At 45.7% G+C, this 57671-nt stretch carries 37 protein-coding genes and 2 tRNA genes; 6 read left to right on the top strand and 33 right to left on the bottom strand.

The window, feature by feature from the left end:
• Positions 1–435 precede the first annotated feature (435 nt).
• The 4 genes from NV381_RS30630 to NV381_RS30615 all read right to left on the bottom strand — a co-directional run bounded on the left by NV381_RS30630 (position 436) and on the right by NV381_RS30615 (position 4467).
• Positions 436–933: a CYTH domain-containing protein gene (locus NV381_RS30630; protein WP_258217119.1), complete on the bottom strand. Its 498-nt coding sequence runs from the start codon at positions 931–933 to the stop codon at positions 436–438.
• 24 nt (positions 934–957) lie between these two features.
• The gene (locus NV381_RS30625; protein ID WP_258217118.1) at positions 958–2133 is read right to left on the bottom strand and encodes an FAD-dependent monooxygenase; all 1176 of its coding nucleotides are present in this window, start codon (positions 2131–2133) and stop codon (positions 958–960) included.
• Positions 2134–2251: 118 nt separating this feature from the next.
• Positions 2252–3130: a radical SAM/SPASM domain-containing protein gene (locus NV381_RS30620; RefSeq protein ID WP_258217117.1), complete on the bottom strand. Its 879-nt coding sequence runs from the start codon at positions 3128–3130 to the stop codon at positions 2252–2254.
• A gap of 92 nt (positions 3131–3222) precedes the next feature.
• Positions 3223–4467: an MFS transporter gene (locus NV381_RS30615; protein WP_258217116.1), complete on the bottom strand. Its 1245-nt coding sequence runs from the start codon at positions 4465–4467 to the stop codon at positions 3223–3225.
• A 178-nt stretch (positions 4468–4645) separates the two neighbouring features.
• Between NV381_RS30615 and NV381_RS30610 the strand changes: the two genes are divergently transcribed.
• Complete coding sequence (locus tag NV381_RS30610; RefSeq protein ID WP_258217115.1) at positions 4646–5074, top strand: cell wall hydrolase; 429 nt, start codon at positions 4646–4648, stop codon at positions 5072–5074.
• Between the two features lie 109 nt (positions 5075–5183).
• Here NV381_RS30610 and NV381_RS30605 read toward each other — a convergent pair whose 3' ends face one another.
• The 10 genes from NV381_RS30605 to NV381_RS30560 all read right to left on the bottom strand — a co-directional run bounded on the left by NV381_RS30605 (position 5184) and on the right by NV381_RS30560 (position 24967).
• Complete coding sequence (locus NV381_RS30605) at positions 5184–6395, bottom strand: Rho termination factor N-terminal domain-containing protein (protein WP_258217114.1); 1212 nt, start codon at positions 6393–6395, stop codon at positions 5184–5186.
• 120 nt (positions 6396–6515) lie between these two features.
• Complete coding sequence (locus NV381_RS30600; protein ID WP_258217113.1) at positions 6516–7631, bottom strand: hypothetical protein; 1116 nt, start codon at positions 7629–7631, stop codon at positions 6516–6518.
• 90 nt (positions 7632–7721) lie between these two features.
• Positions 7722–10196, bottom strand: a complete 2475-nt coding sequence (locus NV381_RS30595) for a response regulator (RefSeq protein ID WP_258217112.1) — start codon at positions 10194–10196, stop codon at positions 7722–7724.
• A 174-nt stretch (positions 10197–10370) separates the two neighbouring features.
• Complete coding sequence (locus tag NV381_RS30590; RefSeq protein WP_258217111.1) at positions 10371–12662, bottom strand: chondroitinase-B domain-containing protein; 2292 nt, start codon at positions 12660–12662, stop codon at positions 10371–10373.
• 105 nt (positions 12663–12767) lie between these two features.
• The gene (locus NV381_RS30585; protein WP_258217110.1) at positions 12768–13088 is read right to left on the bottom strand and encodes a hypothetical protein; all 321 of its coding nucleotides are present in this window, start codon (positions 13086–13088) and stop codon (positions 12768–12770) included.
• A 421-nt stretch (positions 13089–13509) separates the two neighbouring features.
• Positions 13510–14388, bottom strand: a complete 879-nt coding sequence (locus NV381_RS30580) for a carbohydrate ABC transporter permease (protein WP_258217109.1) — start codon at positions 14386–14388, stop codon at positions 13510–13512.
• Between the two features lie 16 nt (positions 14389–14404).
• Positions 14405–15361 carry an ABC transporter permease gene (locus NV381_RS30575; protein WP_419182317.1) on the bottom strand — a complete coding sequence of 319 codons (957 nt, stop codon included), beginning with the start codon at positions 15359–15361 and terminating at the stop codon, positions 14405–14407.
• A 104-nt stretch (positions 15362–15465) separates the two neighbouring features.
• Positions 15466–17088 (bottom strand): extracellular solute-binding protein, encoded by a 1623-nt coding sequence (locus tag NV381_RS30570; RefSeq protein ID WP_258217108.1) that lies wholly within the window; start codon positions 17086–17088, stop codon positions 15466–15468.
• 211 nt (positions 17089–17299) lie between these two features.
• Positions 17300–19615: a helix-turn-helix domain-containing protein gene (locus tag NV381_RS30565; RefSeq protein ID WP_258217107.1), complete on the bottom strand. Its 2316-nt coding sequence runs from the start codon at positions 19613–19615 to the stop codon at positions 17300–17302.
• A 93-nt stretch (positions 19616–19708) separates the two neighbouring features.
• Positions 19709–24967 (bottom strand): S-layer homology domain-containing protein, encoded by a 5259-nt coding sequence (locus NV381_RS30560; RefSeq protein ID WP_258217106.1) that lies wholly within the window; start codon positions 24965–24967, stop codon positions 19709–19711.
• Between the two features lie 283 nt (positions 24968–25250).
• Here NV381_RS30560 and NV381_RS30555 point away from each other — a divergent pair, with 283 nt between their 5' ends.
• Both NV381_RS30555 and NV381_RS30550 read left to right on the top strand, forming a co-directional pair.
• Positions 25251–25637: a VOC family protein gene (locus tag NV381_RS30555; RefSeq protein ID WP_258217105.1), complete on the top strand. Its 387-nt coding sequence runs from the start codon at positions 25251–25253 to the stop codon at positions 25635–25637.
• Positions 25638–25964: 327 nt separating this feature from the next.
• Complete coding sequence (locus NV381_RS30550) at positions 25965–28586, top strand: CehA/McbA family metallohydrolase (protein ID WP_258217104.1); 2622 nt, start codon at positions 25965–25967, stop codon at positions 28584–28586.
• A 38-nt stretch (positions 28587–28624) separates the two neighbouring features.
• Here the strand turns inward: NV381_RS30550 and NV381_RS30545 are convergent, their stop codons facing one another.
• Positions 28625–29239, bottom strand: coding sequence for a histidine phosphatase family protein (locus NV381_RS30545; protein WP_258217103.1), 615 nt, complete (start codon positions 29237–29239; stop codon positions 28625–28627).
• A gap of 511 nt (positions 29240–29750) precedes the next feature.
• Here NV381_RS30545 and NV381_RS30540 point away from each other — a divergent pair.
• Positions 29751–30326 carry a DoxX family membrane protein gene (locus NV381_RS30540; protein ID WP_258217102.1) on the top strand — a complete coding sequence of 192 codons (576 nt, stop codon included), beginning with the start codon at positions 29751–29753 and terminating at the stop codon, positions 30324–30326.
• A gap of 478 nt (positions 30327–30804) precedes the next feature.
• Here the strand turns inward: NV381_RS30540 and NV381_RS30535 are convergent, their stop codons facing one another.
• The 18 genes from NV381_RS30535 to NV381_RS30450 form a co-directional block, all read right to left on the bottom strand.
• Positions 30805–31677: a MetQ/NlpA family ABC transporter substrate-binding protein gene (locus NV381_RS30535; RefSeq protein ID WP_258217101.1), complete on the bottom strand. Its 873-nt coding sequence runs from the start codon at positions 31675–31677 to the stop codon at positions 30805–30807.
• A gap of 35 nt (positions 31678–31712) precedes the next feature.
• Positions 31713–32378, bottom strand: coding sequence for a methionine ABC transporter permease (locus tag NV381_RS30530; RefSeq protein WP_258217100.1), 666 nt, complete (start codon positions 32376–32378; stop codon positions 31713–31715).
• Positions 32371–33390 (bottom strand): methionine ABC transporter ATP-binding protein, encoded by a 1020-nt coding sequence (locus NV381_RS30525; protein ID WP_258217099.1) that lies wholly within the window; start codon positions 33388–33390, stop codon positions 32371–32373. The genes NV381_RS30530 and NV381_RS30525 overlap by 8 nt, the downstream gene beginning before the upstream one ends.
• A 282-nt stretch (positions 33391–33672) precedes the next feature.
• Positions 33673–34341 (bottom strand): sporulation-specific diadenylate cyclase CdaS, encoded by a 669-nt coding sequence (gene cdaS / locus NV381_RS30520; protein WP_258217098.1) that lies wholly within the window; start codon positions 34339–34341, stop codon positions 33673–33675.
• A gap of 265 nt (positions 34342–34606) precedes the next feature.
• Positions 34607–35044, bottom strand: a complete 438-nt coding sequence (locus NV381_RS30515; RefSeq protein WP_258217097.1) for a YkvA family protein — start codon at positions 35042–35044, stop codon at positions 34607–34609.
• Positions 35045–35332: 288 nt separating this feature from the next.
• Positions 35333–42181 carry an Ig-like domain-containing protein gene (locus tag NV381_RS30510; protein WP_258217096.1) on the bottom strand — a complete coding sequence of 2283 codons (6849 nt, stop codon included), beginning with the start codon at positions 42179–42181 and terminating at the stop codon, positions 35333–35335.
• Between the two features lie 211 nt (positions 42182–42392).
• A tRNA-Gly gene (locus NV381_RS30505) sits at positions 42393–42463 on the bottom strand.
• A 6-nt stretch (positions 42464–42469) separates the two neighbouring features.
• A tRNA-Pro gene (locus NV381_RS30500) sits at positions 42470–42546 on the bottom strand.
• Positions 42547–42765: 219 nt separating this feature from the next.
• Positions 42766–43761, bottom strand: coding sequence for a 2-hydroxyacid dehydrogenase (locus NV381_RS30495; protein WP_258217095.1), 996 nt, complete (start codon positions 43759–43761; stop codon positions 42766–42768).
• 18 nt (positions 43762–43779) lie between these two features.
• Positions 43780–44985 carry a hydroxyacid-oxoacid transhydrogenase gene (locus tag NV381_RS30490; protein WP_258217094.1) on the bottom strand — a complete coding sequence of 402 codons (1206 nt, stop codon included), beginning with the start codon at positions 44983–44985 and terminating at the stop codon, positions 43780–43782.
• A gap of 21 nt (positions 44986–45006) precedes the next feature.
• Positions 45007–46443 (bottom strand): aldehyde dehydrogenase family protein, encoded by a 1437-nt coding sequence (locus NV381_RS30485; protein WP_258217093.1) that lies wholly within the window; start codon positions 46441–46443, stop codon positions 45007–45009.
• A gap of 68 nt (positions 46444–46511) precedes the next feature.
• Positions 46512–47606 carry a mandelate racemase/muconate lactonizing enzyme family protein gene (locus tag NV381_RS30480; protein WP_258217092.1) on the bottom strand — a complete coding sequence of 365 codons (1095 nt, stop codon included), beginning with the start codon at positions 47604–47606 and terminating at the stop codon, positions 46512–46514.
• Between the two features lie 32 nt (positions 47607–47638).
• Positions 47639–48511 carry a carbohydrate ABC transporter permease gene (locus NV381_RS30475; protein ID WP_258217091.1) on the bottom strand — a complete coding sequence of 291 codons (873 nt, stop codon included), beginning with the start codon at positions 48509–48511 and terminating at the stop codon, positions 47639–47641.
• Positions 48512–48514: 3 nt separating this feature from the next.
• On the bottom strand, positions 48515–49399 hold the full coding sequence (locus NV381_RS30470) for a carbohydrate ABC transporter permease (RefSeq protein WP_258217090.1): 885 nt from the start codon (positions 49397–49399) through the stop codon (positions 48515–48517).
• A gap of 115 nt (positions 49400–49514) precedes the next feature.
• Positions 49515–50858 (bottom strand): ABC transporter substrate-binding protein, encoded by a 1344-nt coding sequence (locus NV381_RS30465; protein ID WP_258217089.1) that lies wholly within the window; start codon positions 50856–50858, stop codon positions 49515–49517.
• Positions 50859–51102: 244 nt separating this feature from the next.
• Positions 51103–51780, bottom strand: coding sequence for a GntR family transcriptional regulator (locus NV381_RS30460; protein WP_258217088.1), 678 nt, complete (start codon positions 51778–51780; stop codon positions 51103–51105).
• A gap of 424 nt (positions 51781–52204) precedes the next feature.
• Entirely contained in the window at positions 52205–54946 is a 2742-nt protein-coding gene (acnA, locus tag NV381_RS30455; RefSeq protein WP_258217087.1) for an aconitate hydratase AcnA, read from the bottom strand.
• 34 nt (positions 54947–54980) lie between these two features.
• Positions 54981–56111 (bottom strand): PrpF domain-containing protein, encoded by a 1131-nt coding sequence (locus NV381_RS30450; RefSeq protein WP_258217086.1) that lies wholly within the window; start codon positions 56109–56111, stop codon positions 54981–54983.
• Between the two features lie 192 nt (positions 56112–56303).
• Here NV381_RS30450 and NV381_RS30445 point away from each other — a divergent pair, with 192 nt between their 5' ends.
• Both NV381_RS30445 and NV381_RS30440 read left to right on the top strand, forming a co-directional pair.
• A complete protein-coding gene (locus NV381_RS30445; RefSeq protein WP_258217085.1) occupies positions 56304–56933 on the top strand; it encodes an RraA family protein in 630 nt (209 codons plus the stop codon).
• Between the two features lie 623 nt (positions 56934–57556).
• Positions 57557–57671 (top strand): transposase (locus tag NV381_RS30440; RefSeq protein ID WP_258212789.1); only part of this gene is annotated, 115 nt, incomplete at its 3' end.

Raw genomic sequence — 57671 nt, 5'->3', positions numbered from 1 at the left:
CCCCAAACTCAGGTTGTTATAGTATATGCAGAGGATTCGGCAAATACAAATACAGCTCTAAAGTTTAATGGGAACGCTCTTTAACCCAATAAAATTTCATATCTTGACGCAGCTTACTTGCAATTTTAGACTCAGCCGCACTATATATAAGAAAAGCTTCTGATCGAAGCCCATTCGATGAAGATACATTCGTGTCTTAGCGGTAGCTTTTCTTGCGAGATAAGAAAGGTGAACCTCCCGTTCAAACTTATACTTTCTTATCTCTTAAGAAAAGCTTCTGATCGAAGCCCATTCGATGAAGATACATTCGTGTCTTAGCGGTAGCTTTTCTTGCGAGATAAGAAAGGTGAACCTCCGGTTCAAACTTATGCTTTCTTATCTCTTAAAAAAGAAAAGCATTGGCCGTGTATTCCAGACCAACGCTTTTCTATAAAATCATATGGTTTCAGTCTGCAGCTTGAGCCAGAGAGTCTTGTTACGAAACTCCTCTTCCTGCCCCAGCTCTCTTCCAAACCAATTCGGAACCGTGAATACCTCTGCTTCATGCAGATCGGGAAACTCGACTTCCACAACAATAAGATCGATTTGTTTGTATTCATCCACCTCAAGGATACGCCCTTCATGCTCTACCTTAGTTCGTATCTTCTCAAGCGGTTTAAGCTTCGTATTATTCAGCAGCTGCGTGTAAACTTCCTCAGAGATCGAGTATTCGATTTCTTCCCTTACTAAACCATGGCCTGATTTGAAAGTATGCGTATAGTGGGAAATTCCTTCATTGTTGACTAGCTTCCTCACTCTAATTTCTTGATCCTCTGAAAATGCCAAATAGGTTTGAAATATGTATTGCTTCGAAACTAACTCGATTGTATTATTCTCAAGCTCCTTCGCCGGGAAGACCGGCAATAGAAACTTTCTTTCGATTTCCTTACTCATAGCTAGAATATCCCCCTTCTAAAATCACAGCATCAACTTGTTGTCTTTCTTCGAATGGCTATCCTTGCCTATAATACGCTCCAACTGCTTTAATTTAAGGGAGCCCGGCAGGGCGGCAAATGCCCAATTTCTAATTCCGCATAGCCAAGGATGCGACCACTGGGAAACTTTCCCCATTCGGTACGACAAGTTCACCACTTTTCTTGTCTGTGAAATCCGTCCGGCTTCATAGCGTTGTAAAGCGGTATTCAAGTCAGGTCCGCGCTGGATCGATTCGGCCAAAGCCATGCTGTCTTCGATCGCCTGGCAGGCGCCTTGCCCAAGGTTAGGTGTCATCGCATGCGCCGCGTCGCCCAGCAGAGTCGCTCGCCCCTTCGTCCAATATGACAATTTCGGCAGGTCATAGATCAGGTGGCGCAGCATCTTCGATTCATCCGTGAGCTGTAAAATTTGCTCCACGGGTGGATGCCAGCCCGCAAATTCATGCAGCAGCCGCTGCTTTATCCCGTTGGGAGAAATAGAACTATCCGCCGCGCTGTTCAATGTGGCAAACCAGTAGATCCCTTTATGGCCGGTATGGAACAGGCCAAACCGTTTGCCTTCCCCCCATACTTCCATCCCAATCTGATGGGATAATATAGAGGAATGGTTGTCCACCATCCCTCTATAGGCAGCATACCCGCAAAAGCGCAGCGGCACTTCCCCGAATAAAGCATTTCTTACCTTAGAATGAATGCCATCCGCTCCGATCAATAAACAACCTTGCTCCAGATGTCCATCGGCAAATTTTACGGTAACCTGCTCATCATCCTGCTCGGCACTAACAAACTCCTGCCCCCACACAACAGCATCTCTCCCGAGCTGCTCCAGAAGGATATTCTGCAAATCTGCCCTTAATACAGTTATTACCGGATAGCCATATTCAGCCTCCATGTCGAGCGAAAGCTCGTACAGCGGTTGTCCCTTAGAAGTAAATACGCTCGTCTTCAGGTTGCGGACACCAAGCCTCAAGATTGCGTCGGCTGCACCAAGAGCTTGAAAGACACGCAAAGCATTAGGCCATAACACAAGTGTCGTCCCGTTGGACGAAGGCTCGGAGGAGCGCTCGTATACTACAGGCTCATAGCCTATTCGTTTTAGTGCAAGTGCTGTTGTCAAACCTCCGATTCCCGCTCCAATAACCAACACCTTTTTATTCATGGCTCAAGCCTCCACTAGCGGAACTTCATACCTCTAATTATCATACACCCCAACGAGATTCATGAATTCAAGGCAGGGGCAACGCAGCGCTCACTCCCTAACTCACAAACTCGCGAACTTATATGCTAAACCGTTGTCTGTACCCACATTTCCTGCATAATTCCTCAACGACTTCTCTTCTCGAAAATCCATCGAACAATCTGTTCGCTCTTTCGCCCTCTACGATTTCAGAGAAAGGGGTTTGGTTGATATTACCCAAGTTAATGACCCCTTCGCCATCAAGGCAGCACGGGACCACCGTTCCGTCCACTAATATAGCCGCCTGATTTCTAAGAGCATGGCAAAAACCTTTTCCCTCATCTTCTTTTTCGGTTAGCTTAGGCCATTTAAATTCGTGATCCTGATTCAAATAGATTTGGTCTGCAATTTTGAGCCCGCTGCCGCGAACGAATTTTTCTTCGATTTTGTAGTCCAGATTAAACTCTCTTTCAATCATCGCAAGGATTTCGCGATTTCTGTTTCTTTCCAGGTTGGTAGTATTATCGGTATCCAGATTCCATAATCTAAAGGATATCAATAGTGAGCTAGTAGCCACAGCTTCCTTCACAAAAGACAAAATGCTCATAATGTACTCTTCTTTATTCTTGGAGCCTTCATGCCCGTCAAAGCTATGCAACGAGAAGTTGATTTGTCTTAGAGCCGGCTTGTTCAAAAGCTTGTGCTTGTTCTTATTAATAAGCGTTCCATTAGAGGTAATATTAACCTTAAATCCTCTTTCGTGGCTCAAATCCAGCAGCTCATCTACTTTGGGATGCAGAAGAGGCTCACCTTTGACATGAAAATATATATAATCCGTATGAGGTTTTATTTCATCTAATATTTTAGTGAACGCATCTACCTTAATAAAATTAGCTTGCCTCTCCGTTGGCGGGCAGAAAGTACAGGCCAGATTGCACACGCTAGTGATTTCGACATAAAATTTCTTGAATTTTTTCATTATATGAGCTACTCCATTCAGTCTGCACTTAATAGTTACTTCACCTATTGTAACGTCAGTTGCCTGATGTGCATAGAAAAAGGTTCTTTCTATTATTTGTTAGGTATGAAATGAATAACCAGATTTCCTGCCAAAATAACTCCCGCCAAAAAGTAAAAAGCAACAGAGAAGCTGTAGGTTTGCGCCAGATAGGTACCGATGATCGGTGACGCAGCCCCCATGAGGGATTGCATGCTGAACAACAAGCTTGTCGCTGTCCCCGCTACTTTCGTATCCGTGCTTTCCATTGCCCACGCCTGCATCACGGGCCTTATCGCATACAAGAAAAATCCTAGAACGGCAATCGTACCAATAAGAATCCAGTCATTGCGAATGAACGATACTATTACAAGCATGATCGATGTAGCAACCATCAAGGTCGTCAATATTTTGCGCGGACCCGATTTATCCGACATTCTTCCTACAATAGGAGCCGCAATCAACCCGCCTGCCTGCAGCACTCCCAGTGTCATACCTACCCAAAAGGCGTTCAGACCCATTTGCATCGCTAAATATAAAGGAAGTAAAATCATAATACCGTTTTGTGCCATCGCACGAATTCCACTTAGAACAGCAATCAGCACCACCGTTTTATTGCGGAGCAATTCCTTTAACCCTGTTAAATAATCCTTTAACCCGCTCGCCGAGTCTGCATTGGCTTTGGTTAATCGGGATGGATCGACATTCATATTCCTTAAAGTGATCAAAATGAAAATGGCAAAAAACACACCCGGAACGAAATTCCAATAAATAATTTCCTGCCATGTATAGGTGACAATCAAAGCGCCTATAACGATAGGTGCCAGCATATCCCCAAGATTCGAGGCCATAGCGTGATAACCGAACGTCAGTCCCCGCTGTTCAGGAAATCTTTGCGACAAGGTTGTGTAGGAAGCCGGATGCCAGAACTCATTGCCCACACCCATCACAATAAAAAGCAGCGCAAACAACCAATATTCCTGAACGAATCCAATAAAGAGAAACGGCATTCCAACCAAAAATAATGAGGCTGCCAAAAACAGATGCTTCTTTCTGGACATATCGGTAAAAGCGCCTATAGGCATCGTCAGGAATGCAGTGATTAAAGATCTTAATGTTAGTAATAATCCAGCCTGTGTAATGGAGAAATTATAGGCAATAACAATATAAGGTAATAAAATATACATGGAAGACGGATACCAGTGCGTAAAAGCATGCCCGATACATATTCCCCAAAAAGGACCGTCTTTATATGGATTTCGTCTTGCAGTTGGTATCCTTACTTGCTGTGTTTCCGTAACTGCTGCTCCCTTCGACATAGATAAGCATCTCGCCCTTCTTATTCTAATGTTGGTTTTTGTATATGTTACCATATAAGCCTATTTGTTTACAGATTGATTTAGGCACCAATAATGGCTGCCGCTCATACATTACACTAGTCAAATGACTAGACCGCTTGACACAGACGTATAATTCTGATAATTAAGAGGTGAAATTATGGCTGTCGTGAAGGCAAGGGAGCAAGATATTGATCTCTTGGCAAGATTACTTAGAGCCGAAGCAGAGGGCGAAGGCGAGCAGGGGATGCTGCTTGTTGGAAATGTGGGCGTTAATCGAATCCGGGGGGATTGCTCTGATTTTAAAAATATCCGTACCATCGAGCAAATGATCTACCAGCCGCATGCTTTCGAAGCTGTTCAGCACGGATATTTTTATCAAAAATCAAGAGACCGCGATAAACGATTGGCTCGAAGGTCAGTCGATGGAGAAAGATTGTGGCCGGGCAAATTCAGCTTGTGGTATTTCAGACCCGAAGGAGACTGTCCTGACACTTGGTATAATCAGCCGCTCGTAGGACGTTACAAAAAGCACTGCTTCTACCAACCGACAGGAGAAGAGTGCGAAAATATTTACAACACTTATTGAGTAAGGAAAACCTGAGGCCGCGGGCTTGGCCTCAGGTTCTTTTGTGTGCATATGCATACATTGTAGAGTTGGGATGAGTAGCTTATGGACTTGCGACCGCTCTTATTGATTATTGGCCGCAGCACTTCTTGAATTTTTTGCCGCTGCCGCAAGGACATGGGTCGTTACGCCCCACTTTATTCCTCGTTACTATATCAATAACTTCAGCCTTGTGTGGAGCAGGCTGCACAATAATCGGTGTATTTCTAGAAGAAGATAAATCATCTGGAGAATAACCCTTGAGAAACCATTGTTTGGTAGAATTACTCAACTTAACAATATGATCCATAAAACCTTTTATCAATTCCATATTATCAATCACCAATTGGTATTGAAACATCTGGAGCAAGTTACCCGGTGCCTCTCCGTTCTGAACAGCATATACACAGTCTTTCACCAGACTATCTGCCTTGTCGCGGTCTATGGGGTAATAATCCATTATGAAACTGACAAAGGCTTGGTAGATTCGAGTTGAGTCCACAAAGTCCGGCTCACCTGCAGCAATCAGCTGAGCTTTTGTAAATGGATAGAACGACAAGTCAGGTCTCGCCTGATGCTCATCCTTCAATTCTCCCACGTTCAGAACCCTACTATTTGAAACCCCCTCGGTCCTAAATTGAATGTCCTTGTAGAACCTTGAAGCCTCCTCCAGAACCGGTAAATAATCACTCTGCATTTCATTCGTACCCGCATGAGAAGTCACCATGCTCCATAATTGCTCAAAGTCCATGAAACCATAGTAAAAAAGAATTCCTTGTGAAAGCCTCACCCATTCCGTGTTTCTTCTAACCGTTTCGCGAAAGGAATTCGTGTCCATCTTACTGAAGCACTGGAGAACTTCCTGCGGCATGACCAAAGTCTTCTTCCCATTATGAGTCCCTGAGAAGATCATTCCTCTAGCTTTAAAGTAATTAAGCTGATTCGTTTCCAACGGCAGGAAAGCATGTCCGCCGCCGCTTGCGATCTGCTTTATAATTTTATAGCGGGTATCGTCTATTTTATTTAAAAGATGAGGCAGCATAATCGGAAATTGCTGTTCCAATACCGTGATCAACTCTTGTTTTTTTAGCGAGCTTGCTCCGTAAACACCCAAATTTGTACGTATGTCCGATAAATCACTTTTCGTCAGACCGGTAAGGCAATCTCCGAGGGCAGCCGGCACTGAGATTGGGACCCAGCGCTTCTCCTCCTCTTTAATCTCCATTTGTCTCCCCGCCTCTTTTGCCCTTGCCAAAGCGGTCAATAGTGCTTTCTCATTCTTTTTACTTAGTGGCTTGTCCATTTTTCCATCCTTCTTTAGTAAGGTTAATAAATAAAATTATATTATAACACAAGCCTTCCATCCAATTGGATAACAAAAAAGGACGCTTCTGGGAGGCGCCCTACCTTTACGGCAATGTCGTTAAGAAATCATATCAATGGAATCAATTTTCCACTGCTCGAAGAATGACGTTCTTTTCATCTGAAACTGTAACGTAGCCCTTTCCTCGCCACGCCCTCCCCGAGTAATGCCAACCTCCACTGGAATTTCCAATGAGAGCAGCCCAGAAGTGTCTCTTGCCATCGTTTTTACCCTTTTACTTATCCCTGTAATTTGATCCTTATTTTTATATAACAATTCAAGCTGATGATGTTTGGCATTGGAGAAGCTCATTTTCAAAATTTGCGAATCACGAAAATTAAAGGCGTTGAAATAAGCATTCACTATCTCATATGGAGATGCCTGCATGAAGTACTCATCCAGCTTTCCGCCTGCTTTATACACCATTAACTGATGCTCGGGGTCAACGTTGCCCGAACCGTGAGTCGTGCTCCCCAGAAAGTGAATACAAAAATGGCCGGAAAAGTCATTGTCAGGGATTCCATCCCCTCCATGCGGCATGCCATGCATAGAAGCGGCGAGGAACTTATCCTCCGTTTGCACAATAATGGCTTTCCGCCTCCAGCTCCATTTACCATTATAAATTTGTTTCATGACTGCGGTATCTTCTTTGGTCAGAGGTTGTACATCTGCATGATGCGTGCCCGCTCTTCTTTGCACATTAAAGCTCAGTCCCGACTCTACATCGATGACTTTAAACTTCTTTTTCTTTGGAATGATCCCTTTCGCCTTATCCCACGGCAAAATTTTCCCATAATGCGCAGATCGTACACGCTGAACATATTTCGCAAGCTTCAGCTTTATTTTCGTATTCAATTGAATCATTTCGTTGGTTTCTATATGATACAAACCGCCTTTGCGGTCTACCGAATAAGTTACCGTAACTCCCTTATCTACAAGGGTCAGAGCGGTGTCTGTAACTGGAATAATAGAAGCGGTTGTACGCGTGCTGTTACGACTGATATGCTGGAGCCATTTATTGTCCAAGGTTAGCTGCGTTTGCATTTGTGCTTCCGTGGAAGCCTTCACTGTCAATATCGCTTTGGATTCAGGAGCCGCGAGAGCATGAGGATCAAAAAATATAAATAAGAATGCTATTGAGAAGAACATAACTGCATATTTATTGATAGTAACCATCCCTTATCCCCTGTTGATTTGATATGATTCATTTTCTGCTGAAAGCAGAAAAACCATTACAGGAAATATAAGGGGATTACGAAAAGGCAATCAATTGGAGCGCATCCGTCTTGAAGCTTGTATAACCCGCTGAAGCATACTATAGAGCTGAGCCGGTTCAAAGGGTTTGGTTATATATTCGTCCATCCCGGCTTTGAGCACCTGCTCCTTAACTCCAGTCATAGCATCCGCAGTCATAGCTATGATAGGCGTGTCTTTAGCATATTCGAGCTTCCGTATTATTCCGGCAGCTTCGTAGCCGTCCATAACAGGCATCTGCAAATCCATCAGAATCGCATTATACCGCTTGCCTTCAACACATTTCACCGCTTCCTCCCCATTTACCGCTACATCAACCCGAACTCCCATCTCTTTGAGAATTTCCTTGGCCACCAGTTGGTTGATTTCATTATCTTCCACTAATAAAACGTCTGCATGACGAAGTAAAGCATATCTGTCTGCTTGATCATTGAAAGGCAGGTCTATAGCAACCTTGGAAATTATCTGAGGGCTAATGCCGAACCGTGCGGTAAAATAAAAACAGCTGCCTTGGCCAAGCTCGCTCTCAACGCCGATGGCCCCGCCCATAAGCTCCACCAGATTTTTGCTAATGACAAGACCAAGCCCCGTTCCTCCATACTTCCGCGTTGTGGACATATCGGCCTGAATAAATTCCTGGAATAGCTGCTTTTGCTGTTCCCAGGTTAAGCCTATCCCCGTATCACGAACCGTAAAACGAAGCGTTACGCCATCTTCATGATGTGAAACCCTGTCTATCAAAATCGATATTTGGCCGGCATCCGTGAACTTTAGCGCATTATTAGTTAAATTTAAGAGCACCTGATTTAATCGGAACGGATCGCCAATAAGCTTCTGTGGAACGTTACGATGTACAGCGGTATGTAGAACCAATCCTTTATCATAAGCTTGCAAGCTGATCATATCGGTTAACGTATGAAGCACTTCAAACAAATCGAATTCGATTTGCTCCATGACGATTTTTTGGGCCTCAATTTTGGAGAAATCAAGGATGTCATTAATAATCGTCAGCAAGCCTTGAGCCGATCGCATGGATTTGTCTACATATTCCTTTTGATGCTCCGATAAGTCCGTCTGCTGAAGCAAGTAGTTAAGACCAATGACGGCATTGATTGGTGTGCGTATTTCGTGGCTCATTTGAGCTAGAAACCGACTTTTCGCCCAATTAGACTCATCGGCCTCTTTGCGCTTTTTCAAATCCGTAATGTCGTGAAATGTGCAGGTAATGCTTATTATTTCTTGATTCCCATCCATTATTGGCGACAACGAGACCGTGTAAATATGCTCACTCCCACCGGGCAGCTTCAAGGTCATTTCAAACTGCTGGGACGCTTGCCGATGCACAGCCTGTTGAAAATATCGCTGCCATTCCCCTACCTCGTTTATGCTAATGAGATCCGTCAAAGGCATCCCTGTGGTTGGCTTGCTATGCAGTTGATAAGCATGAATTAATTTTTGGTTCACGGAGGTCACATTGCCATGTATATCAAAGCCAAGGATATAATCCTGTGAATTTTCCACCAATCTGCGATATCGTTCCTCGCTTGCTTGTATGATTTTATCGGCTGCCTTGTTTTCGGAAATATCTATAGCGTTGCCTATAACATAGCTGACTTCCTTATTAATAAAGACGGGATTTAATGTTACCAGGATGCTGTATGAATCCAATTCCGCTTCAAAAACAACTCTTTCGCCCTTCCATGCCCGACCATAATGCTTATTCAACATTGCCACAAACTCATCGGAAAAAGCCTCAATTTCCTCAACCGCTCGGCCTGTTAAAAGACTCGCCTTCGCCCCCAGCCGCTTTAACAATTCTCCTTCTATTAATCCGTATACGAATTTGCCATCCTCTCTCTTATGAAACTTAAAAGTAAATCCCGGCTGCAGGCAGAGCATATGAATCATTTCCCGTTCGAGCTGCTTGGCTGTCTGTTGGAATTGGTGGGTATGAAGCAAATAGCGAAGAAAAAGGGCAACCATTAAGGCACCGCATGACTGATAAAGGATATAAGGCCAGACTTTATCCAGAGAAGCTTGGGCAACATACCATAGGCTGAAATAATAAAAGTTAAGCAAAAACAAGGTGCCGGCAGTCCACTTCAGTCCATAGGATTTGATTTGGCTAAATAAAATCCCTGTTCCAAAGGCTGCTGCAAAGCCTATTCCAGCCTGGATGATATTGAGATTACCTTCTGTTACCAGCCGCCCGATGATGACAAATAAGTAGGTGATAATGCTGCTAACGGGTCCGCCGAAGAAGGAGGATAGAAGAAAGGCAATCCCTCTAAAGTTAAGAACGGTAGACTCACTAGTCTTGATACTAAAAAACAACAAAACGACGCCGAGTCCTCCATGAGCAGCGCCAACATATAACCGGTATAACCAATTAGGCTTCGCCTCATTCTTCATTCTGAAAAATAAGGGTGCTGCCAAAAATACAAATATGCTAATGATCGCAAAATTCAGTATCAGGTCCCGCAGCAATAGACTCACCATCCCCAAGAGATCGTCTTTCTATGAACCCTATCGCCAAGAACCCGCCGTGAATTCCTGCAAATAGTCACTAGACATATTCCTCAATCCGACAGAAAACTCCTTTAATCGTCGACTAAACATAAAAATCCGCACAATTGAGACTTGTGCGGATTCCATATTACTTTATGGCGCGCTTGGCCCAACCTCTGCCGCTGTCAGCGGATGGTTCGGAAAGCTTGTAGCTCCGGAGCGTTCATCTGCTCCGGCATCGTTGATGGAGCGTGTTTCTCCATCCATATCCTCCGATACAAAAGGGTAGCTGCCCTTGGCATAGTTTATTGCCGGACTCGTAGCGGACAGCTTTTGCAATCCGTTAATAGTTGTAAATGCCGGATCTGAACCCAGTATCTCAGAAGCGGTTCTCGATGAGTTGCTTTTCAGAGTACCGCCGCTGCCCATGTTTCCTTCAAATACGGTATTGGTAGACACGATTTCATTATAAAGAATACCGCTGGAATTCTTGATTATATTGTTAGCAATTCTGCTGTCCTGCGTAGCATAGGTCTTGCCGGAACCGACAATAATTCCTGTTGTGCTGTTTACAATCGTATTGTTGACGACTTGGGCACGATAAATTTTCCACTGTGCTCTCAAATCATCGGCAGACGGATTCGCGGGATACCCGCTGGAACCGCCGTCATAATTGCCGTTATCGAGAATAATGGCATCCTTGGTCAAATTCTCCATGTAGTTGTTGTATATCTTATGGTCATTCCCATATATCCGAATCCCTGCCTCTTCCGATTCTACGCCATCGCCAAGAAAGAAGTTCCCATAGAAGCTGTTGCTATGGCCATGTCTGGAGGTTAATCCTCCCTTTGAAGTTTTGAAGGTGTTATAACGGACTGTGTTATTGCTGCTTTTCACAGAAACGATTTCCGGTTCACCATCGGTATTCTCAAATAAATTATGCTGGATCGTGTTATACCCATTGGACAATGAGATTCCCGACAGCCCGAGGCGGATCGTTTCCTTCCCATTATCAACCCAAGGTCCAACATCATGGAAGTAGTTATATTCTATAATATCGTATTGAGAGATGTTCCCATTACCGTCTCCTTCGTAGGCAATGAGCGGGTTGGTATCGCTCTTGTTACCGAAGTCATTATGGTCGATCCGATTGTGATGACTATTAGCTCCGCTGACCTGAAGCCAAATAAGGGCTCCGCCAGTTGCAGGCAAAGCAAATTTATTTCGGGTAACCTGGATGTTATTGGATCCGTTTAAGAGGAGGGCATTGTTTCCTGTGTTGGTAAACTTCAATCCCTGAATAATAACGTAGGACGAGTTATTCACTTCGATGAAGGCGCCACCGGAAATAATCGCCTGTCCCTGATTTGCCGCTTTAATCGTGATAGGGCTGCCGGCCGTTCCGGCTTTGTTATTTATTTTAAAAGCCCCACTTTGTGTGTAGGTACCGTTCGCGAGTACGATTGTCGTACCGGCACTGGCACTGCTTATGGCTGAAGCCAATTGCGCAGAGGTAGAAACAGAAACCTCATTGCCTGGATTGGAATTGGTATCCGTGCCGTAAATCTCTACCTCGGTGTAGCTATTCCATGCGTTCAAGGAGTTGCTATGACCGACGATCCGCACATATCGAGCCGAGCTCACATCCGGAAAATCAAAGGTTTGCAGGCTCGTATTCAAGCTGCTGGTCACGTTAGTCTGCACAGTAGTAAAATTCACATTGTTCGTAGAGGTCAGGATATCGAAGGTGGACGTTCTCGTATCTCCGCTTACAAAGGCTATCTTGATGTAGGCCACCTTTTTATTGGAGCCGAGATCATACTGGATCCACTGGCCGTCGCCCGACGCCGACCAGCGGGTTGTTAAATTCCCGTCAACTGTATTGGCGGGCACGTTCCCATCATTGGAGCTAGCCGTAACGGAAGTCCCGGGGACTGGAAATTTTGCATCTGTGGTAATAGCTGTATCCCCATAAATCTCAACCTCGGTGTAGCTATTCCATGCGTTGAGGGAGTTGCCGTGACCGAGGATTCGTACATATCGAGCCGAGCTCACATCCGGGAAATCAAAGGTTTGCAGGCTCGTATTCAAGCTGCTGGTTACATTAGTCTGTACAGTCGTAAAGTTCACGTTGTCCGTAGAGGTCTGGATATCAAAAGTGGATGTCCTCGTATCTCCGCTTACAAAAGCTATCTTGATGTAGGCCACCTTTTTATTGGAGCCGAGATCATACTGAATCCATTGTCCGTTACCTGATGCGGACCAGCGGGTTGTTAAATTCCCATCGACTGTATTGGCGGGTACGTTTCCATCGTCAGCGCTGGCTGTTACACCAGACGCCGGGACTGTTAATTTCGCATCAACCGCAAATACGGGCAGCGGAAGCATCGAGAGAAGCAAACACACACATAAAACGAAAGCGAAAGCCTTTTTACGTAATATCATCCATGCACATCCTTTTCAGCATGATTTTATGAATTTACCGACATTCCCTTCGACACCGAGCTATTAAAGCGTTTTCAAACAATAGAGTGCGCACTCTGATTACATTTATAACGTAAAAGCTTTAATAAAGAAATCATCAAAAACTAAAGAATCATTACAATTTCCAAACTGAATAGCCCTAATTTTAAAAAATGCAGCTTTACACTCACCATCATAAGAAAAACGCCTTGCGGCGTCCTTGGTGTACGATTTACGTTTGTGCGTGGGGAGGGAATCGGGTATGGGATTCCGGCCGCTGTTGAAGTCGTGTTCCTTTGAATGGAAGGTTGCAGCGGGAGGAACACAAGCTTCAAAGGTAGGTTGCATACCCGAGCAGTCACCGAAGGTGACGACCAGGGCGGACGCTATCGCTCCTCCATCCCACACCCGTTCCCTCTTTGTTCTACTCTGTGCTTTGCGTTGCTTTCTTACTTCCTAACCGCTCTCCGCATCGAAGGGAAGGACAACAGCGGAAGTAATTGTTCCTTTATCAACTGGAAAGCTCAAAAAAACAGAGAGATTACGGAAAAGCTAGTTCCGTTATCTCTCTGTTTTTGTGCATAATGCATACATTTGCCCAAAATAACGGAATTCCCACTTCCGCTATCACCTTAAATTGGGGGAGGATAGATGGAATAACGGAAATCTCTGTTCCGTTCAAATCCTTCACGGCTAATAGCAGCTATGCCGCTATCCATATCCCCCCGCAGGCCTGCTATAGTCTCGACTGAACTTAAAGAACAGCTCCTTCAAATCAGTTATAAATTACGCTATCCAATTACGTCCGTTGTATAGTTCCCCTTGCTACTTATCCCTTGATCGCCCCTATGAGCGCGCCCTTGACGAAATACTTTTGCAAGAACGGGTATACAAGCAGAATCGGCACCGTTGCCACGATAATCGTCGCATATTTCAATGTAACCGAAAGCATTGCAGCATCCCCGTCAGCCGCACCCAAGTTTGAGCTTGCTTCTCCTTGAAGCAACACTTCACGCAAAATAAGCTGCAGCGGGTACATCGACCGATCCTGTAAAAAAATCATCGCATGGAACCATGAATTCCAATGACTGACACCATAATATAACAGCATTACCGCAATTACCGGCATGGAAAGTGGCAGGATGATCCTGAACAAAATCACAAAATCATTGGCCCCATCCATCTTGGCCGACTCCTCTAACGCATCGGGAATAGCCTCGAACGCCGTTTTCATGAGAATTAGATTAAACGTATTGATCGCTTGCGGAATAATAAGCGCCCACAGCGTATTGGCCAGCCCAACCCCTTTGACCGTCAAATAAAATGGGATCAGCCCTCCGCTGAAAAACATCGTGAAAATAATAAACAGCATAAGCTGCTTGCGATATTGCAAGCTTTTCCGAGATAGGGCATAGGCACCAAATGCTGTAAGCAAAATATTGAACAGCAGACCCACCACAACTACAAAAAGTGTATTGCCGTATCCCTTCAGGATCATCGGGTTGCGAAACACATTCGTATACGCGTCGAGCGATAGCCCCAGTGGCCGCCACAATATCCCTTTATGCGCCATCAGATTCCCGGCATCACTCACTGAAGCGAATGCCACATACAGCAGCGGATACAGGGTAACTACCATGAGCAAGGTCAAAAAAATCATATTGATAAGGTCAAAGCCTTTTTCTGCAAATGTTGGCCGGTTTAGCATCCAAGCTTTCTCCTTTCTACCACAGGCTCGTCTCGTTAAATTTTCGGCTTAACCAGTTGGAACATAGGAGCAGGATAAAATTAACCAAGGAGTTAAACAAACCTACAGCTGAGCTAAAGCTATAATTAAAATCCTGCAGCCCGACCCGGTACACATAAGAAGATACGACATCGGCCGTTTCATAAGTGCTTGGGTTGTAGAGCAAAATGATTTTTTCGAACCCGACATTCATCATTCGTCCAATTTCCAAGATGAGCAGAATGATGATCGTCGGCATCAGCCCTGGAACCGTAATATGCACCATCTGCTTCCAACGCCCTGCCCCGTCAATTCGAGCCGCTTCATACTGCTCCGGATCAATTCCTGTCAAAGCTGCCAAATAGATGATCGTTCCCCAGCCGATATGCTGCCAAATGCCCGAAGAAATATAAATGGTACGGAAAAGGCCAGGTTCAAGCAAAAATGTGGAGCGTTCCCCGCCAAAAAAGGAAATCAGGTCGTTAATAACGCCTTCACTGGCCGTAAAATCTTTGACCATACCACAGATAACTACTAATGAAATAAAATGCGGCATATAAGTGACGGTCTGTACCGTCCGTTTAAATAAGGAATGCCTCAATTCATTAAGCAGCAGCGCCAACAAAATTGGAGCCGGAAAACCAAACAATAGCTCGTAAAAGCTCATCAAAACGGTATTTTTTATCGTCCTCCAAAAGTAGGGACCTGTAAAAAACGTTTGAAAATGCTCAAACCCTACCCAATCGCTCCCCCAAATACCAAGCCGTGGGGAGAAATCCTTGAACGCAATAATGGCGCCATACATCGGTGCATAGTGAAAGATCACGTAATACAGCAGCACGGGAAGCAGCATGACATATAACAGCTTATTTTTTCGGATATCCATCAAGATTCCCAGCTTACTCCGTTTTTTTGCAATAAAGGGAATCATCGTCTCTTGATTGATTGTGTTCATTCCTTCTCCCTTTCCCATCCTGTAACAGCTTCTTGAAGGGAAACTATAGACGGCGCATCTGGCCCGCTCCTGCTAACGTTCCCCTTTGTAAGACGCTGATGTTTTTATCGCTTATTGTAACGATCGAGCGCATCCTGATAAATTTTGGTCACCTTATCGATGCCCATTTCCTTAATACGATTGGAATACTCATCGAACTTCTCGATTGGTTCCTTGCCCATCACAAACTTCACGAACATTTCTTCCTTATAGCTTGTGATCGCCGTGTTCAATTTGGCTATTTCTTTGCTCTCTTCGACAGTCGGCGTAATGAACAGCGGCAAGACATGCTTCACAGCGTCCGTTTCGCTCCACACTTTTACCGCTTCGTCTTGCTCCTTGAAGGTATTGAAGCTTTTGGCGCTGTTTCCTAGAAACGGACCGTTCGGCTTGGTATATTGGGATACCATTTGCTGGAGATTGAACTTTTCATTTTTAGTAATTTTGTCGGTGAATTGAGGAATGCCATTATTGATCGTATAGCTTTCGCCTTCAATACCAAAGTTGAACAGCATGCTGCCCTTTTCACTGAAAGCGTAATCCATCCATTTGACAGCCAGCTCGGCGTTCTTGGTGCCTCCTGTGACCGCTTTACTGACGGCCGGGTTGTATTTAAAGTCACGTTGTCCGATGAAAGCACGTTCGCCTTTTTTCAAAGTTGGGTAAGGAATTCCGACGAGCTGGAACTGCGGATTTTTCTTTTTCCCTGTTTCCATCCATCTGCCCATACCTCCGCTTAGAAGGCCAACCGTTGCACCCGAGCTATCGCTCATCATTTTGTTGTCGAGTGCTTTAGAATCGGTGTTCAGTGCGAAATCTTTATCGATCAGTCCTTCTGCATACCATTTTCTCAAAAGAGCCAAAGCATCCTTGAACTGCGGATCGATCGGGCCATACTTCACCTTCCCCTGGTCGTCAATATAAAACCGATTTGCGGTTTTGTAGGCGCCGATGAAAGCATCCTGAATGTTCAGTTCGTTGCTGTACTGGGCGGTAAATGGCGCGGTGGCACCCTTTTGTTCTTTAAATGCTTTCAACACGGTGTACCATTCATCAATCGTAGTAGGTACCCCAAGCTTCAATTCATCCAGCCAGTCCTTGCGAATCATCGGTCCCCGAAATACCAATCCGTTATCAGGGCGGATCATCGGAAATACATAATATTTACCGCTGTCCGTTTTGAGCATCTTATCCAATTCCTTATCCTGCTGCAGCAATTTCTTCAAGTTGGGCGCATTCTTGTCAATCAAATCATTGAGCGGAAGAATGACCTTATCGGCGATCGCCTTCTCCGGCCCCCCTGGATAAGAGGTGTTCCAGTTGTATTCGATTACATCCGGCAAATTATTCGATGCGATCAACAGGTTGAATTGCTCTTTGGATTGTCCGTCGGCGGGATGCGTATATTTGACCTTGACACCCGTTTCCTTTTCCAGTTGTTTACCAAAAGGCGATTCGCTCAAATTGGTGAAGAATGCAGCCAGGTTCGTATCCATCTGCTCCCAGGATGTTAGCGTTTCCTGAGTGCTGATCGGGTATTTCCCTGCCTCCGACACCGGTGCAGCCGGAGATTTGGGCGCGTCCTTAGCCCCCGTGTTCTCCTTGGAGCATGCTGCGAGCAAGCTTGTTGATGCCAGTACAATAGATAATGCTATACTGAATGATTTTTTGTTAGAATGGTTTCCCATGCCAATCCCCCTATTCAAGTTCGGAATTATGAATTGTACATCCTACGTGTTGTACACCCTAGCGCTATTATGGAACGGATATTACAATTTTAAAATCTTCAAAACCGGGAAAACGTCATTAAAATCTATACTTAGTGTTCTATAAAATCGATATTCGGTATGCAAAAACCGAAAAAGCCGCTCTAGGCGGCCTTTTCGAATAATCCATATATTATGTTATGCCTTTATATTTACCCGGAGTAATTCCTTCGAATTTTTTGAATATACGGTTAAAGGTATTAATGTCCGAATATCCAACCTTTTTGGAAATTTCTACAATGGAGTAGGTTTGCATGGAAAGAAGCTTTTTCGCTTCCTCAAGACGTTTCTTGTTAATGAAGTCCAGAAGGGCCTCACCCGTCTGAGCCTTAAACTGCTTCGATAAATAGGATGGGGTTAATCCGAACACCTCACCGATCATGCTAATGTTCAGGTTTTCCGAGCTGTAATGCTGCTTTACGTATTCTATCACCTGCTGACTTAGCTGGTTATGCTCCTGCCCGCGGTTCTCCTGAATGGATCGGCAAACTTGACTGAGCACCTCACTAATCTGCACTTTCATTTCTTTAATCGTTTCACAGCCAATTAACCGGTCTATCGGGTTCTCTCGCTGGGTGAACTCCCGTTTGTTGTTTATGCCGATTTCATCCATTGTTTTCAGCATCGTGCTAATCAAATCAAACATCAGACATTTGGCAAGCGGCGCGGAGAGCGATGCATCGGCCAAATTAATCTCAATGATTTCTTCAATCAGTGCATTGGATTTCTCATAATCGCCTGTCTTGACGAAATTAATCAGCTGCTGCTCCACCTGCAGCGGAAAATAATAGTTCGTAGATTCTTGAGCCGCTTCGGTATTTGGCAGGTCACCGTACCTGATAATTTCCCCGCTCCCCATAACCAGACGGTACTCCAGCGCTGCCAGCGTTTCCTGATACGCCAGGGAGATTCCGTACAGATCCTGATGAATGCCGCTGATCGCAACCGTTAAATGAACATGGAAATGGTCGAGCAAAAACGATCTCACCTGCACCGAAATTCGGTTCAGCTCCTCCGCTTCGGGTTCGGCACTGAAATTTATGATGCATACCTGCATGTCGTCCATTTCTGTTGTGAAAGCGCAATGCTGCTCGGTAGCCAGCTCTTCCACCACATTCATAATGATAAACTGCACAAGCTTCATTTTCTGAGGATCAACATACCCGTCAGACTCGAACTTGCCATAGTGATCAATATGGAACAACAGGACAGCAAAATGCGATGACACGAGCCGTATATCGTGGGCCGCGAGCGATTCATGAATGGGAACGTTCTGCTCTAATCGTCCCTTCAGCAATCCCTGCAGAAAATGAGAACGGATCGCATCGCGGTTCTGTTGCAATCTTTGGTCGATTTTTTCCTTTTCAGCAAATGTGTTGTTTAACGCTTCCTGCAAATAACCATATTCGTTTGACCCCTCGTCGAAGGAAATGCCTGATTTCAAAGACAAGCTGCGGATTAACAAGCTGATCGGATTATAGTTTTTCCTCAAAAATAAGAATGTAACAATCCCTCCGCTAAGAAGGCTCAGAAATAAGCTGACATAGATCAGCGTTTTTATATATTTCATTTTCTCATCAAACAGTTCGGCCGGAATCATCGATACGTATTTCCAACCCGTACTGCTGCTCGATGTGGTATAGGAAACAGCCAGCTTTTCTCCGGAAAATTGGTCGTAAAACATCCCTTTATTTCCCGATAATCTTTCGTAAGTCAGAAAATCGGGACTATGCTCGAAGCCGGTGGAAGCGATAAGACGATTTTCCTTGTCCAATACCGCGACAGCCGCTTTGTTAGCGGGCGTTATATTTTGCAGCAGCTTCGAATCTTTAATGACAAACAGGATGACTGCACCCGGAAGATCCAGATTATCCAAAATAATGGATTTTGCATACATGACCGCTTTAACTGATTTTCCGTCCTCGCGAATCGTTATGGGTGCGTATTCCTGAATATACCGCTTGTCGAAGAACGCCTTCCATTCCTCATAGCTCGTCTCTTCCTTCTCGCGTATCGTTTCATATAACGTATGGGTGTTGATGTGATCCCGTGTCGATATTACGGTATCGCTGTTTTTATAATAAATATAGATCTGCTCAATAAAATCGTTAGCTACTTTGTAAACCCGCAGGTTGTCCGCGATGCTGACCAATTCATAGTAGTCATTGTCCGTGAGAGGTTTAGCGGCGTTAATGAAGGCGGCCAGCCGTTTGCTGAGGGTCATTTCAACGCTTAAACGCTCGATACCTCCAAGGTTATTGTCTATTGCCTGTTCCATCTGCTGAAGAAGCGATTCGTTGGCGCGATTAACCTCCGATTCCACCACATGCCAGGTAGCAACATAAATAATCCCGCTGATCATTATAGGAACGAGGAGCACGGAGATATAAGAAATGAGCCAGGTGACGATCACGCTGCGTTTGTTAAAACCGATTCTTTTAAGACCCATACAAAATTACCCCTCAGGACCGTGTTGAAATTGTTGATAAAATAACAAGGCCGACCGTCCTTCCAGACAAGTCGGCCCCGTTATTTCGTTACGTTACCGCTCTATCATACGAATTAACACTATCACAGCTTCAGCTCTGGTTGCAAGATGGCTTGGTTCAAAGCGGTTATTCTCCCGCCCTTGCACAACGCCTAACGCCATCGCTTGTGATATAAAAGGCAGAGACCACTGAGGGATCTCATTGCCATCACTAAAGGCCGCCGCATTCGAAGTCCCCACATTTTGTTGGAACGCCCGCAAGAGCATGGTGACCATTTCCGCCCGATTTATCGGTCTGTTAGGACGCAATGTATGATCTTCATATCCCTGAATAATTCCAGCTTGAGTCGCTGCTGAAATTTCCCTCGAAGCCCATTCCGGAATTTCCGATTGGTCTGCGAATACTGCCGCCTGCTCCTTGGCTTTCAGCTTTAACGCACGTACAAGCATTGCGGCAAACTGCAGTCTTGTTATTGGTTCCTCCGGCTTAAAGCTGCCATCCGGGTATCCGGCCACGATGCCCCTTTCTATGGCTTTGGCAATCACATCCCCTGCCCAATGCGATTTAACGTCGGTCAATGACGGGGATTGTGATGTTGGGGCCGGATCCGGTGTCGATGCCGATGGGCTCACTGGTGTAGTGGCCGTTGACTCCGGTGATGCAGTCGGAGCCTGTGTTGACGGTGCAGCCGCTGATGATGAGCCGCCGTGTCTGCCACCGCCCACAATAACATCGGTATATACGCTCACGGCCGCTGTTGCAAAATGTCCTTTATAGGTGGCAACGACTACTGTCTCGCCTAGTGTTTTTCCCCGCAATACGCCGCGTTCATCCACTGTCGCTACAGCAGGGTTCGTTGTATAGACGCTTGCTCCTGTCAATGATTCTGTGTGGTCTTGAAACACCACGCTAAGGGCTGTCGCTTTGGTTTCGTCAACCTTCATTCGGTACGCAGCAGAATCGAATTGGATTTTGTCCAATTGGATTTCGCTTGGCGGAACTACTTTCTGACGGTGTACGACAATCGTATAGACTTTGTTCTTGCCAGAGGGATTCGCTACTTCAATCACAATAATGCTGCCATCTTGGGCAATTTCTAACGCTTGACTCTCTTGACCGCTTATAACCGTCTGACGATTCTTCCCATCTACGGATACAGTTATTTGTGAGCCTGTGCCATTCAATGCCTTCGGAACAATTGTCAGGCTACTAACATTAGACTGAATGGCTACCGTATAGTAGGCTTCATTAGTGCTAAACCCCGGGACAAGCTCGCTGTCAGACCGCAGCACCAGACTGCTCAAACCCGGATCGCCTTCTTGAACAGGGGGAGACTGGCCCGCATTAGGCCCGACATCCGTTACGGTTAGAGCTCTTCTGGTTGGTGCAACTCCAGGCATGTATTCATCTGCCCCTGCATCGGGGGTATTATAACGGATTTGTCCATCCATATCGTCCAAAGTAATGTAAGGAGCCTTGGAAGCATCAATAGCAGGGCTCTGGGCTGACAATCGGATCATCCCGTCGGCGCTTCGAACTAGCTTAAGCTCCTTCTTTTCAAAACCGCCGTTGATGTTTCTAGTGATATTGGTCAAATTAGCCGTTCCTTCTACGAGGTTCCCCGCATAAACCGCACGCTCGCTTGCCTGGACGTTCTGTGCGGCACTAATTTCATTAAACACCGTTCCCGCATTACTGAATACTACATTGTTGTATACTTGGGTTGCCACCGGTTGATAGTTTCTACCGCCAAAAGAGAAAGCAGCCGCTTTATTACCGACATTAACTATCGTATTATTATAGACTTGAACATTATACTGCCGCCAATGTCCACGAAGGATTTCAACCCTTAACGGATTATCAATAGCAAGACTTCCAAGCGAAACGGTTTGTTCAGAAGTACCCGAACCGCCCCATTTAACCGTTGGACTGCTCCCACCGTCAGGACCTCCGTCATGAGTGCCCCCATCAAGCTCGATCACTTTATCCGTTAGGCCTTCCATGTAATTGTTATAAATTTTATGCTCGTTACCGTAAATACGGAAACCGCCCATTCCGGCTTTTTTCCCGTCTCCAATAATGAAATTTCCATAAAAGCTGTTGCGGTGTCCATGACGTGCTACAATGCCGCCATAAGAATTGCGAATCGTATTATAACGAATAATGTTATCGCTGCTTTTGACTGAAATAATCTCATCTTCAGCATTCAGTCCATCAAATAAATTATTTTGGATCGTCACATGACCCGAAGCAAGCGATAAACCGGATAATCCCAGTCGTATAGCTTCCAATCCATTAGAAACTCGCGGGCCTATGTCGTGGAAATAGTTATACTCAATCAGATCGTATTCCGATACATTTTTTCCCGCTTCTCCGTCGTATATGACTACTGCACCGAAGCCCTTCTTGGGACCAATATCATTGTAAGCAATCCGATTATGGCTGCTTACTCCTTCAACCCGTATATAATGACGATTGGTTCCGTTGTCAGTCATCAGGGTCGAATTGGTATGAGGAGTATCCCCCATGTACACGGCTCCACCAGAACTATAAGTGTCACCCGTTCCATATCGGCAGCTGCCCTCAACCGCGGTTAAACACCAGACCTTACCACTAGCAGAGTCGAACCTGAACGGCTGTCCCGTCTCATCCAGTGCGAATGTATTACGAAGGATCGATACATTGCTTGAGCTTCTGAGCTCCAAGCCTGGATGTACCTCCTTCATTATGGATCCCTCCAGCCCTCTGTCCTTCAGAGTCCGGTCTGCATTCTCTTCCGCCGTACCAATCCCATTGCGGAATACAAGCCCCGATACCTCAATATACTGTGAATTTTCAATGTGCATATAGCTGTTTCCGGTAATGACGGCCTTCCCCTTCTCGGCAGCTGTGATCCGGATCGGAAGCGCGACGGTACCAGTCTTATCTTTAACAACAAACGGGCCATTCTGTTCATAGTTCCCATTTTGAAGCTCAATATTCGTCCCTTGCACAGCCTGATCCAAAGCATTCTGCAATTGCTCCGCTGAGCTTACCTTCACTTTCGTCAGTTCCGGTGTCGGTACTTCGGGGTTCTCCCCGGCCTCCGGAGGTCCGCTTGGGTCCTTAGGCTCTTCGATTATTGGAGCTGTACCCGTGTAGACCCCAACTTCCATTATACTGTTCCAGTTGCCAGAGCTTCCGCTTGCACTATTGCCATACCCGACAAGCCGCAAATAACGCGCATTGGATGGGTTTGTCAGAACATAGCTCTGCATCACACTATCCGTAGCCTTGAGACTTCGACTATTCCTTTTAGGCAATAAGATCGTGCTGGTTGTAAACTCTGGATCGTTCGAACCCAATATTTCAAAACTGGATGACCGATCTCTTGCGTTTAAAAATGCGATATCCAAGTAAGTGGCCTTCTCAGACTGTCCCAAATCGAATTGCAACCATTGTCCTTGTCCCGAAGCCGACCAGCGGCTATCTTGGCTTGCCGTATCCTCACCCCAAACACCATCCACCACATTGGCCGGGATATAATTCGTATTCGGTTGATAAGAACTGGCTGTTACTGATCCTGCGTTAAGCCCAATCTTTCCTTTCTCTCCCTTAGACAGTTTTCGGATAATATCTATCTGGTACGAATTATCCGCACTACCGCTAGATAAATTAACTTTCAATTTATTAACGCCCGGAACCAAAGAGATATGTCCAGGATCCAGTATGGGTACTGGAATGTTTCCGGTAATATAATTACTCAAAGTCATCGATGTGACAGCTCCGCTAGTCGCTGCCGCCTCCACACGGACGCTCCCTGTATCCTGCGAAACAATCGCCTCATACCCTTTAGTCTTGCTTGGCGCAAATGCCTCATTTAATGATACAGGAGTTGCTCCATCCCACACCTCAAAACTATTCAAAAGAACCAGTGGCAGTTTCTCGGCAAATGTGAAATAAGAGCCGTTTTCAAGTGTTACATCAGCGGCATAATACTCCACCCCTTGAATGGTCTTCAAAGATAGCGGATATGCGGCTTCATTCCCGAAACTGCTGCCGCTGCTTGTCAGAAGCACTCCTCCAAGAGGAATTACGCTTTTGGGAATCGCTATTTGCACGGCACCCACATTGCCTGTATTTTGCGCCTTCCAGCTTCGAGTCAACCGCTTGTACTCCGCCCCATAAGGCAACGAGCCTGTACTTCCATTATCACCCCACAGCAAGTACTGCTTATCTAATAACGGCTGTTTGGCGCTGATTACCACTTGGTCTGTTGGAATATCTGCACTCCGGCTCTGCTGCTGATCCAGTGCCCCCAACAGATCCTTTCCAATCCCTGCTATACTGCTACGATAATCAGCATTAGCCGCGGCATTCCAAACAACCTGCGGAGAAGAACCTGCGGACAAATAATCACCTTCCTGCAGGCCAATACCGAACTTGATGGCCAGATAGGTTTCCACTTGGCGCTTCTGCGTCGCTGTCAGCCGGTCGGTGAATAGGATGAACTCCCCGATATTGCCGTTATAGCCTGAGCCTCCACCTGCAGCCGCGCCTAAAGACATGGCGCCGTTTGCTTTTCCAACGAAGGGAAGACGAGCCTGTTTGGATTGACCTTCGGACTTACCGTCACGAGTAACAGACTGATAGACGTCTGTCCCGACTGTCATCGGACTCGCATCAAAATGCAATCCCCACAGGTTATATTTAGACGGATTAACTTGATTCGTGACCGTCATACGAGGAGTTCCCGTTCCAGACGTTAATGCTCCAGAATCCCATAGGACGGACCCTACCCCAGGTGTCGCTGCATTAGTATAGGGAATATGGGCAACAAGACTGCCTGTTGCTAGCTCCTGATTGAATATCATGGAGTTATCAATCGACGGAACGCCCCCGGTAACAGCGAACACACTTGTTTGGCTAATGGATTTGCCCACTCCAAATAAGCCGTTAATATCCTGCAAAATGCTTCCGCTGCTGCTTCTGGAAAATCCAACGGACGGTTGAAAATTCAATCCGCTATTTGCCGGCTGGTATTTCGGTTTCGGACGGGAACTGATTGCAGCAATCGAACCGTCATTAACAAAATGGTTTCCATTCGGACTGCTGTCCCGCCACACCGTGACATTACTCGTTGCGTTAAGCGTCACATTCTCCGGATCTGCTTTCAGCCACAATCTAAGTGCACCAGCATCCACTCCGCCCGGTGTCCCTGAAACAGCATCAGCGGCCGAGGGGCTCGCCGGTAACCATACACTTCCCATAATCAATGTAAATACCAGAATGATTTGAATCGTCCGAAACCTTACATTCCTGCTTCTACCCATCTTATTCAACCCTTCTCCACCTCTTTCTCATATAAAGCGTTTTCAAATGCAATCAAGCATGTGCTCCTATAACCCTTTATATAGAAAAGCTTCGATAAAATATATCAACAAAAGATGAAACCAACATTGAAATTACTTACTATACATCTGCAATTTCTAAAGTGGATCATCAAATTTTAGAATGCTGCTCTCCAAATCCAGTACAGGAATAAGCGCAAAATATCGTCTATAGTGTGAATATAATTGTATAATTGTTAACTACCGCGAAAAGAGGTGCCAGTTCATGCAGATAGACCGCATCGACCATCTTGTTCTCACCGTAAAAAATATAGAAGCTACCTGTGAATTCTATTCGGAGGTTCTAGGAATGGAAATCGTGGCATTCGGAGGCGGTCGCAAAGCACTGCAATTTGGAATGCAAAAACTAAATTTGCATGAATACGGCAATGAATTTGAACCAAAAGCGAGTAACCCAACTCCAGGTTCAATCGATTTGTGCTTCATCACACAACTGCCATTGGACGATGTCATGGCTCATTTGCATAAGCACCATGTGGCTATCGAGGAGGGTCCTGTTGCCAGAACCGGAGCGATGGGGCCTATTCGATCGGTTTATTTCCGCGATCCGGACTTAAACTTGATTGAGATTTCCAACTATGTGAGCATCTAAATGTGAGAAAACCGTACAGAAAGATTCACCGTACGGTCTACTCAGAGGCTTGGGCCGTTCCCCACAAGTAAGCGGCAGTGGTTATTTCTGGGGGGGGTGTCCCACATCCATGCAACTCCCGGCGCGCGCCCTGGATTCGCACGCGTTGCGGAGCTGCGCTTTACGTGACTTGAACAATTAGCAATACTTAGCGAGTGCGGTGCACAACCAACCTGCCAATTGGGCAGGGACTAATGAAGCTGTTCCTAGGCTTTTTAAAAGAAATGAATTTACTTAATCATTAAATTAAAATATGATGTATTTATACTTTAATTTTGGAGGGATTCTATGTACACTGGACCTTCTAGTGGAGACAACCGATTTGCTCCCATCGACCTATCAGCGGCCTATAACCGAATCATTGCAAAACTGGATACACAGGATGGCTCCGACCGGCTGGTAGCTAACAAACATTTGCTGCTAACCGGCAATCACGAGCTGTGGGGGCTCCCTTTTGTTTTTGGCCCCAACGATGGAAACGCTAACATTATAGTATTAAAAGAGGGGCCTGTTACTATTAACTTCCCTCAGCCTCTGCACGACCGCCAGCTTGTTTTCGTTCATGCGGCCGACTTCAAAGTGAACAGCGCAGCAGAGGACGGGATTATTCGACCTATGCCGGGAACCCCGCGATTGGGCGAAACCGTATGTGAATATAAGCTGCATTATGACGATAATACCACCGCTACATTCCCAATCCGCAGGCGCTATCAAATCAGCGAGTTTCAGGTAAAATGGGGGGAAAACAGCTTCGAGGCCGTTAAGCATATCAAACCGCGGACTATGCAAGCCAATAGCGATATCCCCCGTGGCATATCCCCTTCGATTCCATGGGGACAAAGTCAGCTTCGCACCACATTCCAGGGATTCGGCGCTGTGATGCACCATTGGCTGTACGCTCTCAACAATCCGCATCCAGAGAAAAACCTGGTTGGATTGACCATGCAGCCTATCGATGGAACTGCACTCATATTCGGTATTACACGATCGGATCTGTCCAGCAACCCATTTAACTGGGAGCCCCGTAAAAAAGTGAGATATCAATCCGAGAGTGAAAAACCGGCATTAAATCCTTATGGGGACAATCCGAATATCCGCATCGATTTGGGTGAAGTGATCTCCGTATCACCTGCGCTTCACTACAATCATGCGACATGGCTCGATAATGCCAATCCTTCGCTGCCACATCCAGCACGAAATGAATGGATCATCGAATACACCGCCCATCCAGAAGCTCGCTTGATCCTTGAGGACGGTCCTGTACGCGCTATTGAGCTGCACGAGCTGGAGGCACTGCCGGAATTTGAGTCGCTGGAGCCTGCCACCCGCAGGGTCACCCTGCGGATCGTAGACTTGAAAAGCGGCAGTACTGTAGCCGCCAAACTTCACGTACACGGGGAGTCCGGCGAATATATAGCTCCCATCAACGGCCACCGTTTGCCCAATCCGCATTGGTTTGAAGATTACGGCGCCGAACATGTGCAGGGCCACCACTTCAGTGCATACGTCCCGGGAGCTGCCGAATTCAAGCTGCCGCTCGGCGATATTTATGTAGAGGTTACGAAAGGATTCGAAACCCGTCCGGTCCGCCGACGCTTCACCGTGACGGATACCACCGATACAATCGAAATCGGACTGGATCGCGTATTGCCCTGGAGGCAGCGCGGTTGGGTTACTGCCGATACGCATGTTCATTTCCTGTCTCCCCTGACAGCGCTTCTGGAAGGCGAAGCGGAAGATGTCAACGTCATCAACTTGCTGACCAGTCAATGGGGAGAAATGTTCAGCAATCTTGGCGATTTTGACGGCAAAACGACAATAGGAAGCACCGAAAACGGAGGCAACGGAGAGTATTTGGTTCGAGTGGGGACCGAGAATCGCCAGCATATTCTAGGTCATATTTCTTTGCTCGGCTATGAGGGCAGCATGATACTGCCGCTCTGTACAGGCGGCCCGGATGAATCGCCGCTCGGTGATGCTCTGGAGGCCACTGTGACACAGTGGGCCCGGCAATGCCGTGAGCAAAACGGCTTAGCCGTGCTGCCTCATCTGCCGAATCCACGTGCAGAAGGAGCCGCCGCCATTGTTCTTGGAGAGATCGATGCCGTAGAGATGTGTTCCTTCGAGAACAAAGGGATCGATCCCTATTCGCTCTCAGACTGGTACCGTTACTTGAATTGCGGCTACCATGCGCCTGCGGTTGGTGGAACAGACAAGATGTCCCAGTCGACTGCAGTCGGGACGATCCGCACTTATGCTTTAATTAAGGATGCCCCTTTCACTTATGAAGCGTGGATGAAAGCAGTACGTCAAGGTGTTACGTTCGCTACCTACGGTCCGCTGCTCGAGTTTAGGATCAACGGATATGAGATGGGCTCCATGATCCAGCTGACCGATTCAGGTGGAATGCTTGACGTGGTTTGGGAAGTTTCTTCAGTTACCGTTCCTGTAACCAGGATTGAACTGGTCTGTAACGGCGAGCTGAAGGAAGTACATGCTGTCGATCCCAAAAAAGGATCCTATGCGGGACATTGGTCGGTTCCTGTCAAGCAAAGCTGCTGGATCGCACTGCGTATAAGGGGGATGGATGCTGAGCACGGGGAAATCATCGCAGCCCATTCCAGTGCTGCGACTATTATCGTGGGTGGAAAAAAATGCTTTGATGCAAACGATGCCGTTACCATTCTGGAGCAGATCGAAGGCTCTACCGCTTATGTCAAGTCTCTGGCAACGAAAGCGGATGATCGAACCTTCAAGCATTTGCTCATGACGCTCACTTCCGCTCACCGTGCACTGCACAACCGAATGCATCAGCATGGTGTCATGCATCTTCACACACCGGCAGATGACCATCACCGGGAGCATCCCGGCCATGGTCATGATCACGGCGGCCATAGCCATCGCCACTAACTCATAGGCTTATGGCAATGGCCAGGCAGAGTGCCGGGTTATTCCTCCCGGGCACTCAATATGCCCTCAGTTGGCCCGATGAAACGAACCTTGGTCCGTTCTTCGGTCACACTTACCCAATAAATGCTGCCGTTGCTTTGCTCAAAATATACCGGGCTGTCATGGGGCAGCCCGAGTATGGCAAGCAGCAGATGGTGGTTAAATCCACCATGGGCAAACAATGCCACGCGCTGGCCCATGAAACGCTCCAATAGCTCCTGCCATATGTCTGAGGCTCTCGCATGGCCTTTTTGAGAATTCTCATCGCCACTGCAATACCAGCCTTCCGCCTCTACATCATCGCGAAACTGTGTTTCCGGGTACAGCCGGTTCAACTCCGCCGCCGTAGGTCCCCGGTATACTCCTTTGTTTCTTACTTCGAACGTGTTTTTCCATATCTGGATCGGCAGCTTCAATGCTCTTGCCAGCGGTTGTGCCGTTTCGATCGCCCTGACCAAGGGACTGCTAATAAGCTGGTCAAATTTCCGGTCGGCCAAACATCCGGCCACTCTGGCAGCCTGGATGATGCCAAGCTCCGTCAATTCCCCATCCGGCACATCATGCGGTACGGTGTTTCCTATTGATTGGCCGTGTCGTATAATAAACAATTCCATTTCAGATCACTCCCGTTTATGAATTTACCTAGCCAAACAAGAACGTTACTTGATCCCTGAAAAGACGATACCCTGAATAAACACTTTTTGTTGCCATTCAGCTCCATATTGGGTTTTGAAGGATTGCTAACCAATCATGATCGTATACTGCGACTCCTCCGACAAGTAAATTAATGACCCTTGAAGTCAGCCCAGCTGTGCATAAATTGAAATAAAGCTATCGTAAGCAGTGCCAGCTTCGTTAACGGAGCATGAACGAATATTTGAGTCTATATTATTTTATTCATTAAGTTAATTATACTTGAATACTATTCTGTTGTATACGTTTTCATTTTTGCATTTTACATTAGTTCAGCTAGCTCTGAACTCCGGTGTTTCTAATATCACAACGGTATCCTATTTTGTTCCGGTGTGATTTGTATCACATCCAATTAAATGGACTCCAGCTACAATAGCCTTATCCGATATATTCCATTGTTGCTATGTTTTATATTATAAGGAGGCTCATGCGATGCAAATTGAAAAATTAAATCACCAGATCATTCCTGAAAACCCCGTTTCCAAGTTTTTATTCAACAGCACCCAAGCGGGCTGGATATGGCTAATCGTTCGTCTATATGTCGGTTATGCCTGGGTTACTTCCGGTTGGAAGAAGGTAACGAGCGATGCATGGACAGGCGACAAAGCGGGCACCGCTCTCCAAAGCTTCATAAAGGGTGCACTCGCTAAAGCAGAGGCTGGCAAAGATGTTACAGACTGGTATGCGGGCTTCCTTGAAAGTGTGGTGCTTCCTAATGCCAAGGTATTCGGATTTATGGTTGCTTTTGGCGAATTACTGGTTGGGCTTGGGCTCATCTTAGGACTACTAACTGGAATTGCCGCTTTCTTCGGCGGATTTATGAATGCCAGCTTTTTGTTTGCAGGAACCTTAAGTACAAATCCGATCCTGTTCATCCTCGCTACTTGGCTTGTGCTTGCATGGAAAAATGCCGGCTGGTATGGTTTGGACAGATGGGCGCTGCCTATTCTCGGGACCCCTTGGGGGCGAAAATCTCCGACGGATGATATAAAAACCAAACAGTTTTAATGGAAGAGGGGCTTCTGATCGAAGTTTATCAGGAAAATGTCCCGTTAGTTACACCGTTGAATGGCATATTGGACCCTTTAACTGGAAATTCTCAAGCTAATTTCACCTATTTGGTCAAATATGCCAAGTACCAGATGGATTAGAGGGAGGTTTTCCAGTTAGATGGATTCCTAGCGATATCCAAGACAGATTAGCGGGAGAATTTCCATCTATCCTATTTATTCCACCTGTAGTCTTAAATTCCAGCCTCTCAGGAATAAGGCAGACTCCCCCGATAAGGGGCTGTACTTCCTCTTCTACCTCCCTCGCCGTTTCGGTGGTACTCAGCCCTGGAGATAGCACACATAAACGGCTATCCTCTACGAGTAGCCCTCACCTTCATGAGTGGAGCCCATATATGTGCAAAAGAACCTTCAGCACTCCAACTATAACAGTTGGAACTGAAGGTTCTTTTCTATCGCAACTTAATCCGAAAGGATTATTTAGCTGCTTTCATCCATTCCGGTTTAGAGAAACCTTTGAACTGCTCGTCAATAATTTTTTCGAACTCTTTGGATTGAACGGTTTCTTTCAAATCCTTACCAAGCTGAGCATCCACATCTTTCGTGTTTACAACCAGCACGTTGCGGTAATTTTCTGCCATGTTCTCCAGCTTCAAAGCGGAGGTTAAATCCATCTTAGCAGCAAGAGCGAAGTTTCCTGGCACTAAAGCCAGATCAGAGCTGTCCACTGTTCTTGGAAGCTGAGCGGCCTCAAGTGGTTTAATATTAAGCTTCTTCGGATTTTCGTCAATATCTTTCTCAGATGCTTTAGCCGGATCAATATCCTTTTTAATTTTTACAAGACCGATATCCTGAAGCAGAACTAATGAACGAGCCAGGTTAGACGGATCATTCGAAATCGTTAAAGTGCTGCCTTCTTTGATCTCATCCAAGGATTTGAATTTTTTGGAATACAAGCCCATTGGCGCTGTCGGTACGCTGATAACTTCCTTTAGATCCAGGCTGTTGTCTGCAGCGAATTTCTTCAAATAAAGTACATGCTGGAACAGGTTAGCATTCAAGGAGCCGTTCGCAAGCGCTTTGTTAGGCTGAACGTAATCGTTGAACTCAACAACTTCGATAGTATAGCCTTTCTTCTCCATGATCGGCTTAACAGCTTTAGTTATCATATCGCTATAAGGACCTGCGGTTGCACCGATTTTCAACGCTTTTTTAGGCTCTTCTTTCGTTGGCGCCGTATTTCCTGCAGCGTTATTCGTTGTACCTGCTCCTGATTTGGTGCCGCATCCGGCTACAAATAATGAAAAGGCCAGTGTCAAAGCCATAATAATAAAAATGTTCTTTCTCATGATTTCAGACTCCCTCTTGATGTGTTTTTATTTGATCAACGTTTATCCACTTTACGCGCAGCCCAATCACCAAGAAGCTGGATGATTTGGACTAGAACGATCAGTAAAATAACCGTTGTAAATAATACTTGATTGTCATAACGGTAATACCCAAAACGGATAGCTAAATCGCCAATGCCCCCACCGCCAACCGTACCGGCCATAGCCGAGAAGCCCAGCAAGCTGACAGCTGTAATCGTCAACCCGGAGATGATACCAGACTTGGCTTCAGGCAGCAGCACCTCGCGGATAATCAGCCATGGCTTAGCTCCCGCAGCGACTGCCGCTTCTATGACACCCTTGCTGACTTCCCTCAAGGAAGCTTCTACAAGCCGCGCGTAGAAAGGAATTGCGGCCACGGATAACGGCACCGCCGCGGCAGATGGACCGATGGTCGTTCCGAGAATCCATTGAGTGAACGGCAGCAGCAGTACCAATAAGATAAGGAACGGAATCGACCGGATTATGTTCGACAACACGCCTAACACCATGTTAACGAATCTATTTTCCGCAAATAAGCCCCTGTCGCTGATGAACAGCAATATTCCCAGAGGAATACCTATCACAATCGCCAGAATGAGCGACACACCGCACATGTATAAGGTTTCATAGAACGCCTTAAGCATGTCCGGAAGCAATTTAATCAAAGCATTGTCACTCATTGGTTACGATCTCCTCCACACCGCAGGACTGGTCCACTAGAAACTTCAGCGCGTGCTCAATCTCTTGGATACTGCCCGTGACTTCCATAATAAACATCCCAAGGGGCTTGTCCCCGATATAATCGATTTTGCCATGGATGATGTTGGCCTTCACAGGAATAGCTTTAAGCATTTCATAAATAATAGCCTGTTCTGCTGCCTCATTCTTGAACAATATCTTCACAATTTTGCCGTTCGGATCCCGTTTATCCCACAGCTTCTGGGGCAGCTTGAACTCCAGCGAGTTCTGAACAAATTCTTTGGTAAGCGGCTGCACCGGATTAGCAAAAATATCGTAAACCGATCCCTCTTCGATGATTCTTCCGTTATTCATGATAGCAACGTGATGGCATAAGTCCTTCACAACATCCATCTCATGAGTAATGAGGACAATGGTTAACCCTAGCGTTTGGTTGATCTCCCGAAGCAGCGTCAGTATCGATTGCGTTGTCATTGGATCGAGTGCAGAGGTCGGTTCATCACAGAGCAGTACCCGCGGATCATTCGCCAATGCCCGTGCAATCCCGACCCTCTGCTTCTGACCTCCACTCAGCTGAGCGGGGTAATTGTCAGCTTTGTCCGATAGCCCAACGAGTTGCAGCAGCTCTTGAACCCTCTTACCAATGACGGAGGCCGGCTTACCGGCCGCTTTCAATGCAAAGGCTACATTATCGAACACGGTCTTGCTGCTGATAAGATGGAAATGCTGAAAAATCATCCCGATCTTCTGCCTCGCGAGCCTAAGATCACCCGTGGAAAGAGACATCAAATTCACACCATCCACCAGCACCTCGCCGGAAGTAGGCCTCTCAAGCAAATTGATACAACGGAGCACCGAGCTCTTGCCCGCTCCACTGTACCCAACGATACCGTAAATTTCTCCTTTACGGACCGTCAAATTCACATTATCAACACCTATAACCGTTCCTTTTTTCGTTCTGTACTCTTTATGTAAATGTTTCAGGTTGATCATGCATGTCCCTCCAAGATGATAAAAACGCCTTTTCCATTAGAAAAGGCATCACCTTCGTAGCTTACTTATTGTTTATACAGAGAACTATATAATTACATATATCCCAGTCAGAAGCTTTAGTAATTGCAATAAATTCCAATTAATGGTTATCTAAACAAGAAAAATTCAAGCATTGAAGTACTGACAACACAACAAATCGTACTATTATAGTCGGTTATTGTCAATGCAGCAAATGTATCCATTTATTGAACAATGGTAATTTTATGTATCTTAATCTAGTATTTATATAATCTCCATATCCATGTATTGGGTCGCCTCTGCAAGTTCAACCACTGAACCCATCGCATTAAGAGGATGCAGCTTTCCTTGATATGCAAAGGATGCATTTCCGGTTTCTTCCGAAACGATGAGCACCAGCGCATCTGTCCTCTCCGTTAAACCTATCGCGGCCCGATGTCGGGTCCCCATTTTTTTATCCTCTTCCACTAATAAAGCTGAAACCGGCAGGATATTAGCCGCTGAAATTATCCGGTCCGACTTGATCCATACAGCCCCGTCATGCAGCCGATTTCCAGGATAAAAGATAGATTCCAACAGCGAATGACTCAAGGTCCCTTCTATTGAAATGCCGGAGTGGATGAAGGCGTTCAGATTATCTTTTCTCTGAATGACGATTAGCGCACCATGCCGACGCTCGGATAAATGCCGAATACTTATGGCGAGCTCTGAATAGCTGCTTGTAAAAGACGATAGGTAGCATTGCAGATAGAACGAAGCCGCTAAAGACTCCACTGTATTGAAGGCTTCCCTGACTTTTTCAAATTCGTTCAAAAGACAATGAGCCTCGGCATCCAATAGCTGTAAGCTATGCTCTATTTCAGCTGCAATATAGTTCAAATGCTGTTTTAGCTGGTCTTTCATAGGAGATACATCACAATTTGTGGATTGCATCCATAGCACCTCAACCTCTTCAGAATTCATAAAAATTACCTATAGCCATAATATGTACATCTATCCAAAATTGTATGAAAAAAGATAAAGCAGCCTGCGCTATGCTACAACTAATTACGTTAAAAGTTAACTGGATTTATATTTAATGCTTACGGTCAGGAATAGCAAACTTAAAGATGACTTCATGACCAAAACAAATAGGACACCTCATTGAATGGGTGTCCCTACTATAGTACAGCACAGTGACGGTCTCACTTCTGCTTACTTAATCTTCTTTCAATTGCTTGGTCGAAGCGATTCCATCGATACCTTTTTCCACATCAACAATCTTGGCATCAATCTCGATTATTTCCTGATCTCCACGATCGAGTTTACCGAACCACTCTTCCATTTTGTTAAGCGCCTTTTGCTTCACATCTTTATCCAGATGGGTTGCAATCGTACCGAGCACAAAGAGCAATGCTGCCAAATCATCTCCATAACCGACAACCGGAATAAAGTCGGGAACCAGGTCAAAGGGAAGTATCAAGTACCCAAGTGCCCCGTATATTTTCATTTTGTCTTTTCGAGGCACATTAGGATTTTCAATCGCATAAAAGGCAAGAAGAGCACTATATACAACCTTTTTCCCCGCTTCAACAGCATGCTTCTTTAGCTTCTCCCAGAAAGAATTCTCGGAATAGTTGTTCTCGTAGTTACTCATGTCCGCATCACTCCTTTTCATCGGTTATAAATAAAAAACTCAGCACCCTACCCTTACTTTAGACTCCACCTTCTAGCTAGTAATGCAAATTCCAACAACCAATCCAATTACGGACTTCAATCCGGGTCCATATCCATGATTTTAAAGCTTCACTTATTAACTCCTTCGACAATTTTTTCTATACTCCTCCTTATACTAGAAACAATGACGTACCACTCTAGAACGGACCATAAAGCCGCTGGTCATAGACCAGCGGCTGGAAGTAACCCTATAACGAAGATTAATAAATTAATATTTGCGTAAATAAATTAGTACAGGGTTAACGATGATTGGTGATACCGAGTCCCCCATCATCAAGCCATCAATACTGATATCGTAATCGTGACCTGACTGAAAAAATTCCAGCGTTTTGATTATTAAGGAAGATCCACTGACACTTTTGTATACGGCCCCTGTTATCGTCCCATTTGGAGAATAATCCGCTGTTGTTACATATAGTTTCGGTTGAAAAGAGTTTAGTTGGATATTGAAGTCAATAATCAGATAAGGACCTGCCTGTTTCAGAATATATGGATTATCTAGTCCATTAATCCTCAATGAATCATCCAGAAATGCTTGATACACTGCTCCTTGGACCGATGCTGTACTCGACATGCTGACTTTATACACGTTAAGTGTAACCGAAGGTGTAGCAAGTACCGTCACCACCCTCGGTAAACTCCACCTTTTCCCTGATGCTTGTGCTTTTATTTGGATGAGTGTTCCAGGCTTCAATTCCATATAGCTATTTAGCGACAAAGAATATTGACCCTTCCAATCGCTGTACGCCCCCAACACTCCATAACTCGGTATATCTATTAAGATATAGGCATTAGGCTCGCTGACCCCCTGCAGCAAGCTACTTGACGTGTATACACTGCCTGTGACGGTTGGGATCGTTGTCTCCGGTATGGCTGTAACTATTAATTCCAAACCATTACTCTTCATCTTGCCATAAGCATCCGCTGTAAGTATCACGTATTGATTTGGCATTACCCGTGAAGGTAAATAAAAGCTAAAAGCATAACTCCCCTGAGCATCCGCATCTGTTCTTGCAATCAAATCTTGATTGTCTTTTGTCCTTAGCTCTACTATGGAATAAGGCTCCGCTCGTCCAGACAACGAACTATTCGTCTGTTCGTAAACGACTCCCTTCACCGTAGGAGTTGAGGTTGTTCCTTCTACCGGGAGCACTGGCACTAGGATGGGATCACTAGGCTTGTAGTACGTCTCATAGGCTGTCAAGTTCAATATTTGTCCAGAAGTAAGCCAGTTCGACGAGAAAATGAACGTGAAGCTTCCGTTCACACTTCGTGAAGCAATGTAGCCTCCGCTTGCATCAGTTAGACGCAATTCAGCCGGGACACTCATATAACCGCGTATCACGCCGCCATCTGCATATACATTAGATATTACACCAGTCGGCTTGGGCAGTTGTGGCTTGCCCAACACTATCAAATGAATAGGGCTGCTTACAGCTTTCCCGGCAGCATCAGCTGTCAGAGTCAGCCTCTCGCCTTCACGTAAACTATACGAATCTGTGTATAAAGAGAAAGATCCGTTACTGTTAGCATACGTAGAAGAGCTTGTTCCACCATTTTCTTTTTTGAGAACTACCAAAGCCCTGGGCTCTGCCGAACCATAAAGATAGCTTGAAATTTCCGCGTATACAGTCCCATTAACGCTAGGTGTTGCTGTTGTCCCTCGCACCGGCAATACAGTCAGGTACACTGGATTGCTAAAGCTTTTGTTGTCTTCTCTGGCAGCTAGCTGGAGAACCTCTCCTTCTACAAAAGTATGGGTCATCAGGTTCATCGAATACTGATAGCTATTAGACCCTGTAACATTATCATACACCCAGGAGCTGTAGCCCCATGCAACTTCAGTACCGTCATTTCTTTTCAACAGAAGGGTTGCATACCCCTCCGTCTTTCCTTCCAGCCAGCCACCATCTGTATACACATTTGATGTAACGGTAGGCGCAGTTGCTTGCGGCGCACGAGCAACTGTAATATAAACGGGGTCGCTTTCGGCCTTTCCATATACTTTTGCGGTTAAATTTATAATCTCCCCGGCCACCAAGTTTCCGTATACATAATAAGAAAAGTATCCGTCATAGGATGCTGTAGTTGAAAGAATCACTGTGCCATTGGCACGTTTTATTTCAATCTTGGCATTAGATTCCCCATAACCATAGATATAGCCAGTAACTGTATCATATATTTTACCATTCATAGTCGGCGTACCGGTTTTACCTTGAAGCGGAAGAACCGTAAAATAGAATGGATCGCTCTCTTTTTTCCCGGCCTCAGTCGCGGTTAGAGTAAGCTGTTCGCCACCAACAAGTTTGGTTACATCAAGGTAAAAAGAAATATTACCTGCCCAATTATCCCATAAGATCGTTCCATTCGCTTTTTTCACCGTAATTTTCGAATAATTCTCTACCCTGACACTCAACAGACCTTGATCGATATAAACCGACGAGGCCACGCTTGGCTTCGCTGTCTTTACTGCGGCTTGAACCTGAATAAGCTTGGGTTCGCTTTTTGCCATACCAGGTGCATCAGAAATTAAGCGCAAAGTTTCTCCCGCAACCAGAGACTTTTGAATAGTCATGGTGTATATGCCTCGTTCATCCGCATTCCCGGTGCCCATACTTTCCCCATTACTACGAGTCAGGATTAGTACAGAATAAGGCAATGTCTGACCAGATAAGGTGCTGCTGCCTGGAGGAAGATCATACAAAGTACTGCTCACCGAAGGTACAGGTGTTTGTCCCGAAATCGGGAGTACTTGCAGATAGACTGGATCGCTTTCCCTCATTCCTACCGATTGAACAGTAACCTTCAAAATTTCCCCGGCTATAAATTCTGCGGTAAAGCTTAATTTCAGAGATCCCCCTATGTCAGACAGAAAGAAAATCGTGCCATCCTCTCTTGTGAGACGTAAAGTGCCGTATGTATAAACATTGTAAATACTTAGCCCCACGCCATCGGCATATACAGAGCCTGTAACCTTAGGTGTCGGAGTCTGTCCCATAGATGATAATACGATTACAGGAACCGCGTCACTGATTTGTTTTCCAAACGCTTCCAAAGCCACCTGAAGGACTTCTCCAGCCTTGAACGACTGTTTATAAAAATACGTTTCGGACAAGCCCTTTAACGTCGCGCCTCGACTCACTACTGTACCGTCAGATCTGGTTATTACGATAAAACCATCCTCAGCATTGTTGATTTTGATGGAATTAGAACCCTCGTAAAATGGACTTACCAAAGGCCTAGGGCTCTTCCCTTGAACGGGCTGCACCTTGAATACAACCTTCTCACTTTCCGCCTTCCCTGGCGCTATCGCACTCACCATTACACTCTCACCGGTGCTAAAGCCACTGACGCTTGTAATAACGGCGCTAAAATCGATCTTATTATTATGAGATTGCATGAAGATTCCCGAACCTCTACGGAAATAAATGTCCGAACGCTCATCCGCCTCCCCTGACAAAACTCCCCCATTAGTGTAAACCGCTCCGCTAACATTGGGCGCTTTAGTTAGACCGGTTAACGCACTAACCGTGACAGACGTTTGCTCGCTTTCCGTCTTCCCGTAGGCATCTGCCGTAAAAATCAACTTTTCTCCAGCTTTGACGTTCGTAGTATCAGGGTGCCAATTAAACATTCCGCTCCGCGATGAAGTGGCTTGTGCAACCAGTAACCCATTCTGCTTACGAATCTTCACTTTAGAGTAAGGCTCTGTATAACCGGATAAATAATTAGTGTTCTCATAAACTACTGTAGCAACAACTGGAGCTGTAGTTTTTCCGTTAACAGGCTGGACTGTAAGTACTAGCGGTTCACTTGGCGCTTTCCCTGGTTGGCGAACATAGAGATTAATCTTTTTATTTGCCATGAACTCTTGATCGAGGGAAAAATATAGAGCACCCGTTTTCAATTCATTCCAATTGACGGTTTGCCCGCTTTCGTTCTGCATCAGCATAATGCTTCCCAAAGGGCCTGCTATTTCGAACGCGCCGCCATCGGTATAAAGCTCTCCTGTCAGTGTTGGCTGCGGGGTTTGGACTGATGAGGCCGCCACTGCGATAGGCAACGGGTTACTTTCCGGAAGATCCGGAAGTTTGGCTGTAATCGAGATGCTTTCATTGGATTTCAACCACAGTTCTTTCTGTAAGTTCAATGTAAAATGACCTTCTCCATCCGCATCTGCCGCTGCTAATATCTCAGATTGGCCATTTCGCGCAACAACATGAGCACCAGGAGAAGAATTGCCCTTTATCGGCATACCATCATTCAACACACTGCCCACAATACTTGGAGAATCCGTGAGATTTGTCGGCTTTGCAGGCTCCCTGATAAGGATTTGTCCTACAGATATAGATTGCTCTTTAGTCCCGGCTGCAGCGACAACCTCAAAACTCCAATTCCCGGATTCCATTCCCGTTTCAGTTTGCAGAGTGAAGGTTCCGTCTGAGGCCATCACAATGCCGGCATCGCGCGAATAATTCCTCTTCAAGCCTGATGGCGAGACAAGCCTTACATGAATGTTATCCGCGAAGCTGGAATTCCCGTTCATATAGATACTTTTATTACCCAACGAACCATATTCCTTAATGTCCACATAGACTACTGTTATTTGCACTATATTCGTGACCACAAGTCCCTGCGGATCACTTACTTTAGCCGTGACGCTTGCTGTCCCTCCCTTAACAGGGTGAAGATAAAGCATCCTGCCTGTTACCGTAGCTTTCACAATGTCTTCATGATCCGAGCTAGCCGCAATAACCGACAAGGAGCCCTGCTCCGGGTCAGTAGCAAGCTGATTTCCTTCCAAAACCATATCTGCCTGACTGTTAAAAATGTATTGACGTTCCAGCGCTTTAGCTATTGGAGCTTGATTGAGTGAAATTACAATTAAATGGAACTGTTTGACTGTAGTTAGATCCTTCTTTACTATAGTCGCAGTCAGCGTAACCTTCTGGTTAGACTGATCAGCTGCTGGCCGATGAACGACTCCAATTGGACTAAGAACTGCTTCATCATTGGAACTCCAGCTAATCGTTGTTCCGGCTGCCCCCATTAACGGAAGCTTGAGAGTTTCTATCACATATTCCGCAGAATCAGCTCCCGCAAAACCAACAGAAAGCTGTTCAGTTGCATATTTCAAAGCTGCCTGCTTAATCATAGTCTCAGCTCGAACTAACCTGTCAGTAGGTACCTCAAGTTCCGTTCCTCCCAGGGAAACAACGGTATTCACCAATCTGCGTGCAGCTTCAATCTCTTCTTCAATCGCTGCGGAATAATCCGTTGCTAGCTTCAAAGCCTGGATTGCAGTCCGGGCTCTTTCTAAAGCCTTGGCACGAAGCTTAGCCAATACATCAACGGGTGCATCAATTTTCACACCGCTCGCCGACTCCAAAGGTACAGAAGCTATTGCATCCCAGTCCCCTGCAAGCTTTATATCTGCATTCAACATAATTTTACTAGCCTTAGTCCCAGCGTTTAAGGATAGCTGGATTCCTTGGGCTCCTCGAGAAACGATAACCTGCTCGAATTCACCCGTCAACTCGACTTGTTGGTCCGGCATGGTCGTCTCAACTTCAATCGTCCCAAGACTCCCCGTTCCTTGAATTGCTTCTAATTTAACTTTCGTGCCAATCTTTGTTTTCTTTACTTGGGTACTGCCATTCGTCGTAATTCTAACGGGTTCCGATTGATTAGCCGTATTAACCGTCATTTCTTCTGTAACATTTACTTTATCCAGCTTCACCGTATGAGAGGCTCCGGACTTCACTGCCAGATTGGTTGCTTGAATGTTACGGAGGGTTACACTGCCTGTGGCGCCCGGATCCAGAGTAAGCGTTCCTTCAACGATTGCTTGTCCAGACTCTGGACCAAAAGTAACACCATTATTCTGAATAATATCCTGTGCATTAATTTGGAGATCTCCCTTATAGGAGCCTGCATGATTTAATACATCCGATGCCAGGGATTTGCCAGTAAAGCTTTTACCTGTTTGAATTCCATTATAAGACAGCTTATAGACTTGCCCTGCTGTTTGCGTGCTGGTGGTTAGTACCACGATGTTGCCCGGATTTATTTTCAATTGAGCTGAGCTTACGATTAGTTGATTATCCAATGTAAACTGCTCACTCGACACAGACGTTACTGCCATATTAAAGGTTACTTCCACGGTAGAGCTTGAGATTGCGTTCACAGATGCAACTACTGGTGCTGTGATGGTCCCGGTTGTATTTCCACCACCGCCACCGCCTCCACCGCCGCCTCCTGCTCCACCTGTTAATACAGGCGTTGGCTCATTTGGTTTCTCTGGTGGCAGTGCTGCTAAGATTTGGACTCTATTCTTATACACATCTTTATTTTCAATAAACTCATAAGCTAGACGAGCCAATGCCTGTCGATCCGCTCTGGCCTTGGGCGCAAAAAGCAGCTTCCCCCCAGCAGCTTCTACACCATTAATGAAGCCGATCTTGAAGCCAAGCGCAACATGGGGATGAGCCCAAGCCGCTATGTCTTCTGCATCAGCAAACGGAATGTCCAGCGCGAGCTTCTTCGCCGTCTCTTCCATTTGAAACGCTCGAATGAAGAAGACGACCAGCTCTTGCCGTGTCACTTCTTGGTCCGGTGCAAAGCTTGAAGCAGATATCCCTTGAGTGATTCCCGCTTTAACCAAGGCACCGATATAGCCCTTATGCCATGCATTAGACGGCACATCGATAAATGCATCCGCAGCTGCCGGCTCTTCCTTTAGATTAAGAGCCATGGCGACAATTTTAGCAAGCTCGGCTCTTGTCATTTCCTTCTGTGGAGCAAAGGTTCCGTCTCCATAACCTGAAACGATTCCTGACTTGGTCAGCGCTTCAATTTCTTTCGCCGCATATGAGGCCCCTATATCCGTAAGTCCGGGCGCAGAGTCTGCATACACTTCTTGTGCCCCTCCCCATATACCGCCCCATCCGCCAAATATAGCAGAAAAGAGCATGGTAAAAACCAACAGCTTGGACACCTCCGGAACGACTCGCTTCCATTGTGCCAAGAAGTTTGCTGCCTTTAATTTAATGGACACTCTCTTGCCTCCCGATACCATAATTTACAAATAAAAGCAGTCTCCATTATACAGCATTTTCTTTACTAATTGTTACATTTTTCCTATTTTTATGGCATTTTTGGTGCTTTCGACATAGAAAAAACGAAGGTGTTTGGGGAGGTTACGAATATTCAGTCTGAGAACACAAAAAAATCCGTGAATCATCACGGATTTTTTCTGATTTCTATTAAGCAGATGATGGGAATCGAACCCACGCCACCAGCTTGGGAAGCTGAAGTTCTGCCATTGAACTACATCTGCAAAAAATGGTCGGGACGACACGATTTGAACATGCGACCCCCTGGTCCCAAACCAGGTGCTCTACCAAGCTGAGCTACGTCCCGTAATTCTATGTGCAGGGGACATCAACTCCCCACGGTTGACCACTAGTCCTAAGATTGGAGGAGCTAGAAAGTATTTCCGTTCCGCTAAATCAGCGGCAAATACCAATATATCAGGCTTCTTTATGAAATGCAAATGTTTTTCATGAAGTATTGCGGGCCATTGTATCCACAGTCTATTAAATTCGTAAAACCATAGATTACAATGGCCACAATCCTGCTTTACCGCTTCATCCCTGAACCTCTGATCCTGTAAACTTCAGGGTTTACAAGATTTCTTATCCTCTCGCCACTTAATCCCGTTAGGATATGGTGAGCAGTCAATTCGGCCATTTCCATCCTGGTAGCTACGGTAGCGCTTCCTATATGCGGCAGCAGCACTACATTATCAAGACCGATCAAAGGATGGTCCGCACGAATCGGCTCGACTTCAAACACATCCAAGCCGGCTCCCCAAATTTGGCGTTCTTTTAATGCAGTTATAAGGGCGGCTTCATCAACGTTGCTTCCTCTGGAGGTATTAATCAAAATAGCGGTTGGTTTCATTAGCGAAAGCTCTCTTTTGCCTATCATCTTACGCGTTTCCTGAGTGGCTGGAGCCAGCATCACTACAAAATCCGAAGCTTGAAGCAAGCTATCCAGCGAGCTGTATTCGACACCCAGCTCCCGCTCCATATCTTCTCTTCGTCTCCTGTTATGATATAAAATTCGCATACCGAAGCCGGCAGCCCTTCTGGCTACTCCTTTTCCAATTCCACCCATGCCGATAATGCCGATTGTGGAGTTGTAAACATTTTGCCCGGTCAAAAGCATGGGCCCCCAGCCTCTCCAGCTGTCTTTCTTGATGAAGCTCATGGCCTCCACTACTTTTCGTGCAGTTGAAAGCAAGAGCGCAAACGTCAAATCTGCCACTGCTTCCGACAGAACATCGGGTGTATGCCCTACAAGTATCCCTCTTGCGGTTGCTTCCTCAATATCTATGTTGTCGTAACCAACCGCCATCGTGCTGACAACCTTCAGCTTGGTAGCCGCTTGAAATACATGTTTATCTATCCGATCCGATACATTGGTGAACAAAGCGTCGGCATCCTTTACTTGTTCCAGCAGCAGCTCATATGGAATCGGCACATTTTCTTCTGGCCACATATAGGTGGTGTAATTCGCGTCCAGCTTTTGCTTAACGCTTTCCGGAATACGTCTCGTTATGACAACCTTCATGAAATCCTCTCCCGAAAATTAGTAGGCCTTTTCAAGCAAATCAATGAAGCCTCCTACAGTTGCTGCGCGCGGGTTGTTTCGAATTAACCGTTCGATTTGTATCGCTTTTTCCGCGATTTCAGGCAGCTGCTCCCTCGTAATCCCAATCGAATGAAGTCGAGTCGGCAATCCAATCTGCTGCAAAATATCGATGATATGGGAGACGACCAACTGAATCTTGTCCGATGCCGGTTGGAGATTATAAGCAGGAATATGCATGGCTTGAGCCAGCTTATCGATTTTCTCCCCCGTAGTACGGGCATTGTAGCTGATGACATACGGCAGCAGAAGGCCTGTTACTTCTCCATGAGGTGATTTGGATAATCCGCCTATCGGGTAGGCCAACGCATGAGCCGCAGCCGTACCCGCATTGGAAAAAGCCAATCCGGCTAGCAAGCTGCCCAAAAGCATGTTAGAGCGTGCTTCCAGGTTAGTCCCTTGTTGGACAGCAGTTACCAGATTTTTGGAAATGAGATCAATCGCTTGCAAAGCTAAGGTGTCGCTTATCGGAGCCGAGCCTTGAAATAAAATGTCGCCTTCTGCCTGGATATATTTAAAATCCTTGGCCAGGTAAGCTTCAATCGCATGAGCCAAAGCATCAATGCCCGAGCACGCAGTTACATAGGGAGGCAGCTGCATGGTCAGCTCAGGATCCAATAAAGCAACCGCCGGTCTCAAATAATTGTTGGAAATCCCAACTTTAATGTTATTGACCGTATCCGTTACGACAGCTACCGATGTCACTTCAGAACCCGTGCCTGCCGTTGTAGGTATAGCTATCAAGGGAGCAATCGCAGATGGAATAGCGTTCTCGCCAAAATAATCCTGCGGCTGTCCGCCATGCGCTACCAGGAGGGCAACGACTTTGGCCAAATCAATGCTGCTTCCTCCACCCAGCCCGATGATGACATCCGCATTAATTTCCTTTTTGGCATATTCATAGCATTCCAGCACTTTCGAAACCGGAGGTTCCGGAGTCGTCCCGTCAAACACTTTAACCTGGAATTTGTCTTTCTCCAAAATATTTAAAACCGTATGCAGTATGCCGGATTGAACGATTCCCTTATCGGTAATGAGGAATATATTACGGGCATTCATGTTTTTCAAAAGCTCGCCTAATTTATGAATGGCACCATTGCCGAATATAATTTTCCCTGATGGGAAATAAGACCATGTATCCCTCATATGCTGATCATCTCTCTTCGACTAAATATCAAAAACAACTAATTTTTCATTCGTCATTTCTTGAATGGCATACTTCGGACCTTCTTTTCCATATCCGCTATCCTTTACACCGCCATAGGGCATTATATCGGCTCGAAACGTCGACACATCATTGATAATAACGCCACCGAACTCCAATTCCTTGGCCGCCTTAAAGGCCATTTGAAGATCCGATGTAAAAATACCAGCCTGCAGTCCGTAATTGGAATCATTCGCTGCATTCAGAGCTTCACTAATGTCGCTATAAGGAGTAATGCAAACTACGGGTGCAAAAACCTCCTGGCACATCACCTTCATCGAAGCCAGTGTATTGGTCATAATGGTTGGGTATAGAATGGCGCCCTCCCGATGGCCCCCGTAAGCGATCGTCGCCCCCTGTTGAACAGCTTCTTGAATCCACAGCTCGGCTCGCGCTGCTTCTTTCTCGGAAATCATCGGGCCAATATCGGTTTCATCAAGCTCGGGGTCGCCCACTCTTAGCTTCGATGCGGCTTCAATTGACTTTTCAACAAAAGCTGCATATATGTCTTGATGCACATAAATCCTCTGTACGGAAATGCATGCTTGCCCTGCGTTAGTAAAGCCCTTACTCACACATAATTGGGCAGCTCTAGCTAAATCCGGCGCATCTTTGTGAACTATATTCGGCGAGTTGCTGCCAAGCTCCAAGGTCACCTTGCGGATACCGGAGGATGCTTTAATCTGCTTGCCAACCTCCGTACTACCGGTAAAGGTATACATCGCTATGCGGGCATCCTCTAATAAATATTGCCCAATCTCTCTTCCAGGACCGTTTACGATATTTAAAAAACCTGGCGGAAGGCCTGCCTCCAACAATATGGCTGCCATTTGGGCGGCAATCTGCGGTGTTACGCCTGCCGGCTTCAATATAACCGTATTGCCTGCAGCAAGTGCAGGCGCAACTTTATGAGCTACTAAATTAAAAGGGAAATTGAACGGCGTTATTGCGCATAGGACACCTACAGGTACACGTAAAGTAAAGGCGATTTTGTTGTCGCTGCCTGGCTGCCCTTGAACAGGAACTTCATGCCCTTGCAGTCTCTTCGCCTCCTCAGCAGAAGCGATGAACGTCTGAATCCCCCGCTCAATCTCCATGCTGGCGTCTTTTAGCACCTTGCCGCCTTCCCGAACAATCGTCAGGGCAAGCTCTTTTTTCCGCTGTTTAAACAGTTCGGCTGCTTTCATTAAAATCTCATACCTTTGATAAGGTGTCAGCTTCGTTGTTTTGAACGTTTCCAAAGCATTGCCAATCGCATGACTAACATCCTCACGGGATGACTTGGTCACTTTAACAATCACATCTCCGGTATATTTATTGAGAACATCAAACGTTTCTGAGCCGATTATCCATTGCCCGTTAACCAAATTTCCTAACGCTTCCACTGTATGTTTAGACATTCTCCAGCTCCTCCCCCATGTAAAGGAACACCCCGGTTACCCGCCGAGGTATTCTTCTCTCCAACCTTCTAATCCACCCGATATTTCTCAACGTACTCTTCATCTACTTCCGTTCCCATTCCCGGTACATCCGGAAGCAGTACTTCCCCGTCCACCATGGTTAGCCGAGTTTTCAGCAGGCCATCCTCTTTTTTCAGGCTGCCGCTTTCCAGGAAGATCGCGTTAGGCAGAACGCACAGCATATTCACATTTGCCGGTCCGCCGCCATGGCTTGCGATATGATGTCCAGCCACATCGGTAATAGCTCCAATTTCCAGCCATTCCGTAGGTCCTCCGGCTCTCCGGTTATCCGGTTGGTAGATCGAGGCAGCTCCGGCTTGAACCGCATCGTAGAATTGGAATTTGGAATAAAAGTTTTCTCCAATGGCTATCGGGATATCCAACGCGTGGGCCAATCTTGCAGAGCTTTCCTTATGTTGTGGAATCAACGGCTCCTCAAACCATCGGACACCTAGCTGCTCATAAGCTCTCCCCCGACGAAGCGCTTCTTTCTCATCAAATCCCTGATTCGCATCAACCATAATTTTAATGTCAGGTCCTACTTCTCTTTGCGCTAATTTGATCCGTTCGATATCATTCTCCAAAGAATATTTACCTACTTTAAGTTTAATGGCCTTAAATCCTTCTTCCACGGTTTCGATACATTTTGCGACATATTCCTTTTCTGTATCGACATACCATCCAGCCATGCAATAAGCAGGAATACGGTCACGAACAGCGCCTAAAACCTTCGCAGTCGGCAGATTGGCTTTTTTTCCAATAATATCCCACAGCGCAATATCTATTGCTGAAATAGCGAAATGCGAGAAGCCTTCTGCACCGTGGTAGTCAGCGATACTCCACAGCTTCTTGCGGATTTGACGAGTAAAATGGGGATCTTCCCCAATGAGATGCGGTCCCAGCTCTGATTCCAGCATCAGCTTCAATATCGCTCCGCTTGCTTTTCCTCTACCGAAAAAACTCGATCCATACCCTATAATCCCTTCGTCCGTATGGATCTTGGTTACTACTCGAGTGCCTGCATCATAAGTGTGCAGCGCGTCCTTCATCGGATTTTTAACTTCCGTTACAATAATTACAGCTTCCAGCTTCGTGATTTTCATGCATAAAACCTCCAATGAATTTAGTTTCATTACTAGCCTTTGATCCCTGAAGTGGCGATGCCTTCAATAATGTACCGTTGACAAAAGACATAAAACAATAAAACGGGCAATTCAGCTATAAAGGCTCCTGCCATCATAAGATGCCAGTGAGTAGTAAACTCTCCTTGGAACGTACGCAAACCAACTTGAATCGGCTGTAGATCTACAGAATCGATAACAATGAGCGGCCATAGAAATGAATTCCATTCGCCCAGGAAAAGAAATATGCCCAAAGTTACAAATGCAGGCTTAGCCAACGGAATCATAATGTTCCAGTAAATTCTGAACCGGCTGCACCCATCAATTCTTGCCGCTTCCTCAAGCTCAACAGGGATCGAGAGGAAAAATTGCCTTAACATAAACACCCCGAAAGCCGTAAATAATTGGGGAAAAATCAATGCGTTATACGTATTCAACCAACCGAATTCCTTCATAATCAAAAAGTTGGGAATCATCGTTACCTGCTGCGGTATCATCATTGTTGTCAAGAAGCATAGAAAGAGAGTGCTTTTCCCTTTAAAATTCAGTCGTGCAAACGCATAAGCTGCCAGGGAAGAAACCAATATCGCCAATATCGTTACTGAAATAGCAACAAAAAAGGAATTTAAAATAAATCGTCCCATCGGAATGCTTTGAAAAACTTCCACATAATTGCTAAATCGGAATGTCTCAGGAATCCAACGAATCGGAATTTCGCTTACTTCGTCCAAATTTTTCAAAGAAGAGGATACCATCCAAATAAAAGGGAGGATCATTATTCCGGAAAAAGTAATTAGAATCGCGTACGTTATCAAATCGGTAATCCGCTGCAGGGTCGACCTTTTCAGGGCGATGGACGCTTTTGCCGTAGATTGGACAGTTTCCATGGATTATGCGGCCTCCCTTCGGTGATTGACATAGGATTGAATCATAGTAACGATTAAAAGAATAAGGAATAAAACCCAAGCAATTGCCGAAGCATAGCCCATATTGAAATATTTGAATCCCTGCTGATAGATGTATAAAACCAACGTGTTTGTCGAAGCGCCGGGACCGCCTTCCGTCATGATCAGCGCATATCCAAACACTTGAAAAGAGTGGATAATCGAAATCACCGTTATAAAAAAGGTAGTAGGCCGCAACAAAGGAAGCGTAATTTTCCAAAACATATTCCACTTGCTCGATCCGTCAATTTCAGCTGCTTCATATAATTCCTTGGGAACATTTTGCAAGCCTGCCAGGAAAATAACCATATTGTAGCCAATCGTTTTCCAAATCGTTACAATGATGATCGAAGGTAAAGCCCAAGTGGTGCTGGTTAGCCATGTAGGAGGATTCTGAACGCCCATTTCCCTCAATAACACATTAATTAAACCGACATCAGGGTTATACAGCCACTTCCAGACCAGCGAAATAGCTACTGTCGAAGTCATTACAGGGAGGAAATACACCGTTCTCCACAGGGCAATCCCGAGTATTTTTTGATTTAACAATAAGGCGGCTGCCAATCCCAGTGCGATGCTTAACGGAACAACTCCGACCGCATACCAGAATGTATTTTCCAGAGCAATCCAAAATATTTTATCCTCTGTAAAAATTTTGATAAAGTTTCCAAAACCAATAAACTTCGGACTCGACAAGGTGTTCCATTCATAGAAGGAAATAACAAGGGATGTCACCAACGGAACTGCGGTGAAAATACCGAATCCAATTATGGCGGGCAACAAAAAGTAATAAGCTACCATCGTGTCATTTAACAAAAATTTCCTCGACATGCTGCATTCCCCTCAATATTTATTTATGAAACCGGACAAGAAGGGGCTTCAATCCTCATCCGGTCACCCTACGTCTTTTCTTAGATCCCTAACACTGAACATGGCTTCAAAAAAACTACTTAGGCATTATTGCGTTAACTTCATTCTCAATGAGCTTCAACGATTCATCGATCTTACCGTTCTTATCAAGGTAATAAAGACCCAAATATTTTTTAATAATAGTATCGGTTTGCGTCCATACCGGATTGGTAGGCTTTACACCGGAATGATCCGTATAGCTTTCCAATGCGACTTTACGGTCCACTTTAAATTTATCGCCTGGCAAATACTTTTTCTCATCGTTCAGTATGGACTTTCTGACAGGTGCGGAGAACCCGGTGCTGATCAGAATTTCCTGACCTTTTGGCCCGTTAATAAACTTGGCTAGTTCCCAGGCCGCTTCTTTGTTTTTGCTCGCCTTCGGTATGGCTAAGCTTGTAGGAGACAAAGCTCCTAGACGATTTTTGGGTCCCATCGGGAACAAAGCAAGGTTCCATTCGAACTTAGCCTTTTGCATAGTTGCAATAAAGGATCCCGCATCAAAATGCATGGCTATTTTTTCATTCATAAATAAGGACTGCGGAGTTCCATTCGTATAAACGCTCGGGTTTGGCGCAATTTGATGAACATAGATAAGGTCGTGTAAATACTGGAGTGCCTTTCTGCTTTCAGGCGAGTTAAAAATAAATTTTTTCCCGTCCTGGCTGAAATAATCGCCGCCCGCTTGCCAAATGTAACTTGCGCTTATGTCTGATATTTCCCCTTGAAAGCCAATCGCGTATACTTTCTTGTTCGGATCGGTGCTATTATTCGTCAGCTTCTTTCCTTGCTCAATTAATGTATCCCATGTCCAGGTACTATCCGGGTATTTCACGCCGGCCTCGTCAAAAATCCGCTTATTGTAAAAGATCGTTCTGCCCGCTGAGTTCCGAGGCAAAGCCCATATCTCCCCGTTATATTCCATCGCTTTCATCAATCTCTCAAAGTTGTCGCCGAAATTTTCCTTATCCCATTCACCTTTAATCCATTTGGTTTGCGGCTCCAATACTCCGGCTGCAGCAAAAGAAATTAAGTCGTTAGCCGTGAAATTGATGAGATCCGGTTGGGTTCCGCCGGTGAATGTAGTTTGAATTTTGGTTAAATACTCCGCCGGAATGTACACAGGCTCAACCGTAACATTCGGGTACTCTTTCATGAACGCGTCGACTACGGCGACATGCAAAGCTTTTGTATCTGTATCGCCCCAGAAAGAATATTTAATGCTTACTTTTTTATTAGGATCGAATTTGGGTACTGTAGTTGTTGGTGCCGATGTGCCTGGAGCTGGCGTACTTGCAACTGGCGCTGGACTGGTTGAACTGCAAGCACTTAAAGCAACGGCTGACATGGCGATCAGAGCTATAGCTTTGGTATTCTTCATTTCTTAACCCCTCCTGATTTTTGCTAATACATCGTTTACCATTTTGCCCCGCAACTCATGTGAATTCCCGTATCACCTCCAGCTAATAATCAATCCAATTATAAGATAGCGCTTACAAAACTGTATGTATCGTGCACATGCTGCCGGTTTTGCCAAACTTTTCATAAAAAGTTTCATAAAGAGAGAGCAAATCCTTGGGGTATCCACACTGAATCCAAGATGATTTAGCTCCCTTCTAAGAAAATCAAAGCTTCTTTAAATCCTTATCCCTTTTTTGCAACAAACGATTTTTCGCATCCCAGATGTGGTTAGTAACAGCTTCCTCAGCACGATATATATCACGGGATCGAATGGCCTCTACAATTTCCTCATGCTCAGCTGAAGCCTCATATTGATCCACCTCACCTCTTACATGATAAAAACGAGCGATGTGCAGATGACAATGCATCCCTCCATACGCATCGGTAAGAAATGAATTTTCCGTTGCCTTAACCATAGTTAAGTGAAACAGATGATCCAATTGATTGAATTCAAGAACTTCCTTATAAGATGAACCCATCTTAATCGATGCGATTTGCTCCATTAAGCGGGTCATTCCATCCAAAATATGCAGACGATTATAACGGATTATATTGCGAATCGCATGCGTCTCAATTAAAATTCGAGCTTCCAGCATATCCGTCATACTTTGATCATCCAAAATCCCGCTGACCCGATACCCCTTATAAGGCTCTAGTATGACCAGCTTCTCGGAATGAAAACGGGAAAGAACTTCTCTTAAAGGGATTGGGCTAATATTTAACTCCTTCGACAGGTGATCAATATTAATCTTTTGTCCGGGAGATAATTTCCACTCAAAAATCTGCTCCTTTAACAAATTATAAATATACTCCGTAGTGACTCCTTTTTCTTTCTCCTTCATTCACTTCCGCCTTTCCTTTGTTGAAAGAAATCTTATAGTTCTCATTAACAAAATGATAATATAGCAATAATATATAATCGTATATTATTTGTCAATGAATTATTTGAAAATTATGTGTATTAGGCGATATTCTCAGTTTATTGAGTAATTAATTAAAATAATCATATATTATGCTACCATCAAGTAATTAATATAATATATGATTATCATATGATAATCCTCTGCACTAAAGCTGCTGCCAGGTAAATGTTGCAATAATAGACCACGGTGGCCTTCGACTTTCCAACCAATTGAAAGCTCAAAAAAGACTCCAGAACCACACATTAGTAGTGGTTTTAGAGTCTTACTCTTTTTTAAGCTTAGGGTCGTGTTATACTACCGACGATCTCGAAGATGCTTCATTCCAACCCTTCGTCAAATGCCACTAATCGGAATGATTATTCGCCCGCGCCAGCTTGCTGCGAAGTACCATTTGCAATACTCCGCCATGGCGGTAATAATCGATCTCCGCTTCGCTATCGAATCTCACCAATGCCTCGAATCGCTTTTGGTTTCCCTTCTCATCCACCGCGGATACAGTTACTATTTGTCGCGGCCTGATACTTTCATCGATTTCAATTTCAAAAACCTCCGTGCCAGTAAGACCTATCGAATCGGCATTTTCTCCTTCCTTGAACTGAAGAGGAAGAACTCCCATCAAGGCAAGATTGCTTCTATGAATACGTTCAAAGCCTTGTGCAATAACCGCTTTAACACCAAGAAGATAAGTAGCTTTCGCCGCCCAATCGCGTGAACTACCCATACCGTAATCATTTCCGGAAATAATGATCAATCCTGTGCCGTCCTGTCGATACTTCATGGCTGCATCGTAGATCGGCATAACCGCCCCGCTTGGAAAATACGTCGTCAAGCCTCCCTCAGTGCCCGCTGCTACCTGGTTGCGAAGCCTGATATTGGCAAACCCCCCGCGCATCATGACATGATGATTCCCCCGTCTGGCTCCGTAAGAGCTCAGGTCTCCTGTTGGGACACCATGGTCCATCAAATATTTCCCAGCGACACTATTAGGCGGGATCGTGCCGCCTGCCGGGGAAATATGATCCGTAGTAATCGAATCTCCCAGCTTGGCCAACACCCGTAACCCTTGAAGCTGGCGGATTCCCCTAGGGTCCAGAGACATGTTTTCAAAAAAGGGCGGGTTTTGCAAATACGTTGACTGCTCATCCCATTCATACAGCAAACCTTCGGCGGTTTCCAGATGATTCCAATCCCTATTTCCCGTAAAGATCCGCTCGTTGCGATATTTAAACAGCTCTGGAGTTACGGACTCGGCGATTATCTTTTGAACCTCCGCTTCAGATGGCCATAGATCTGCCAAATATACATTCTTCCCTTCCTGGTCCTTGCCTATCGGTTCGTTACGAAGATTTATATCTACCGTACCCGCAATAGCGTAGGCAACTACAAGCGGCGGGGAAGCAAGGAAATTGGCTTTAATAAGAGGATGAATACGTCCTTCAAAGTTACGATTCCCGGAAAGAACGCCGCATACGATCATATCATTATGAGTAATCGCGTCTGCAATTTCTTCCGGAAGAGGTCCGGAATTGCCCACACAAGTCGTACAGCCGTAACCTACGAGATAGAATCCGAGCTGTTCCAAGAACAGCAGCAAGCCTGCTTTCCGCAAGTAATCGGTAACTACTTTTGATCCCGGTGAAAGGCTGGTTTTCACATAAGGGGGAACGGTCAACCCTTTCTCCACTGCCTTTTTGGCAAGAAGTCCTGCGCCGATCATCACATTCGGGTTCGATGTGTTGGTGCAGCTCGTTATGGCCGCAAGCACGATAGAACCTGTTTGGAGCTTCGACGTCGCTCCGCCGGAGTGGCGAATTAGCACTTCTTTGTCAGTCTCGTCTTTGGGCAGACCATACCCGTTATTCCCCGCTTCGTGGGTCAATGCTTTTGTAAACGTCTCCTTCACTTCCGAGAGTCGGATGATGTCTTGCGGCCGTTTCGGACCGGCCAGGCTTGTTTCAATCACTGAAAGGTCAAGATCAATAATTTCTGTATAGACGGCTTCTTCAGATTCAGGCGTGTAAAACAAACCGTTGGCTTTACAGTAAGCTTCGACAAGCTGAACCTGCTCCTCCTCACGTCCCGATAAACGCATGTAATTCAATGTCTCCTGATCGACTGGAAACATCGTCATCGTAGCTCCATTCTCCGGAGACATGTTCGAAACCGTCGCTCTATCGGCCAAGGATAAGTGAGCAACTCCTTCACCGCAAAACTCGACAAATTTGCCGACTACTTTTTTCTTGCGCAGAAGATTCGTTACGTACAAAGCCAAATCTGTTCCCGTGGTACCGGAAGGCAGCTTACCGCTCAAGCGGATTCCTATCACTTCGGGAGCCGGAAAGCACGAGGGCTGACCGAGCATGCCGGCTTCAGCTTCAATGCCGCCGACTCCCCAGCCAACCACACCGATGCCATTGATCATGGGTGTATGGGAATCCGTACCGAAACAGGTATCGGGGTAAGCAAGATATTCACCGTTTTCTTCTTCGACGCTATAAACGACAGGAGTCAAATATTCAAGATTCGCTTGGTGGATAATGGCCGTTGAAGGCGGCACAGCACGGAATTTGTCGATGGAATTCGTTGCCCATTTGAAAAACTTATACCGCTCATAATTCAGCTCAAAGCCCCGGTCCACATTATATTGAAGCGCATCCGGCGTACCGAATTGATCCACTTGCTCCGCGTGGTCGATAACAAGGTCGACAGGAATTTCAGGGTTAATCAGCGCCGGGTCCCCTCCCATATCGCTCATTGCTGTTCTCAAAGAAGCCAGGTCCACGACGACAGGGATTCCGGTAAAATCCTGCAGTACAATTCGCGCAGGCTTGAAGGGAACATCAACGTTTTCCTTCATCTGCGCTGTCCCCCATTGAGCAAGGTTTTCAATATGCTCTATAGTAATCGTCTTCCCGTCATATTGGCGCAGAACGGATTCCAATATGATTTTAATAGAGTAAGGAAGCCTGGAAATAGCGCCTGCACCCGCTTCCTCCAAAGCCTGCAGACGGTAGTAATAATAGGTTTTCCCGTTTAATGTGAAATTGGAACGGGCTGCATAAATATCATTTCGTGTTGCTGTCATGGTTGGCTTCCTCCGTCTCTTAATGCCTTAATGTTTATTCAGGAATGTACAGGTCACCCTTCATAATTCTCCTTGCCGTTCGGTCAAGCCCAACGGAGGCAACATCCTTGCCATCCTCTGTCAATGAAACACGAACCTCCGCAATCCCCTCCGGATGACCGATTCGAATGATTTGGCCCTGAACCCCGTCCTTCGCAACTGCAAAACGATTGGGTATGGTCCCCTGCAGCAAGGCGGCAGCCGCAAGATTATAAAGCCCGCTCCCGGCGAAAGTTCGATGGAATTTCCCCATCGAGAGCATTCTGGCTACAATATCGACTTCTTCTTTCCTGATCAGCTTGCCGCCAGAAGTGACATAGTCCTGCGGCTCCGCTACCAACGTGATTTTGGGAACAGAGCCTGCGACTTCTTCCAGGGACTTGGCCATTCCCGCATGAATCGCCATCCGACTGCGGATGGCTTCGATTTCTGCCAGCAGCCCTTCGTTCATCGCCAGCTCGCTGCTCGGCTCCGTTCCTTTTACCCCCAAATCGTTAGCCGCTACATACACAAAAGGATTAACCACATCGACGAATGATACTTCATAAGCTCTTCTGTCCGTCTCCATGCTGAATAGAACATCGATCGGCAAAGTCTTTCCCGTTTTTGCACCGCCAGGGTTCAAAATATCGACGGTAAATTGGGCTCCGGTACCCGATACCCCAGGCATGACATAGTCGCCTGACACTCTCGCTTTGCCATTCACAACCGGCACCTTCAGCTGAAGCTTTTTCTTGATATTGGTGTTAAATACCGACACGTTCACATAGTCAATGGATGGTTTCGCTATAACTAATCCTTCATCTACAGCAAAAGCGCCGACGGCAGCCATCAAATTACCACATGTCCCCTTGTCGTCTATTATTTCTTCACCGATTCCGATTTGATAAAACGTATAATCCACATCCACTCCGTCCAAAAGCGACTGGGAGATGACACATACTTTACTGGTGTGCGAGGTCCCGCTGCCTAGCCCATTAATTTGATTAACGTTATAAGCGTCGATCCCATGAAGAAAAATCTTTTTCTGCAATTGTGCATCCTCGGGCAAGCTGCTTTTCACAAAAAATATTCCTCGGCTAGTACCGCCTCTATAAACTGCGCATGGAATGGAAAATTGGGACATATCAACGACCTCCAGATAGTTATTGAAAGCTCAAGCTGGTTTCAGTTTAGAGCAAGCCGCAGAGAAAAAATAATACTTATTCTTTATTGCTGGCCATCAAGATTTTGAATTTCATTTAATCGGAGACAAAATATATAGTTATATAGTGGCTTAAAAATCAAAGGGAGAGTTTATTCTATGGAGGGGATTACTTTGAAACACAACATCATTGATCAATTTCAACAAATTCCGACAACCTGTATTTCCGATGCTATGCAGGGAATGAATAATTTGGATCCCCGAATTAAACCTTTAACGGAGGAATACCGGATTGCCGGCAGAGCCTTGACCGTACAAATGCCTGTTGGGGATAACATGGCGGTGCTGAGAGCGATCAGGGAAGCCAAGCCCGGGGACATTCTGGTTGTGGATGCCAAAGGGGATGAATACCGCGCCATTGCAGGGGATTTTGTTGTCGGGATGGCCCAATCGTTAGGAATTAAAGGCATTATCGTTGACGGGACCATTAGGGATATTCTAGGCATTAAGAAGCTCCATTTCCCCGTTTTCTCCAGAGGAACTACTGCTGCTGCCAGCGGCAAGGCTGGTGGAGGAGAAATTAACGTTCCGATTTCATGCGGCGGCGCTCCCGTACATCCGGGCGATATCGTCGTCGGTGACGCCGATGGAGTAGTTGTCGTGCCCCAGGCGCTGGAACAGGAGGTACTTAGAAATGCGCTGGCCAAGCTGGACAAAGACAACATGCGTGCGGCGCAATATTCGGGGAACCCGGAGAAAATCATTCTGTATCTCGATGAGATTATTGGCACAGCCCAATCATAAGTGTGGCATAAGCAAAGCCACAAGCACGGCATTAGCATGGCTCAGCCAACCTAGAGGCTTGCCACAAGCAATGCATTAGCATGGCTCAGCCATAAATTCGCGCTGCTTTAGGCTTGTCGTATTGGGGAGCATCTCACATCAACATCAGAGCTCAATGAAAGTAAACAGCCCTCTACCCTTTATAATTAATGGAAAAACTCCTGTTAATTATAGGCCACAGAGTCATTTTTACATAAATAGAGGGAAAAACACCTGTTAATTCCATACTCTTTTTCGATTCACACCAATAATTGCTATATTAAATGGACATTTTCCAGTTATTCTCCTCATCGAGCCCAAAAAGGGAGAATTAACTCCAGAAATTCCAGCTAAACGCTACGTACGGCTACGTACGGTATCGACCGCCAATCCCTGGTTCGACTTTTGAACTTTATGATGTCTAGAGTAACCAGCTTAGTAAGCTTCTAGGACGAGCAGGTTCCGATCGTTGCATGGTGGTCGGTCGAACTCCACACGGCTTACTCGACAAAGACACATTTAGATCTAGAATAAAAAGTGGACACCTCATAAGAGAATGCAGATAATTAAATTACAAAGAGGAAGAGGTGTCCGGTGTGGGTGAGATGAGACAGAGGTTCAGTGATGAGTTTAAAGAAAAGACAGTAAAGTACATTCAAGAACAGACAAAGAGCGTTCCGCAGATTGCAGAAGAGTTAAACATCCCAGCAGGAACGTTAC

Source organism: Paenibacillus radicis (ex Xue et al. 2023) (assembly GCF_024722015.1).
In the GTDB taxonomy this organism is placed as follows: Bacteria; Bacillota; Bacilli; order Paenibacillales; family NBRC-103111; genus Paenibacillus_S.
The sequence above is the reverse complement of the archived record's forward strand: the minus strand, read 5'-3'. Positions and strand labels throughout refer to the sequence as shown.

Bases quoted from the DNA above. Each gene is read 5' to 3' on its own strand.
- NV381_RS30630 (WP_258217119.1), bottom strand. From the start codon at position 933: ATGAGTAAGGAAATCGAAAGAAAGTTTCTATTGCCGGTCTTCCCGGCG.
- NV381_RS30625 (WP_258217118.1), bottom strand. From the start codon at position 2,133: ATGAATAAAAAGGTGTTGGTTATTGGAGCGGGAATCGGAGGTTTGACA.
- NV381_RS30620 (WP_258217117.1), bottom strand. From the start codon at position 3,130: ATGAAAAAATTCAAGAAATTTTATGTCGAAATCACTAGCGTGTGCAAT.
- NV381_RS30615 (WP_258217116.1), bottom strand. From the start codon at position 4,467: ATGTCGAAGGGAGCAGCAGTTACGGAAACACAGCAAGTAAGGATACCA.
- NV381_RS30610 (WP_258217115.1), top strand. From the start codon at position 4,646: ATGGCTGTCGTGAAGGCAAGGGAGCAAGATATTGATCTCTTGGCAAGA.
- NV381_RS30605 (WP_258217114.1), bottom strand. From the start codon at position 6,395: ATGGACAAGCCACTAAGTAAAAAGAATGAGAAAGCACTATTGACCGCT.
- NV381_RS30600 (WP_258217113.1), bottom strand. From the start codon at position 7,631: ATGGTTACTATCAATAAATATGCAGTTATGTTCTTCTCAATAGCATTC.
- NV381_RS30590 (WP_258217111.1), bottom strand. From the start codon at position 12,662: ATGATATTACGTAAAAAGGCTTTCGCTTTCGTTTTATGTGTGTGTTTG.
- NV381_RS30580 (WP_258217109.1), bottom strand. From the start codon at position 14,388: ATGCTAAACCGGCCAACATTTGCAGAAAAAGGCTTTGACCTTATCAAT.
- NV381_RS30575 (WP_419182317.1), bottom strand. From the start codon at position 15,361: ATGAACACAATCAATCAAGAGACGATGATTCCCTTTATTGCAAAAAAA.
- NV381_RS30570 (WP_258217108.1), bottom strand. From the start codon at position 17,088: ATGGGAAACCATTCTAACAAAAAATCATTCAGTATAGCATTATCTATT.
- NV381_RS30565 (WP_258217107.1), bottom strand. From the start codon at position 19,615: ATGGGTCTTAAAAGAATCGGTTTTAACAAACGCAGCGTGATCGTCACC.
- NV381_RS30560 (WP_258217106.1), bottom strand. From the start codon at position 24,967: ATGGGTAGAAGCAGGAATGTAAGGTTTCGGACGATTCAAATCATTCTG.
- NV381_RS30555 (WP_258217105.1), top strand. From the start codon at position 25,251: ATGCAGATAGACCGCATCGACCATCTTGTTCTCACCGTAAAAAATATA.
- NV381_RS30550 (WP_258217104.1), top strand. From the start codon at position 25,965: ATGTACACTGGACCTTCTAGTGGAGACAACCGATTTGCTCCCATCGAC.
- NV381_RS30545 (WP_258217103.1), bottom strand. From the start codon at position 29,239: ATGGAATTGTTTATTATACGACACGGCCAATCAATAGGAAACACCGTA.
- NV381_RS30540 (WP_258217102.1), top strand. From the start codon at position 29,751: ATGCAAATTGAAAAATTAAATCACCAGATCATTCCTGAAAACCCCGTT.
- NV381_RS30535 (WP_258217101.1), bottom strand. From the start codon at position 31,677: ATGAGAAAGAACATTTTTATTATTATGGCTTTGACACTGGCCTTTTCA.
- NV381_RS30530 (WP_258217100.1), bottom strand. From the start codon at position 32,378: ATGAGTGACAATGCTTTGATTAAATTGCTTCCGGACATGCTTAAGGCG.
- NV381_RS30525 (WP_258217099.1), bottom strand. From the start codon at position 33,390: ATGATCAACCTGAAACATTTACATAAAGAGTACAGAACGAAAAAAGGA.
- cdaS (WP_258217098.1), bottom strand. From the start codon at position 34,341: ATGCAATCCACAAATTGTGATGTATCTCCTATGAAAGACCAGCTAAAA.
- NV381_RS30515 (WP_258217097.1), bottom strand. From the start codon at position 35,044: ATGAGTAACTACGAGAACAACTATTCCGAGAATTCTTTCTGGGAGAAG.
- NV381_RS30495 (WP_258217095.1), bottom strand. From the start codon at position 43,761: ATGAAGGTTGTCATAACGAGACGTATTCCGGAAAGCGTTAAGCAAAAG.
- NV381_RS30490 (WP_258217094.1), bottom strand. From the start codon at position 44,985: ATGAGGGATACATGGTCTTATTTCCCATCAGGGAAAATTATATTCGGC.
- NV381_RS30485 (WP_258217093.1), bottom strand. From the start codon at position 46,443: ATGTCTAAACATACAGTGGAAGCGTTAGGAAATTTGGTTAACGGGCAA.
- NV381_RS30480 (WP_258217092.1), bottom strand. From the start codon at position 47,606: ATGAAAATCACGAAGCTGGAAGCTGTAATTATTGTAACGGAAGTTAAA.
- NV381_RS30475 (WP_258217091.1), bottom strand. From the start codon at position 48,511: ATGGAAACTGTCCAATCTACGGCAAAAGCGTCCATCGCCCTGAAAAGG.
- NV381_RS30470 (WP_258217090.1), bottom strand. From the start codon at position 49,399: ATGTCGAGGAAATTTTTGTTAAATGACACGATGGTAGCTTATTACTTT.
- NV381_RS30465 (WP_258217089.1), bottom strand. From the start codon at position 50,858: ATGAAGAATACCAAAGCTATAGCTCTGATCGCCATGTCAGCCGTTGCT.
- NV381_RS30460 (WP_258217088.1), bottom strand. From the start codon at position 51,780: ATGAAGGAGAAAGAAAAAGGAGTCACTACGGAGTATATTTATAATTTG.
- acnA (WP_258217087.1), bottom strand. From the start codon at position 54,946: ATGACAGCAACACGAAATGATATTTATGCAGCCCGTTCCAATTTCACA.
- NV381_RS30450 (WP_258217086.1), bottom strand. From the start codon at position 56,111: ATGTCCCAATTTTCCATTCCATGCGCAGTTTATAGAGGCGGTACTAGC.